General features: G+C 73.2%; 44 protein-coding genes and 1 tRNA gene (1 of these 45 cut by a window edge). 16 read left to right on the top strand and 29 right to left on the bottom strand.

What is annotated here, in order from left to right; all coding sequences use genetic code 11:
- The 4 genes from ACFYM2_RS22590 to ACFYM2_RS22575 form a co-directional block, all read right to left on the bottom strand.
- Window positions 1–401 carry the 5' portion of a glutamine synthetase family protein gene (locus ACFYM2_RS22590; protein WP_388838578.1) on the bottom strand. It extends 1018 nt beyond the left edge of the window, so 401 of the gene's 1419 nt are visible here — the first part of the coding sequence; its start codon is at window positions 399–401; its stop codon lies off the left edge, out of view.
- Between the two features lie 17 nt (window positions 402–418).
- Entirely contained in the window at window positions 419–1942 is a 1524-nt protein-coding gene (locus ACFYM2_RS22585; protein WP_388838575.1) for an amino acid permease, read from the bottom strand.
- A 117-nt stretch (window positions 1943–2059) separates the two neighbouring features.
- Window positions 2060–3091 carry a hypothetical protein gene (locus ACFYM2_RS22580; protein ID WP_388838572.1) on the bottom strand — a complete coding sequence of 344 codons (1032 nt, stop codon included), beginning with the start codon at window positions 3089–3091 and terminating at the stop codon, window positions 2060–2062.
- A gap of 909 nt (window positions 3092–4000) precedes the next feature.
- Window positions 4001–4073: transfer RNA gene (locus ACFYM2_RS22575), tRNA-Arg, on the bottom strand.
- 365 nt (window positions 4074–4438) lie between these two features.
- Between ACFYM2_RS22575 and ACFYM2_RS22570 the strand changes: the two genes are divergently transcribed.
- The 7 genes from ACFYM2_RS22570 to ACFYM2_RS22540 all read left to right on the top strand — a co-directional run bounded on the left by ACFYM2_RS22570 (window position 4439) and on the right by ACFYM2_RS22540 (window position 13491).
- Window positions 4439–6043: a dynamin family protein gene (locus tag ACFYM2_RS22570; RefSeq protein ID WP_358995220.1), complete on the top strand. Its 1605-nt coding sequence runs from the start codon at window positions 4439–4441 to the stop codon at window positions 6041–6043.
- Entirely contained in the window at window positions 6040–7791 is a 1752-nt protein-coding gene (locus ACFYM2_RS22565) for a GTPase (RefSeq protein ID WP_388838569.1), read from the top strand. The genes ACFYM2_RS22570 and ACFYM2_RS22565 overlap by 4 nt, the downstream gene beginning before the upstream one ends.
- 157 nt (window positions 7792–7948) lie before the next feature.
- Complete coding sequence (locus tag ACFYM2_RS22560; protein WP_388838566.1) at window positions 7949–8524, top strand: single-stranded DNA-binding protein; 576 nt, start codon at window positions 7949–7951, stop codon at window positions 8522–8524.
- A gap of 349 nt (window positions 8525–8873) precedes the next feature.
- Complete coding sequence (locus ACFYM2_RS22555) at window positions 8874–10286, top strand: thioester domain-containing protein (RefSeq protein ID WP_358994940.1); 1413 nt, start codon at window positions 8874–8876, stop codon at window positions 10284–10286.
- Window positions 10287–10610: 324 nt separating this feature from the next.
- A complete protein-coding gene (gene ettA, locus ACFYM2_RS22550; RefSeq protein WP_358994938.1) occupies window positions 10611–12275 on the top strand; it encodes an energy-dependent translational throttle protein EttA in 1665 nt (554 codons plus the stop codon).
- A 5-nt stretch (window positions 12276–12280) separates the two neighbouring features.
- Entirely contained in the window at window positions 12281–12802 is a 522-nt protein-coding gene (locus ACFYM2_RS22545; RefSeq protein WP_388838563.1) for an acyl-CoA thioesterase, read from the top strand.
- Window positions 12799–13491 (top strand): hypothetical protein, encoded by a 693-nt coding sequence (locus tag ACFYM2_RS22540; RefSeq protein WP_388838560.1) that lies wholly within the window; start codon window positions 12799–12801, stop codon window positions 13489–13491. The genes ACFYM2_RS22545 and ACFYM2_RS22540 overlap by 4 nt, the downstream gene beginning before the upstream one ends.
- Before the next feature lie 637 nt (window positions 13492–14128).
- On the opposite strand, the gene ACFYM2_RS22535 is transcribed toward ACFYM2_RS22540, so the two are convergent.
- From ACFYM2_RS22535 to ACFYM2_RS22520, 4 genes are all read right to left on the bottom strand, one after another.
- Window positions 14129–15094, bottom strand: a complete 966-nt coding sequence (locus ACFYM2_RS22535) for an ABC transporter ATP-binding protein (RefSeq protein ID WP_388838557.1) — start codon at window positions 15092–15094, stop codon at window positions 14129–14131.
- Entirely contained in the window at window positions 15091–17808 is a 2718-nt protein-coding gene (locus tag ACFYM2_RS22530; RefSeq protein WP_388838552.1) for an FtsX-like permease family protein, read from the bottom strand. The genes ACFYM2_RS22535 and ACFYM2_RS22530 overlap by 4 nt, the downstream gene beginning before the upstream one ends.
- A gap of 1 nt (window position 17809) precedes the next feature.
- Window positions 17810–21052, bottom strand: coding sequence for an FtsX-like permease family protein (locus ACFYM2_RS22525; RefSeq protein WP_388838549.1), 3243 nt, complete (start codon window positions 21050–21052; stop codon window positions 17810–17812).
- 191 nt (window positions 21053–21243) lie between these two features.
- A complete protein-coding gene (locus ACFYM2_RS22520) occupies window positions 21244–21648 on the bottom strand; it encodes a globin (RefSeq protein ID WP_358994921.1) in 405 nt (134 codons plus the stop codon).
- A 205-nt stretch (window positions 21649–21853) separates the two neighbouring features.
- Between ACFYM2_RS22520 and ACFYM2_RS22515 the strand changes: the two genes are divergently transcribed.
- Window positions 21854–22846 carry a methyltransferase domain-containing protein gene (locus ACFYM2_RS22515; protein WP_388838546.1) on the top strand — a complete coding sequence of 331 codons (993 nt, stop codon included), beginning with the start codon at window positions 21854–21856 and terminating at the stop codon, window positions 22844–22846.
- Here ACFYM2_RS22515 and ACFYM2_RS22510 read toward each other — a convergent pair.
- The 13 genes from ACFYM2_RS22510 to ACFYM2_RS22450 form a co-directional block, all read right to left on the bottom strand.
- Window positions 22827–24314: an FHA domain-containing protein gene (locus ACFYM2_RS22510; protein ID WP_388838543.1), complete on the bottom strand. Its 1488-nt coding sequence runs from the start codon at window positions 24312–24314 to the stop codon at window positions 22827–22829. The genes ACFYM2_RS22515 and ACFYM2_RS22510 overlap by 20 nt on opposite strands.
- A 251-nt stretch (window positions 24315–24565) precedes the next feature.
- Window positions 24566–25936, bottom strand: a complete 1371-nt coding sequence (locus ACFYM2_RS22505) for a VWA domain-containing protein (RefSeq protein ID WP_388838540.1) — start codon at window positions 25934–25936, stop codon at window positions 24566–24568.
- A gap of 106 nt (window positions 25937–26042) precedes the next feature.
- Complete coding sequence (locus ACFYM2_RS22500; RefSeq protein WP_388838537.1) at window positions 26043–27344, bottom strand: protein phosphatase 2C domain-containing protein; 1302 nt, start codon at window positions 27342–27344, stop codon at window positions 26043–26045.
- 2 nt (window positions 27345–27346) lie between these two features.
- On the bottom strand, window positions 27347–29908 hold the full coding sequence (locus ACFYM2_RS22495) for a tetratricopeptide repeat protein (RefSeq protein WP_388838619.1): 2562 nt from the start codon (window positions 29906–29908) through the stop codon (window positions 27347–27349).
- Between the two features lie 50 nt (window positions 29909–29958).
- The gene (locus ACFYM2_RS22490) at window positions 29959–31299 is read right to left on the bottom strand and encodes a hypothetical protein (RefSeq protein WP_358994906.1); all 1341 of its coding nucleotides are present in this window, start codon (window positions 31297–31299) and stop codon (window positions 29959–29961) included.
- A 44-nt stretch (window positions 31300–31343) separates the two neighbouring features.
- A complete protein-coding gene (locus ACFYM2_RS22485) occupies window positions 31344–32396 on the bottom strand; it encodes a glutamate ABC transporter substrate-binding protein (protein ID WP_388838534.1) in 1053 nt (350 codons plus the stop codon).
- 59 nt (window positions 32397–32455) lie between these two features.
- Window positions 32456–33838 carry a hypothetical protein gene (locus ACFYM2_RS22480; protein WP_388455060.1) on the bottom strand — a complete coding sequence of 461 codons (1383 nt, stop codon included), beginning with the start codon at window positions 33836–33838 and terminating at the stop codon, window positions 32456–32458.
- Between the two features lie 199 nt (window positions 33839–34037).
- Window positions 34038–35012, bottom strand: a complete 975-nt coding sequence (locus ACFYM2_RS22475; protein ID WP_388455058.1) for an N-acetylglucosamine kinase — start codon at window positions 35010–35012, stop codon at window positions 34038–34040.
- Complete coding sequence (locus ACFYM2_RS22470; RefSeq protein WP_388838531.1) at window positions 35009–36274, bottom strand: 6-phospho-beta-glucosidase; 1266 nt, start codon at window positions 36272–36274, stop codon at window positions 35009–35011. Before ACFYM2_RS22470 ends, ACFYM2_RS22475 begins: the two co-directional genes overlap by 4 nt.
- Window positions 36275–36282: 8 nt before the next feature.
- Complete coding sequence (locus ACFYM2_RS22465) at window positions 36283–37161, bottom strand: carbohydrate ABC transporter permease (RefSeq protein WP_358994897.1); 879 nt, start codon at window positions 37159–37161, stop codon at window positions 36283–36285.
- Between the two features lies 1 nt (window position 37162).
- Window positions 37163–38107, bottom strand: coding sequence for a sugar ABC transporter permease (locus ACFYM2_RS22460; protein WP_358994894.1), 945 nt, complete (start codon window positions 38105–38107; stop codon window positions 37163–37165).
- 7 nt (window positions 38108–38114) lie between these two features.
- Window positions 38115–39452: an ABC transporter substrate-binding protein gene (locus tag ACFYM2_RS22455; RefSeq protein ID WP_388455052.1), complete on the bottom strand. Its 1338-nt coding sequence runs from the start codon at window positions 39450–39452 to the stop codon at window positions 38115–38117.
- Between the two features lie 42 nt (window positions 39453–39494).
- On the bottom strand, window positions 39495–40697 hold the full coding sequence (locus tag ACFYM2_RS22450) for an ROK family transcriptional regulator (RefSeq protein ID WP_388838528.1): 1203 nt from the start codon (window positions 40695–40697) through the stop codon (window positions 39495–39497).
- 582 nt (window positions 40698–41279) lie between these two features.
- Between ACFYM2_RS22450 and ACFYM2_RS22445 the strand changes: the two genes are divergently transcribed.
- A complete protein-coding gene (locus ACFYM2_RS22445) occupies window positions 41280–41834 on the top strand; it encodes an ATP-binding protein (protein ID WP_388455048.1) in 555 nt (184 codons plus the stop codon).
- Here the strand turns inward: ACFYM2_RS22445 and ACFYM2_RS22440 are convergent.
- Together ACFYM2_RS22440 and ACFYM2_RS22435 are read right to left on the bottom strand one after the other, a co-directional pair.
- Complete coding sequence (locus tag ACFYM2_RS22440; protein WP_388838525.1) at window positions 41785–42465, bottom strand: class I SAM-dependent methyltransferase; 681 nt, start codon at window positions 42463–42465, stop codon at window positions 41785–41787. The genes ACFYM2_RS22445 and ACFYM2_RS22440 overlap by 50 nt on opposite strands.
- 548 nt (window positions 42466–43013) lie before the next feature.
- Entirely contained in the window at window positions 43014–43328 is a 315-nt protein-coding gene (locus tag ACFYM2_RS22435; protein ID WP_388838522.1) for a glycine-rich domain-containing protein, read from the bottom strand.
- 473 nt (window positions 43329–43801) lie between these two features.
- Between ACFYM2_RS22435 and ACFYM2_RS22430 the strand changes: the two genes are divergently transcribed.
- On the top strand, window positions 43802–45010 hold the full coding sequence (locus ACFYM2_RS22430) for a helix-turn-helix domain-containing protein (protein WP_388838519.1): 1209 nt from the start codon (window positions 43802–43804) through the stop codon (window positions 45008–45010).
- A gap of 90 nt (window positions 45011–45100) precedes the next feature.
- On the opposite strand, the gene ACFYM2_RS22425 is transcribed toward ACFYM2_RS22430, so the two are convergent.
- The gene (locus ACFYM2_RS22425) at window positions 45101–46171 is read right to left on the bottom strand and encodes a mechanosensitive ion channel family protein (protein WP_358994881.1); all 1071 of its coding nucleotides are present in this window, start codon (window positions 46169–46171) and stop codon (window positions 45101–45103) included.
- 252 nt (window positions 46172–46423) lie between these two features.
- On the opposite strand from ACFYM2_RS22425, the gene ACFYM2_RS22420 reads away from it, so the two are divergent.
- From ACFYM2_RS22420 to ACFYM2_RS22405, 4 genes are all read left to right on the top strand, one after another.
- Window positions 46424–46960, top strand: a complete 537-nt coding sequence (locus tag ACFYM2_RS22420) for an HNH endonuclease (protein WP_358994878.1) — start codon at window positions 46424–46426, stop codon at window positions 46958–46960.
- Between the two features lie 113 nt (window positions 46961–47073).
- Window positions 47074–47319: a hypothetical protein gene (locus ACFYM2_RS22415; RefSeq protein WP_388838616.1), complete on the top strand. Its 246-nt coding sequence runs from the start codon at window positions 47074–47076 to the stop codon at window positions 47317–47319.
- 4 nt (window positions 47320–47323) lie between these two features.
- Window positions 47324–49348, top strand: coding sequence for a 4-alpha-glucanotransferase (gene malQ, locus ACFYM2_RS22410; protein ID WP_388838516.1), 2025 nt, complete (start codon window positions 47324–47326; stop codon window positions 49346–49348).
- A gap of 94 nt (window positions 49349–49442) precedes the next feature.
- Complete coding sequence (locus tag ACFYM2_RS22405) at window positions 49443–49682, top strand: hypothetical protein (protein ID WP_350230305.1); 240 nt, start codon at window positions 49443–49445, stop codon at window positions 49680–49682.
- On the opposite strand, the gene ACFYM2_RS22400 is transcribed toward ACFYM2_RS22405, so the two are convergent.
- The 4 genes from ACFYM2_RS22400 to ACFYM2_RS22385 form a co-directional block, all read right to left on the bottom strand.
- Window positions 49624–50718, bottom strand: coding sequence for an acyl-ACP desaturase (locus ACFYM2_RS22400; RefSeq protein WP_358994871.1), 1095 nt, complete (start codon window positions 50716–50718; stop codon window positions 49624–49626). The two genes, ACFYM2_RS22405 and ACFYM2_RS22400, sit on opposite strands and share 59 nt — an antisense overlap.
- Before the next feature lie 26 nt (window positions 50719–50744).
- Window positions 50745–51965 (bottom strand): beta-ketoacyl-[acyl-carrier-protein] synthase family protein, encoded by a 1221-nt coding sequence (locus ACFYM2_RS22395; protein ID WP_388838513.1) that lies wholly within the window; start codon window positions 51963–51965, stop codon window positions 50745–50747.
- Entirely contained in the window at window positions 51962–52255 is a 294-nt protein-coding gene (locus ACFYM2_RS22390) for a phosphopantetheine-binding protein (protein WP_388455036.1), read from the bottom strand. Before ACFYM2_RS22390 ends, ACFYM2_RS22395 begins: the two co-directional genes overlap by 4 nt.
- A gap of 94 nt (window positions 52256–52349) precedes the next feature.
- Window positions 52350–54023, bottom strand: coding sequence for an MFS transporter (locus ACFYM2_RS22385; RefSeq protein ID WP_388838510.1), 1674 nt, complete (start codon window positions 54021–54023; stop codon window positions 52350–52352).
- 143 nt (window positions 54024–54166) lie between these two features.
- Between ACFYM2_RS22385 and ACFYM2_RS22380 the strand changes: the two genes are divergently transcribed.
- Window positions 54167–55411, top strand: a complete 1245-nt coding sequence (locus ACFYM2_RS22380; protein WP_358994859.1) for a cytochrome P450 — start codon at window positions 54167–54169, stop codon at window positions 55409–55411.
- 70 nt (window positions 55412–55481) lie between these two features.
- Here the strand turns inward: ACFYM2_RS22380 and ACFYM2_RS22375 are convergent, their stop codons facing one another.
- Window positions 55482–56027 (bottom strand): MarR family transcriptional regulator, encoded by a 546-nt coding sequence (locus ACFYM2_RS22375; RefSeq protein ID WP_358994856.1) that lies wholly within the window; start codon window positions 56025–56027, stop codon window positions 55482–55484.
- A gap of 130 nt (window positions 56028–56157) precedes the next feature.
- Between ACFYM2_RS22375 and ACFYM2_RS22370 the strand changes: the two genes are divergently transcribed.
- Window positions 56158–57417, top strand: coding sequence for an MFS transporter (locus tag ACFYM2_RS22370; protein ID WP_358994854.1), 1260 nt, complete (start codon window positions 56158–56160; stop codon window positions 57415–57417).
- Window positions 57418–57671: the final 254 nt, after the last annotated feature.

Genomic DNA, 57671 nt, shown 5'->3' with positions numbered 1-57671 from the left:
TCGCGCGCGGTGAGCGCGTGGCCGAGCAGGACGGCCGTCCGACGCTGCCACGGAATCATCCGCAGCGTGCTCAGATCCGGGGCGAGAACCAGGTCGGCGTACCCGTTCTCCCAGGACGTGAGCGCGAATCCGTCGACCGGGTTCATCGCGGCGTCGGTGGCGAGCAGGTAGGCGCACATGTCGGCGTGGCCGCCCGCCACCCGGTCGAGGAAGTGGGCCGCGCCGTACCGCTTGCCCTTGAGGCGGCCCTGGAGATCGGGCAGCGCGAGCAGCACGGTGTCGATGCGGCCCCGGTTCACGGCCGAGCGCAGCTCTTCGAGGTCGAGCCGGCCGGTCCGCGGGCCCCGCCCACCGCTCGCGGCGTGCGGGGCGGGCGCGGGCACGTGGGGCAGCGGGCCCATGGGGGGACGGTTCGGCATCAGATGACGTCGCTTTCCAGGTCGGCCATGTCGTGGTCGACGGCGGCGGCCGGCACGCTGTAGCCGCGACGGGCGATCCGCCACCACAGGGCGGCCAGCACGAGCATGACGACCAGGGCCGCGGGCGCGTAGTTGAACGTGTCCACGGTCATGAGGCCACCCGTGGCCGGGCGGGTCTGGGGCAGGCAGAACAGCACGGTCACGAACGCCACCCAGACCACCGCAACGACGCCGATGGGCACACCCCAGCGGCCCAGGTGCCAGGGCCCGGGCACGAAGCGGCGCCGGTTCTTGACCCGCAGGAAGATGGGGATGGCGTAGGCGGGCGTGATGCCGATGACGTTGATCGCGGTGACGGCGCCGTACGCGGTGGGACTGTAGAGCGACGGCAGCGCGATGACCGCGGCGACCCCGACCGAGAGCCACACGGCGGCCCTGGGGGTGCCGCCCGTGACCCGCTGCCACAGGTGGGAGCCGGGCAGCGCGTTGTCACGCGAGAACGCGAAGATCATGCGCGAGGCCGCGGCGGTCTCGGCGTTGCCGCAGAACAACTGGGCGACGATCACGACCAGCAGCAGCGCCTTCGACCCGCCGGGACCGAGCGCGTCGAGGAAGATCTGCGCCGGCGGGACACCGGTGTCGGTGCCCTGGGTGCCCGCGTAGTCCTGGATGGCGAACGTCAGGCCCGCGAGCAGGACGAACCCGGCCGCCCACGACCAGGTGATGGCCCGCATGATGCCCCGAGGGGCCGCGACCTGCGCGTTGGCGGTCTCCTCCGACAGGTGCGCGGAGGCGTCGTAACCGGAGAAGGTGTACTGCGCGAGCAGCAGCCCGATCATGACCACGTACAGATTGCTCGACCAGCCGGTGTCGTTGACGAACTTGGTGAACACGAACTGGGCCGACTGGTGGTGGGTGGGTACGACGGCGAGGGCGGCCACGATGACGGCGACCCCCACCAGGTGCCACCACACGCTGATGCCGTTGAGGAGATTGACCAGGCGCACCCCGCGCAGATTGAGCACCGCGTGCAGCAGCAGGATCGCGCAGAAGATCAGGATGATCTTCCGCGGGGTGGGCGCGAACCCGAACTGGAGGTTCAGGAGCGCGCCGGTGAACAGCGCACACCCGTAGTCGATCCCGGCGATCGCGCCGAGCAGACCGAGCAGGTTGAGCCAGCCGGTGTACCAGCCCCACTTCTTGCCGCCGAGCTTGTGCGCCATGAAGAACAGGGCGCCGCTCGTGGGATAGGCGGAGGTGACCTCGGCCAGGCCGGCGCCGACGAACAGCACCATGACGCCGACGATCACCCAGCCCCACATCATGACCGCGGGTCCGCCGGTCGTCAGCCCGAACCCGTACAGGGTCATGCACCCGGACAGGACGCTGATCACGGAGAACGAGATGGCCGCGTTGCCGAAACCGGTCATGCGGCGCGACAACTGCGGCGTGTAACCCAGCTCACGCAGCACCAGGTCGTCGGAGTGGGCCCCGGCGGCGCGATGGTGGGACGGGCGAGACATGAAGGAACCTCCAGGCGCGGAGAACGTGTGCGGACGGTGAGCTCGTCCGAGAGCGGACGGTGAGCCCGTCCGAGGGCGGGGCGTGTGGGTCAGGCGATGCGTGTCAGGCGGTGCGTGTCAATCGAGAGCGCGGGTCCCCCAGGAGGCGGCCCGGTGGTCCGGGGCGCGCTTGGCGGCGGCGGCCGACTCGGCCCGGGCCCGCAGGAACAAGGACTCGGCCGCGCGCGGCTGGCTGCCGTAGTCGTGCACCGAGGCCCACGGCTCCCGGGCGGCGTACGGCGCCATCGCCGCGAACACCGCGTCGGCCTGCGCCAGTTGGTGCCCGGCCCACAGGGCACAGGCCAGATGGTTGAGGTCCAGCACCGAGCACCGGGCCGGATCCGTGCGCAGGAACCAGGAGTGGAACGCTCGAAGGGTGTAACCGATCGCGGGCTCCTCCGCCCAGCGCAGGCGCCAGGTCACCGTCCGGCGCTGGTCGCTCTGGCGGCGGCACCGCTCGGCGAGCGCGTACAGCGGCAGCAGGAGCAGGGGCGAGCCTTCGAGCGCCCAGGACGCCACCCACCGGCCGAAGTCGACCACGTCCGCCAGGACCGCGGACTCCGGCGCCCGGCGGGCCAGCAGGAACTGGACCACCCGGTGGTACGCCTCCCGGCTGCCCGGATCGCGCTGATTGACCTCGTGCAGAAGACCCCACGGGCCGGGCGGCAGCATGGGCTCGGCCGCCCGCGCCCTGTGCTCCCCGCGCAGGGCGCGCTCGTCGATCTGGGCCAGGGCCAGCAGGCACAGCCACGGCACCGGGTCGCGCCGCTCGCGGCCGGCCGCGGTGAGCGCCGCGCGCCGCGCTCGCTGCTCCAGGTCCTGGGCGGCGGCGTGCCGCTGGTGGTGCGAGCGCAGCGCGCGCTCGGCCGACACGCGGGCGAGCATCACATGTGCGTCATAGCTGTCCGGCTCCTCGGCCAGCCATGCCTCCGTCACGTCCGAGCCGGCCGCCCTGATGCCGAGCACCTGGGTGCGGAAACTCCGCAGGGGCCAGTTCGCGCCGGTCTCCGCCAGAAGATCACGCATGGCCATCCAGCGGCCGACCTTCAGGGCGGTCAGGGCCGAGCGCAGCTCACCGTCCGCGCCGGCGGGGTGGTACACCGGCTCCATCAGCCCGCCCCGTCCACCACGGCCCGGCGTAAGCGGCGCGACCGGGCGGCCGCGTCCGGCCGATGCGCGCGGGCCGGTCTCGCGCACGGACCGGCCGACGGCGGACGCGACGCCCTGAGGCGGGGGAAACGGGCGAACACCGGTACCTCCAGTACAACTCATGACCGCATGCGGAACCCGCGCTCTTCACCAACTCCGGCCGCGTGGTGGGCCGTTGATCCGTGAGTCTGTCGGAAGAAGTCCCCCGATGTACATGACATTGGGGATGCTATTGCGGTAATTCCCGGGCAGGCAAAGGGATTTGGGCCGGGCCCGGCGAATCGGAGGGAGGCTCGGGATGGCTTCGAGTTCTATAGGACGGCTGTTGCGTTCCCACGTCAGAAACGTGACAACTCCGCCGGTCAGCGGGGCGCCGGCCGGCCGCCGACCGACCGCGTGGCCCGCGCTCAAAGCCCCTTGCTGGTACGGGACTTCGGGGGCGGCGGCCGCCGGGGCGAGCGTCGGGGCAGCGCGCTGCGGCAGCCCCAGGAGAGGTCCCCGGTCCGGCCCGGCGGCGACTTCGCCGTTCCGTAGATACTTGAATTCTGAACGTGCCGAGATTCATCACATCGTGCCTTTGGGGTCGGGCCCGGGCGAATAGGACGCGACTGGGTGCCGACCCCGCCGTCCGGAGAGCTCCATTCCGCTCTCTCGCGGGTATCCGAGCGTGTGGCGGCGGGATTGGACATCGCGGTTGGAGAGGCCGTGGGTGTGGAGGGGGTGAGGGGCGCAGGGAGTAGGCGAGGAAAGGAAGCCGAATCCCTTTCCCGGCCGCCCGTCGGACGCGCGGCTCGCCCGGGGCAAGGAGGGAGCCCTCCGCGAGTGATCTCGCGAAGGGCTCGGTTGCCGCTTGTGACCTGCGTAAAAATGCGCCCCCGGCAGGACTCGAACCTGCGGCCAAGCGCTTAGAAGGCGCCTGCTCTATCCACTGAGCTACGGGGGCCGGGCGGGGCCTCGGTGGGGCTGGGGTCCCGGGCGGCAGGGTTGTCGGTCCGGGGCGGGTCCCGGGCCGGTGACCTTGCCGGGGACAAGGATAGGGCTCCTGTCACCTCGTCCCGGTTGCTTCACCTGCGTGGCACGATGTGGAGGTTCGGTGAAGCGAACCGATAATCGCAGGCAGGTGCGAATCCCGCAGCGGTTTTGACGCTCGTGGCGCAGGGTGTTGTGCACTCGTTATGCCTGCGTCCCACTCGTCCCCTGTGTCCCATCTGTCCGTTCGGTGCGTCCTGGCGGCGTACGGACGCGCGCGGAAGTAGCCATACGCTTCAAAAAGCCGCCAAAATTGGGCATTCTTCGCATGTGGTGACCTTGGACGTACGGCCTCAGCTCATCGACGCACTCTCCGCCCTGCGCGACAGTGTCGCCGCCGTGCGCCTCCCGCTGCCCCTGCCGGGGGCGCCACGTGCCCGGCAGACCCGCGGCGAACTGCTCGCACAGCTCGACGACTATCTGCTGCCCCGCCTGCGCGACCCCGAAGCCCCGCTGCTCGCGGTCATCGGCGGTTCCACCGGCGCGGGGAAGTCCACGCTCGTCAACTCCCTTGTGGGACGCCGGGTGAGCCAGGCGGGCGTGCTGCGTCCCACCACGCGTACGCCCGTGCTCGTCTGCCACCCCGACGACAAGGAGTGGTTCGCCGGAGTGCGGGTGCTGCCCGGGCTCACCCGCGTCTGGCTGCCCCAGCAGCACGAGGACGCCGAACCCGAGGACCTTCCGGGCGGGGACGACGACGGCACCGTACGCGTGGAGACCGCCACCACGCTGCCGCGCGGGCTCGCCCTGCTGGACGCGCCCGACATCGACTCACTGATCGTCAGCAACCGCATCCTGGCCGCCGAACTCATCTGCGCCGCCGACGTCTGGGTCATGGTCACCACCGCGTCCCGCTACGCCGACGCGGTGCCCTGGCACCTGCTGCGTACCGCCAAGGAGTACGACGCCACCCTCATCACCGTCCTGGACCGGGTGCCCCACCAGGTGCTCGCCGAAGTGTCGCGGCAGTACGGCGCGTTGCTCACCCGCGCCGGGCTCGGCGACGTGCCGCGCTTCACCGTGCCCGAACTGCCCGAATCCGCGGGCGCCTCGCACGGCCTGCTGCCCTCCACCGCCGTCGCCGCGCTGCGCACCTGGCTCACCCACCGCAGCCAGGACCCCGCCGCCCGCCAGCAGGCCGTCGCCCGCACCGCGTCCGGCGCCATCGAATCGCTCAACGCCCGGATGCCGGAGCTCGCTTCGGCCGTCGCCGCGCAGTACGCCGCCGCCGTCCGCCTCACCGGCGCGGTCGAGGACGCGTACGCCAAGGAGGGCGAGCGGGTGCGGCGGCGCCTGCGGGCCGGTGAGGTGCTGGCCGGGGACGCGCTCACCCGCTGGCGCGCCCACCCCGGCGGCGCGTCCGCCGGCGAGCTCCTTGACGCGCTCGTGGACAGCCTCGCCGAACTCCTGCGGTGCGCGGCGGCCGCCGCCGACGAGCGGGTCAGGGCGGCCTGGGCGCGGGAGCCGGCGGCGGGGCGGTTCGCCGATGCCGGGCGCCACCAGGACCCCGAGGACCGCATCGGGCTCGCGGTGCGGCGCTGGCGGCGGGTCCTGGAGGAGCTGGCCGAGGACGAGGTGCGGGAGATGGAACGCTCGGTGGCGCCCGATCCCGAGACCGTGGCCGCGCTGCTCGCCGCGGCCCTGCTCGGCGGCCGCAGGGCCCGCAGGGCGGGGGAGCGTCTTGCCGAGCGGATCGGCGCCCAGGGCGCGCTGCGGCTGCGCGACAAGGGCGGCGAGCTCGTCGCCACGTACATCGACCAGGTGCTCGGCGCCGAACGCGAACGGCGGCTCGCCCCGCTGGACGCCCTTGAGGTGACACCCGAGCCGCAGGCCGGGCTGATCGCCGCTCTGTCCGTGGTGCAGAAGGAGAGGAAAGCGGCATGACGCAGGACGTCGAGGACCGCTGGGCCGACGGGCTGATCGCGCGGCGCGCCGCCGAGCCCGGCGAGATGTCATCCGTCGCCGAGGACGGCGAACAGGCGCGGGACGCCGCGTTCGAACCCATCGGCGGGCCCTACGCGGGCGCGGTGCGCGGACGCCTGGACGCACTGCGCGAACTGGTCGGCCTCTCCCGTACGCGCCTCGACGAGCAGGCGCTCGCGGAGGCCGGGCGGGTGCTGGACGAGGCGTCCGCCCGCCAGCGCCTGTCCGCGCGGCACACCGTGGTCGCCGTCGCGGGCGCCACCGGAAGCGGTAAGTCCACCCTCTTCAACGCCCTTGCCAGAAGCCAGATCTCGGACACCGGGCTGCGCCGGCCGACCACCGGCGCGCCCATCGCGTGCAGCTGGACCGACGGTGCCGCCGGGCTCCTCGACCGGCTCGGCATCCCCGGCCGGCTGCGCAGGCGCCCGCTGGAGACGGCGGGCGGCGGCGATCTGGAGGGCCTTGTCCTGGTGGACCTGCCCGACCTCGACTCCGCGCTCGGCACGCACCGCGAGGCCGCCGACCGGGTGCTCGCCCTGGTGGACGCGATCGTGTGGGTCGTGGACCCCGAGAAGTACGCGGACGCCGTGCTGCACGAGCGCTATCTGCGCCCGATGGCGGGCCACGCCGAGGTCAGCTTCGTCGTCCTGAACCAGGTGGACCGGCTGCCCGGCGACGCAGCCGACCTGGTCCTGGACGATCTGCGCCGGCTGCTCGACGAGGACGGCGTGGCGCTCGGCGAGCACGGCGAGCCCGGCGCCTGCGTGCTCGCGCTGTCCGCCCTGACCGGCCAGGGCGTCGCCGAACTGCGCGAACAGCTCGGTCACTTCGTGCGCGAGCGCGGCGCGGCGGGCCGCAGACTGGCCGCCGACGTGGACCGGGCCGCGGCCGAACTGCGTCCGCTGTACGTCGCCGACGGCCGGCCCGGGCTCGGCGAACGGGCCCGCGACGAATTCGCCGACCGCCTCGCCCGCGCGGTCGGCGCCACCGCTGCGGGGGAGGCGGCCGAACGCGAATGGCGCCTGGGCGCCCAGCGCGCGTGCGGGACGCCGTGGCTGCGGCTGTGGCGCTGGTACGACCGCATCCGCGTCCCCGCCACCCAGCGCCCGCGCCCCGATGCCCCCGTCGAGGAGCAGGTCACCGCGCGCCAGCGCGTCGAGCAGGCGGTGCGTACGGTCGCCGACCACGCCACCGCGGGGCTTCCCGCGCCCTGGGCGCAGTCCGTGCGCGAGGCGGCGGTACGGGGCGCGGAGGGGCTTGCGGAGGCCCTGGACGAGCTCGCGGTGCGGGAGGAGCTGGAGCGCGGCGCCTCTCCCAGGCCGCCATGGTGGCCTGCGGCCGTGCTGGCCCAGATGGTGATGACGGCCATTCAGATCGTGGGCGGGCTCTGGCTGCTGGGCCAGATCCTCGGGGTGCTCGCACCGGGGCTCGTGGTGCCCGCGCTGGTGATGCTGGCGGGCGTGGTCGGGGGGCCGCTGGTGGAGTGGGCGTGCGCGGTGGCGGCGCGCGGGCCCGGGCGGCGCTACGGGCAGGAGGCCGAACGCAGGCTCAGGGAGGCCGCCGCGGCCTGCGGGCGGGCCAAGGTCCTCGATCCGCTGGCGGCCGAGTTGCTGCGCTATCGCGAAGTGCGGGAACAGTACGCGGCGGTGGTGGGCGCGGGAGCCACGCGCGCCACGGGGGTGAGCGGGTTGTCCACAACCCGGCGGTAATCCACAGGCCCCGGCACGGACTCCCCGTCCGGTCCAGCATGGAGATCGACAGCGCAAGGGTTCGATCGACGGCTGGGCCGGGCGGGGTTCTTCACACCCGCTGGTGTCCGGCGCGAGCAGGGCCCAGCGGTTTTGACGGGCACGGGGGTTGAGAGCTGTGAACGAGACGATGGTGACGCTGGTCGGCAACGTGGCCACGCAGGTGGAGTGGCGCGAGACGCCGACCGGCGGGGCGGCGAGGCTCCGGCTCGCGGTGAGCGCGCGCCGCTTCGACCGCGAGAAGCAGTGCTGGGTGGACGGGGTGACGAGCTTCTACACGGTGTGGGCGGCGCGGACCCTCGGAAAGAATCTGACGGGCTCGGTGGCGGTCGGCGAACCCCTGCTGGTGCACGGCCGCCTGAAAGTGCGTGATGAGGAACGCGAGGACGGCTCGCGCCGGTTCTCGGCGGACGTGGACGCGGTGGCGATCGGGCACGACATGACGCGGGGCACCAGCGCGTTCCGGCGGGTGTTCAAGGGCGAGGCCGCCCCGGCCGAACGGGCCGTGCGCCAGGGGGAGCTGAGTGGGGCGGGCCCGGGCCCGGCGGCGGGCGCCTCGGGGACGGCAGGGGCGGGGGAGCCGGGTGGCGCCTTGGCGGGCGCGGTCAGCGGCGGTGCGGTCGGCAGGGGTGCGCCGGTGGTATGGGAGTCGGTTTCGGCCACAGTTTCGGACACGGTCGCGATGGGCTTCTAGACGCGCCCACTTGGGGGATCCGCAGGGGGGGGCGGTGCCTGGGCGGAGGGTCCCCGTGGAGGGTCGGCCGGTGCCGCGCCGGGGGACGGGCGGCGAGCGCCGTTGTACCGAAACTCCCCATCTGTGCCGGGGATTTGTCGACAACGTCGCTTGGCACACGTGTTCTGGGATAACGATTGCGAATCGGAATGGTTATCTGATGTCATGACCGCGAAACGTCGTCTTCCGAATCCCTAGGATTCCCGCGTACTCACGGGGCACTTGAGTCTGCCGGCGAGGCACTTCCCCCAACGCGCACCTCTGTGCACGCGCACCACATGCGAAAGAGCCTCGCCCGAAGGGGAATTCTGTGTTTTCAGCCGTTCACGGGCCTTCCGCCCGCAAGCGGGGTGCGCTGCGCCTCGCCACCGTCACAGCCGTCTCAGGTCTCGTCGCGGTCGGCGCGATAGCCGGCGCCGGCGCGGCCAGCGCGGACGGCAAGCCCGTCACCACGTCGTCCGGCGCGCACGCCACCCTGCCGAAGGCCACGGTCGCGGTGGGCGCTCCGGTGAACATCACCGACGCCCATGGCCAGGTGACGAGCCCCACCGGAGGGCTCTTCGAGCTCAAGGTCGACGGCGCGGGCGTCATCCAGACGTACTGCATCGACCTGAACAACGGCACGGTGGCCGGCTCCTCCTACAAGGAAGTCACCTGGGCGGAGTCCTCGCTCGCGGGCAAGGAGGAGGCGGCCGGAAAGATCAACTGGATCCTCCAGAACTCCTACCCGGCCAAGACCCCGGGCGAGCTCGGCGCGGGCCTCACCAAGGAGACGGCCGCCGCCGGCACCCAGGCCGCGATCTGGACGCTCTCCGACAACGCCAAGGCCGTCCCCCAGGACCCGGCCGCCGCGAAGCTGACGGCGAAGCTGCTCAAGGAGGCGGACCCGAAGGCGTACAAGGAGCCCAAGGCGTCCCTGGCCTTCGACAAGGACGCGGTCTCCGGTCTCGCCGGTGGCGAGGTCGGTCCCCTCACGGTCCACACCAACGCCTCCGCCAGCAAGGTGACCCTGGGCCTCGCGCCGGGCGCCCCGGCCGGCGTGCAGCTCACCGACAAGGGCGGCAAGGTCATCACCTCCGCCTCCGACGGCACCGAGGTCTACTTCAAGGTGCCCAAGGGCACCCCGGACGGCTCCGTCAAGGTGACCGCGACCACGCAGACCAAGGTTCCGGTCGGCCGCGCGTTCATCAGCGACGGCAAGATCAAGAGCCAGACGTTCATCCTGGCCGGCACCAGCGACGTGCCGGTGACCGCGGTCGCCATGGCCAAGTGGGGCACCGCCCCGGCCGTCACGGTCAAGAACGACTGCGTCAAGGGTGGCCTTGACATCGCCGTCAGCAACAAGGGCGACAAGCCGTTCGACGTGGTCGTGCTCGGCAAGAAGCTCGGCACGGTCCCGGCGAACTCCGCCCAGACGCTGTTCATGCCGGTCGCCGAGGACGCCACGTACTCCTTCGACCTGGCCGGCCAGCACTTCACCGGCGTCCTGGACTGCAAGACGGCCGGCAGCGGTACGCCCACGCCCGCCGCGTCCACTCCGGCGTCCAAGCCCAGCCCCGCCTCGGCCGGCGGCAGCTCGACCGGGAGCACCGGCGGCACCAACCTGGCCGAGACCGGCAGCTCCAGCTCCACCCCGATGATCGCCGGCGCGGCGGTCGCCCTGGTGCTGGTCGGTGGCGGCGCGGTGTTCTTCCTCCGCAAGAAGAAGACGGCCGGTCAGTAAGCACCTGGCGGTAACCGCACGGTGGTAGCCACTCGGCAGTGATCAGCCGGCAGTGACCATCCGGCGGCACGGCATCCGCTGACGCACGACGGCCCCGGTACGCATCGCGTACCGGGGCCGTTGCCGTGCCGGGCGCCCTTCCGCGACGTGCCGGGCGACGGTCCGTACGTGCGCGGCGACGGTTGGTGAGCGAACCACCCCTCGGGCGTGGGGGAAGGAAGCGCCAGGTCACCGGCGTGCGGGGGAACCCGTTTCCTCCCGGGGGTGGCCGTCAGGCAAGATGGGGTGTATCTGCCCACACTTCGATCTGCCGGACGGTTTCTCTTGGCTGAGTTCATCTACACCATGCGCAAGACGCGCAAGGCGCACGGCGACAAGGTGATCCTTGATGACGTCACCTTGAACTTCCTTCCCGGCGCGAAGATCGGTGTGGTCGGCCCGAACGGTGCCGGTAAGTCCACCGTTCTCAAGATCATGGCGGGCCTTGAGCAGCCCTCCAACGGCGACGCCTTCCTGTCGCCCGGCTACAGCGTCGGCATCCTCATGCAGGAGCCCCAGCTCGACGAGTCCAAGACCGTCCTTCAGAACGTCCAGGACGGCGCGGCCGAGCTCATGGGCAAGCTGACGCGCTTCAACGAGGTCGCCGAGCTCATGGCGACCGACTACTCCGACGCGCTCCTCGAAGAGATGGGCAAGCTCCAGGAGGACCTGGACCACGCCAACGCGTGGGACCTGGACGCCCAGCTCGAGCAGGCCATGGACGCGCTCGGCTGCCCGCCCGGCGACTGGCCGGTCACCAACCTCTCCGGTGGCGAGAAGCGCCGCGTGGCGCTGTGCAAGCTGCTCATCGAGGCGCCGGACCTGCTCCTGCTCGACGAGCCCACCAACCACCTCGACGCCGAGTCGGTGAACTGGCTGGAGCAGCACCTCTCCAAGTACTCCGGCGCCGTCGTCGCGGTCACCCACGACCGGTACTTCCTGAACAACGTCGCCGAGTGGATCCTGGAGCTCGACCGCGGCCGGGCCATCCCCTACGAGGGCAACTACTCGACCTACCTCGACAAGAAGGCCACCCGCCTCAAGGTCGAGGGCAAGAAGGACGAGAAGCGCGCCAAGCGCCTCAAGGAAGAGCTGGAGTGGGTGCGGTCCAACGCCAAGGGGCGTCAGACCAAGTCCAAGGCCCGCCTCGCCCGCTACGAGGAGATGGCCGCCGAAGCCGACAAGATGCGCAAGCTCGACTTCGAGGAGATCCAGATCCCGCCGGGCCCGCGTCTGGGCTCCATCGTCGTCGAGGTCAACAACCTCTCGAAGGCGTTCGGCGACAAGGTCCTCATCGACGACCTCAGCTTCACCCTGCCGCGCAACGGCATCGTGGGCGTCATCGGCCCCAACGGCGCCGGCAAGACCACGCTGTTCAAGATGATCCAGGGCCTTGAGACGCCGGACAACGGCTCCATCAAGGTCGGCGACACCGTCAAGATCAGCTACGTCGACCAGAGCCGCGCCAACATCGACCCCAAGAAGACGCTGTGGGCCGTCGTCTCCGACGAGCTCGACTACATCAACGTCGGCCAGGTCGAGATGCCTTCGCGCGCGTACGTCAGCGCCTTCGGCTTCAAGGGTCCGGACCAGCAGAAGCCCGCGGGCGTGCTCTCCGGCGGTGAGCGCAACCGCCTCAACCTGGCGCTCACGCTCAAGGAGGGCGGCAACCTGCTGCTCCTCGACGAGCCCACCAACGACCTCGACGTCGAGACGCTGTCCTCCCTGGAGAACGCGCTCCTCGAGTTCCCCGGCGCGGCCGTCGTGATCTCCCACGACCGCTGGTTCCTGGACCGAGTGGCCACCCACATCCTCGCCTACGAGGGCGACTCCAAGTGGTACTGGTTCGAGGGCAACTTCGAGTCGTACGAGAAGAACAAGGTCGAGCGCCTTGGTGCGGACGCGGCCCGCCCGCACCGCGCCACGTACAAGAAGCTCACGCGGGGCTGAGTCACGTGAGCCGTCATATCTACCGCTGCCCGTTGCGCTGGTCGGACATGGATGCCTTCGGGCACGTCAACAACGCGGTCTTCGTCCGGTACTTGGAGGAAGCCCGCATCGACTTCATGTTCCGCCTCGAGCCGGGCGACGGGTCGCCGTCGTTCCAGGGCGGGTCCGTCGTGGCCCGCCACGAGATCGACTACAAGCGGCCCCTGGTGCACCGGCACGAGCCGGTGACCATCGAGTCGTGGGTGACGAAGATCGGGGCGGCGTCGCTGACCATCGCGTACGAGATCAAGGAGCCCGAGGAGGGTGGACAGGTGTATGTCACCGCGTCCACCGTCGTCGTGCCCTTCGATCTCGCGGCGGGGCGTCCTCGGCGGATCACGGCCGAGGAGAAGTCCTTCCTGATGGAGTACCTGGACGACGGGTCGTCCGCAGAGGGTTCGGCGGGTGGTTCGGCCGGTGGCTCGTCCGGCGGGGAGCGGGAGCGGGGCGTGCGCGCCGACGGCGGGCGGGAGCGGGCCGCGGCATGAACGCCGTGCTCCGGTTCGACGACACGAGGGAGGTGGCGGATCTCGCCGCCTTCCTCGGCCGGCTGATCCACTACGACCGGGCCGCCGCGGTCCGTCTCCAGGCGGGCGGCGGGGCGTTGGCCGTCTTCGGGCGGCCGCCGTCCTTCGAGGTGCTGGCGATCCGCACGGCCCGGCTCATGGACGACGCGCTCGTGCTCGACGTGACCGTCGCGGCGGGTGAACTCCTGGAATCGCTGGACGAGGCGGAGTGCTCCGCGCGCGTTCCCTCGGCCGTCACCGGGCCGCCGTGGGCCGGGGTGCTCCCGCCGCGCGGTGGCTGGCAGCCGGTGCCGGGCCTGCCGGAACCGGAACGGATGCGGGGGGCGGTCGCGGCCGCCGTCGCCGAGTTCCGGGCCAGGGATGAGGCGTTGCCCGAGCAGCGGCGTACGCGGGCGGAGCGTGAGCTGATCGGGCGCGAGATCTGGTCGCGCACCCTTGGCTCGACCGAGCTGCCGTTGCGGGCCGTGCATGCGGCCCAGTCCCTCGGTTTTTTGCGGCCGGTCCGTGCGCTGGCCTCGGCGGGGGCGCCGGTGGCTCCCGACCCGGTGACCCTGTTCGTCTCGGGTCCGTGGCTGCGGCTGCGCACCCCGTACGGGTCGGTCGCGCTGCGGCGGGCGGGGCTGGGCGGCCTGACCGTGACCCCGGTGTAACGCGCGCCAAGCCCCCCAAACCCTGGGGCTCCGCCCCAGACCCCGTTCGGCCTGAACGGCCTCGTCCTCAATCGCCGGACGGGCTAGGTATGTGCACATGGGCCAGCACAAGCCCCGCCAGGGGCGCGGGGAACTGCGCATGCCGGGGTGAAGCCCGCATGCGGGCCCGCACCGAGTGCTCAAGGGGCGCGGGGAACTGCGCGCTCAGCCCCGCACGACCCGCACGCGAGAACCGGGCCTCCTGGGGCTCCGCCCCAAACCCCGGGAGGCCCCTCCCCGCCCCTTCCCTAAACCCTCCGGGGGCGAAAGAAAAACCCTGGGGCTCCGCCCCAGACCCCGTTCGCGCTGAACGCGCTCGTCCTCAAACGCCGGACGGGCTGAGGTTGCCTGTATGGGCCGGCATGAGCCCTGCCCCAAGGCACCCCACGTGGGCCAGCATGAGCCCCGCCCCAAGGCAGCCCACGTGGGCCGGCACGAGCCCCGCCCCAAGGCACCCCACGTGGGCCAGCATGAGCCCTGCACCAGGACCGCCCACGCTGGCCCGCACGCACCCCGCCAGGGGCGCGGGAACTGCGCGACCAGGCGCCCGCGGTCCGCAGCCGGGCTGGGGGACAAGTTCCACCCGCGCGCAAACCCCTCAGCGTTCGTCCGGCCAGATCTGGATGTGGTCCGGCTCCAGTTCCAGGGCCACTCGGTGTTCCATGGCCAGGGCGCGGGTGTACTCCGCCGGGAGTTGCAGGCGGCCCGCGCGGTCGAGCATCGCGTATTCGCGGGCCACCAGGGACTCCTCGCCCGTCGCCGCGTCCACCTGGGTGCGGCGCAGGACCTCCGTCGAGGTGCGGCCGTCGCGGATGGCGACCGTGCGGCGGACCTCGCTCGCCACCGTCTGGTCGTGGGTGACGATCACGATCGTCGTGCCCAGCTCCTCGTTGGCCCGGCGGAACGCGGCGAAGATCTGCTCACCGGTCGCCGAGTCCAGCTCGCCCGTCGGCTCGTCGGCCAGCAGGACGGAGGGGCCGTTGGCCAGCGCCACCGCGATCGCCACGCGCTGCTGCTCGCCGCCCGACATCTGGTGCGGCCTGCGGTCGCGGCAGTGGGCGACCTCCAGCATGGTCAGAAGGGAGTCGGCCCGTTCGGCCTTCTTCCGCTTGGCGAGCGCGCCGCGCAACTGCGTCGGCAGGGCCACGTTCTGCACGGCCGTCAGGTAGGGCAGCAGGTTGCGGGCGGTCTGCTGCCACACGAAGCCCACCACCTCGCGCCGGTAGCCGAGCCGGGCCCGGGCGTCCATCGCGAGCAGGTCGCGCCCGGCCACCCTGGCCGCGCCGGCCGTCGGCACGTCGAGCCCCGCCAGAATGTTCATCAGCGTCGACTTGCCGCTGCCCGACGCCCCCACCAGAGCCATCAACTCGCCCTCGGCGACCAGGAGATCGAGCCCCTGGAGGGCCTGCACCTCCACGCCGTCGGTGGTGAAGACGCGGACCAGCCGGTCGCAGGCGATGAGCGCGTCGTGGCCGTACGCCGGCCGGTCGCGGTGGGCCGTGGCCCTGCGCTCCAGATCTTCGAGCGATGTGGCCGATGTGGCCGGTGCGGCCGATGTCGTCATCGTGCGTCTCCTGCCCTGAGTTCGGTGATGGATCCACGCCGCCCGCTCCACCAGGCCTGCGCCGCCGCCACGCCCGCCGCTAGCAGCAGGACGCACACGGCGGGCAGCACCAACGACACCGGATCCGCGCGCAGTTCGGCGCCGACCGGCGCCAGGCCGCTCGTGGTGGCGAGGGCCAGGCCCGCGAGGTCGATGCCCGGCGCGAGGAGCGCGATCGAGGCCCAGCCGGTGAGCGCGCCGCCCGCCGCCGCGAGGAACGCCGCAGGCAGCGATTCCAGGACGAGGAGCGCGCGGCCCTGGCGGCGGGTCAGGCCCATGGTGCGCAGCCGGGCGAGCAGCGCGGAGCGCTCGGGCGCGCCGCGCAGGAGCGAGAGGAGCAGGGCGAGGACGGCGAAGCCCGCGCCCGCCGCGACGGCCACGCCGTAGACGCGGCCCGCGCCCTTCTGCAACGGGGAGTCGGTGAACGCCTCCCGCGCCTGCGAGCGCAGCCGTACGGTGGCGCCGCCGTGCTCGGCCGTCGCCCGGAGCGCCTTGGCGTCGAGGGAGCTTCCGCCGACGAGGAGCGCTGTGGGGTCCTTGGCGGCGAGACCCGCCGCGTCCACCAGCAGGTACGCGGTGCCCGGCACGGCGGCCGACCACGCGTGGTCCGCGTTCACGCGCACCGTCACGTCCTTGCCGCCCACGCGCAACGCGACCGGATTCGGGCCGAGGAGCCGGGCGAGGGAGGGGGAGGCGAGGGCGGGCAGGACGGCCGTGCCGGGCTTTGCCGAGGGCGCCTTGAGCCGGGCGGCGTCCACGTCGAGCGCGGTGCCGGCGGTCAGCCGGGCGTACGCCTGGGGGTCCACGCCCGCGACGGCGGCCTTGGCGCCACCGGGCAGCTCCACCGCGTACTCGATGTGGACGGCCGCCACGCTCCGCACACCCGGCACCCCCGCCACCTCGGCGGCCAGGTCCTTCGGCAGGACCACGCCGTCGACCCGGGCGTCGGCGCCCGTCGCGTACAGCGCCGCCCGGTCGCGCGCGTCCGCCGTGCCCGCAAGGACCGAACCGCCGAACGCGGCCGTCGAAAGCGCCGTGAGCAGGGCGAGCAGGGGCAGCGCCCCACCGCCGGGGGCGCGCCCGGCGCGGGCCAGCGCGAGGAAGCCGAGGACGCCGCGCAGCCGGCCGGCCGGGCGGGCCGCCCAGCGCAGCGGCAGCGGATGCAGCCGGATCAGGACCAGCGCGGCCATCACCCCGATGAGCACCGGCGCCGCGCTGAGCAGCAGGTCCACGGAGCCGCCCGCGGTTCCCCTGCGGCGCAGCGCGAACACCGCGCCCGCCGCGAGCACCAGGAGCGTCAGCTCGGCCACCGTACGGCGCGCGGAGGCCTTCTCCCGTACCAGGTCGGCGCGTTCGGCGGCGGAACGCACCGTGCGGTGGGCGGGCGTCGCGCGCAGCGGCAGGGCCACGCAGCCGAGCACCGCGACCCCGGCCGCCGCCGCGAGCGCGGGGCCGAACCGGCCGTCGGGTACGGCGAGCAGGGCGAGCACCAGTCCCGCGCCGGCGGCCGGGACCACCACGACCGCGCTCTCCGCGCACAACCGGCCCGCGATCTGGGGCAGCGAACCGCCACGGGCCCGCAGCAGGGTCAGCTCGGCGGCGCGCCGGGTCGCGGCGAGGCCGCCCGCCATCAGGAGCACCACGGCCGCCACGGTCGCGGTGCCGAAGCCCGCCACCGCGACCACCGGTCTTACCGCGTCGCGCGCCGAGCCGTAGGCGATGAGCACCTTGTCGAGTTCGGTGAAGACGGCGGTGGAGGAGGAGAACACGGTACGTGCATCGTTGAGCGCGGGACCGGCCTGGAGGGAGGCGACGGCATCCTTCAGGTCACCCAGGCCCCGGGCGTTCAACGGGGCTGATTCCGGGGCGAGTTGGGCGTACATCTCGGGCTTGCCGCCGGTGGCGAGCAGCGCGGGTGCGGCGTTGGGCGCGAGCAGCAGCGCGCCGTGCCAGTACTTGGGCGGCTCGGGCGCCGCGGACGGCACGCTTTCGAGCTGGGGGGTGCGCAGGACCGGCTGGACCGACCAGTAGCCGCCGCCCGGCTCCAGCGGCCGTACGATGCCGGTCACCGTCAGGGCCAGCGGGCCGCGCCCGACCCCGGCCACGTGCAGCACCGCGCCCGGGGTGAGGCGCAGGGCGCGCGCGGTGTCCTCGGTGACGGCGACCTCGGCGCCCGCCGACTCCTGGTCGGCCCGCCCGCCCGGCAGCCGCCCGGACACCAGACGGGCGTGGGCGGCAAGGCCGGCCTGGGCGGCCACCGTGAACCGCGCCGGAATCCCGCTGGGCCGGGGCAGGAACGGCTCGTCGGACTCCAGGCTCTGCCCGGTCCGCAGCCCGTACGCCGACTGGGCGCGGTCGATCGTGAGCGGGGCGGGCACCGTGCGCACCACCGCGTCGAAGTGCTGGCGCAGCTCGGCGGGGGAGACCATCGCCGCGCGGTCCGGCGCGGTCGCGGAGAGCCCCGGCGCGCCCGCGCTGAACTGGAGGGCGGTGCGGGCCGGCGCGGCCGACGCCACCGCGTGGCGCAGCCCGTCGTTCTCGTACGTCTCCACGCCGCGCGGGAAGGCGGCCGCGAGCCACGCGGTCATCAGGACCAGGACGGCGAGCGCGGCCGCCGCCCCGGGCGCGGTCCGCAGCCGGGTGCGCACCCAGGGCGCGAGAGCTCTGCCCGCCATGTCAGTTGCCCCCTTGGCCGCGCAGTGTGACGGCGGGATCGGTACGGCGCAGCGCGATCGCCGCGACGATCAGGAGCGGCACGGCGGCCACCGCGCCGAGCAGCAACGCCACCCGTCCCGCCGGGAGTTCGACCAGGACGGCGGGCACCGGCTGAGCTGCCTGGTCGGTCAGCACGATCAGCGGCACCACCGCCCGGGTGAGGAGTTCACCGAGGCCGAATCCGGCGAGCAGCGCGAGCGCGATGAGAACGCCCTGCTCGGCGGCGATCAGCCGGGCGAGCTGGCGGCGCGGGGTGCCGAGGGCGCGCAGCACGCCGAACTCCCGGCCCCGCTCACGCAGCGATCCGGCCGCGCTCACGGTGAAGCCGACCGCCGCGAGCGCCGCCGCCACCAGGGACACGGCCGCGAGCGCGGACTGGGGGCCCGCGCCGAGCGGGTCGTCGCGCAGCTGGCGCGCGAGGTCGGCGCGGGAGACGATCCCCGCCGGGTCGGTGTCGGGCCGGTCCCTCAGCGCGGCCGCGGCCTCGGCGGCGCGGCCGGGCGCGGTGGTCAGCCACCATTCGGTGGCGGTCAGACCCGTGGCGCCGTCGTTGTGGAGCAGCGCGTTGGCGGCCCGCAGGTCCAGCAGAAGCCCGCCGCCGTCCAGGGCGGCCGGCACCTGGGGCGCGCCGGTGGCCGCCGGCGCGCCGCTGCCGGTGGTCGGCAGCTGCCCGAGGCGGGCGACGATCTTCACGCGCGCGGTGTGGCCGCCGAGCGGTACGTCGATGATCTGGCCGACCTTGCCGCCGCTGGAGGCGAGGAACCGGTCGTCGGCGACGGCCGTCGCCGGGGGCGGCGCGGAGCGGCGGGCGGTGAGGCCGAGCGTGCGGGTGAGGGGGCCCGACTCCTCGCCGTCCCAGCCGGGTTGGGACTGCTGGTCCTGGCTCGTGGTGGTCCAGCGCGCGGCGGGCGGCACGGCGACCGGCCGGTCCTGGCCGCCCGCTCCCTCGGCGCGCAGCCCTTCCAGAGCGACGCCGCCCGGACCTTCGGTGCCGGGCGGGACGGGGAGCGCCACGCTCAGGCCGGTCAGGCGCACGGGTCCGGCGGGGCGTCCCGTCGGCGGGCCCGCGGCGGCGGCCAGGTCGAGGCGCAGCCGGTGGGCCCGGCCGTCGGGGGCCAGCGTGCCGAGCGGGAAGGCGAACCGCACCCCGAACCGGTCCTCCAGGGTCGCGGTCACCGCGCCGGGGCGCCCCTCGGGGACGGCCGGGCCGGTCAGCCGCAGATCGAGGCCGATCCGCTCGGTGTCATCGGGCAGGACGGCGCCGCCCGGCGGGTCCTGTTCCGGGGTGAGCAGGGACAGCAGCTCCGGCGCCGTGCGGCCCGCCAGGTCCGGGCGCAGCAGGAAGCCGCCGGCGTCGCGGGTGTCGAGGGCGAGTACGGTGCCCGAGCGCCCGCCGCTGAGGGGCATCGACTCGCGCACGGCGGGGGCGACGGCGCTGACGCCGGGGACCGTGGCGTAGGAGCCGCCCTGGCCGAAGGGGCTGGTGGCCGAGGTGAGCACCCGGATGTCGGTGCCCGCGCTGAAGTCGGCCTGGTCGTTCTGCGAACGGTTCCAGGACGCCGACTGGCCGAGGGTGAGCAGACCCATCGCGACGGCGAGGACCAGGAGCAGCACCGGGCCCGCGCCGCGCAGCGGCCGACGGCTGAACTGCCAGCCCGCGAGCGCCATCGGCAGTCCCCGCCCGCCCGCCGCCCGCCGCTCGGCGAGCCGGGCCGCGGGCGGCAGCAGCCGCAGCACGAGGACGGTCCCGGCGAGCAGGGCCAGCGCGGGCGCCGCCACGAGCAAGGGATCGACGCCGAGTCCGCCCGAGGCGTCGGTGTCGAGCGCGCCGGAGCCGGCGGCGGAGGTCTGCCGGTCGAGCTGCCAGTAGGCCACGCCCGCGATCAGCAGGAGCCCGATGTCGGCGCCCGCGCGGACCGGCGCGGGCAGCGCGCCCGCGCGCCCGCCGCGCCGCCCGGGCCCCGCCGCGAGCGCGGGCGCCACCACCGCCGCCGCGCAGCCGAGCGCGACCAGCACGGCGACGAGCCACACCGTGGCGGTGGCCGAGGTGTCCAGGCGGAGCCCGGCCCGCGCCAGCGCGCCCTGCCCGGCGAGCAGCCGGGTCAGCGGGCCGGCCAGGAGCGGCGCGATCAGCGCGGCGGGCACCGCGAGCAGCAGCGCCTCGGCGGCGGCGAGCCAGGCGATCTGGCGCCGCGATCCGCCCCGGGCGCGCAGCAGTTCGGTCTCGCCCGAGCGCTCGGTGCTCAGCAGCCGGGCGACCAGGAGCAGCGCGTATCCGGCGAGCAGGACCAGCTGGAGGGCGACGATGAGCAGGGTCGAGCGGGACACGAGCAGGGAGCGTTCGGCCCGGTCGAGAATCGAGGGCAGAGAGGTCACCGCCGTGGCGTCGGGCCCCAACGCGCCTTGTTTCACCAGGGACTTGGGGCCTTCGGTCGCCGCCGTGCGCAGGGCGGCGATCCGGTCCGTGGTGATCGTCGAGAAGTCGGCGGTGGCGAGCCAGGCGCTCGGGCCCGCGCTGACGCGGCCGCCCTCGAACACCGAGGGGTCCGCGAGCAGGGGCCCGTAGGTGGTGAAGTCGAGCTTGCGGACGCCGCGCCCGCCGAGGTCGTCCAGGCGCCAGTACGCGTCGGACACGTCGGCGGCGCGGTAGACGCCGGTGATCCGCACGGTGATGTCCGGACCGCCGAGCCGGTCGGTGAGGGTGAGGACGGCGCCGGGGCGCACCGGGAGCCGGGCGGCGGCGGACTCGGGCAGGGCGGCCTGGATCTCGCCGCCCCGCGCGGCGGCCGGAGCGGTCGGCCAGCCGCCGGCCGTCAGGCGGACCCGCGTGCGGTCGACGGCGGCCAGGAAGGTGAGGTCGGGGTTGGCGGCGCCGGCGTTCTGCGGGGAACGGGGCAGCGCGTAGGTGCCCGACCGTGTGAACTGCCGTGTGGTGACCGGCAGATGGTCGAAGACGGCGGCCGCGCCCGCCCGTACCGCGTCCGCCGCCGCCTGCCGCTGGTCGGGGCGGACCCCGGACGTGACGGCGAGGGCGGCCGGGGCGGCGGCGCGGGTGGCGAGCGTGTGGCGCAGCGCCGCGTCGGAGACCGAGCCGGAGAACGTGGTCAGCGCCGCCAGGACCGAGGTCGTGAGCAGCACGGCGAGCAGCGCCGCCAGAAGCAGCAAGCGGTGTGCGCGGACGCGCAGCAAGACGAACCCCGGCACACGGCCCCCCTCGGGCTGTTGGCCATTCCCCCGAAATGTGTCCAGATGTTTTCAGGACGCGCGGGGTCGTGGAAACCGCTTGCTCGGTGTTCTTGCCCGATCGTGATCGGAATGCGACCACGGATGACCGAGTTCCGGTCGGAAGGGCAGTCTTCGCGGGTGCTGAGGGGCAGCCGGGGCGTCCGGTGGGCTCAGCCCTCGGAGTTGACCATCGAGGCGGCCGCGTACGTCAGATAGTTCCAGAGCGTCTGCTCGTGCTCGGGGGACAGGCCCAACTCGTCCACGGCGGCGCGCATATGACGCAGCCAGGCGTCGTGGGCGGCGCGGTCGACCGTGAACGGCGCGTGCCGCATCCGCAGCCGGGGATGGCCCCGGCCGTCGCTGTAGGTGCGCGGGCCGCCCCAGTACTGCATCAGGAACAGCGCGAGCCGTTCCTCGGCCGGGCCCAGGTCCTGCTCCGGGTACATGGGGCGCAGCAGCGGATCGTCGGCGACACCCCGGTAGAAGAGATGGACGAGCCGGCGGAAGGTCTGCTCGCCGCCGACCTGCTCGTAGAACGTCTGCTCCTGGAGCGTGCCGCGCGGAATCTCGGTCACGTTGAACACCCTCGCAATGTCATGGGGCCTGCCCCGGGACGCCGCCCGGAGCCCAGGGGCCGTCCCCGGGTGAATGCGGCGCGCTTCCATGGTCTCAGACCGGGCGGCCGAGTACCGGGGCCCTAGGACCGCTCGCCCTGGGCCCCGGCCGGATCCGGCCCGGGGACGGCTCGCCCGGCGGGGCCCGGCGCAGCACAGTGGAGGCATGAGGACGGACCTGGAGCTGCGGCGGGCCCTGGTGCGGGAGATCGTGGCGGGCGGCGCGCTCGGCGACCCGGCGCTGCGGGCCGCCTTCGAGGACGTGCCGCGCCATCTCTTCGTGCCGTACTACTACGAAAGTGCGGCAGGGGAGGCAGGCGCGGCGGGCGGGTATGCGCGCCGGTGGGGCGAGGACCCCGACCCCGGGCGGCGCGAACGCTGGCTGACCGGCGCCTACGCGGACGCCCCGCTGGCCACCCGGCTGCGCGACGGCGACCTCGTCTCCTCCAGCAGCCAGCCCTCCTTGATGGCCGGCATGCTGGCGGCCCTCGACCTCGCGGACGGCGACCGGGTCCTGGAGATCGGCGCGGGCACCGGCTACAACGCGGCGCTGCTGTGCCACCGGCTCGGCGAGGCGAACGTGACCACCGTCGATCTGGACCCCGAGATCACCGACTCCGCGCGGGCGCATCTGGCCACCGCCGGGTACCGGCCCGCCGTGATCACCGGGGACGGGGCGCGCGGCGCCCCCGCGCGGGCCCCCTTCGACGAGGTCGTGGCGACCTGCGCGGTCGCCTCGGTGCCGCACGAGTGGGTCGCCCAGTGCCGGCCGGGCGCGCTGATCCTGGCCCCGCTCGCCACCGGTCTGATCCGGCTGCGGGTGACCGGCCCGGGCCGCGCCGAGGGCCGCTTCCTGGGCACCCCGGCCTACTTCGTGCCGTTGCGCGGCGCGGGCCCGGACGCGGGACCCACGTCCGGCGCCGCGGGATCGGCCCGCGCGATCGTGGCCGACGAACTGTTCCGCTTCCTCGTCGAGCTGACGGCGGGCAGCCTCGATCCGTACGAGGCGTACGCGCTGTGGCGGCGCGAGGCGCGGCCCCGGCGCGAGCGGTTCGGGGTCACGGTGGACGGCGGCGCCCAGTGGGCGTGGCTGGACGATCCGCGAGGGCCCCACACGTGGCCCTTGCGGCGCGCGCCGTTCAGCCCCGGCGCACCGTGATCGTCGTCCAGGCACCCACGTGCACCTGGTCGCCGTCCTGGAGCGGCACCGGCACATAGGGCTGGATCGGCTCGCTCGCGCCGTTGACCGTCGTGCCGTTCGTCGAGTTCTGGTCGACGACCGCCCAGGTGCCGTCCGGCTGCTGCACCAGCACCGCGTGCTGGTGCGAGACGCCCGGGTCCTCCGGCGGCACCGACAGGTCGATGTCGGGCGCCTCGCCGGTGGAGTGGCGGCGCCGGCCGATGGTGATCTGGTTGCCGGACAGCGGGCGCTGCTGCTCGGGCGAGTACGCGGGCAGGTTGAGCCCGGCCGCCTCGGGGCCGCTGCGCTGCATCATCGCCAGGAAATAGTCCCGGTCGGGCCCGATGGTGATGGACCAGGGCGCGGGCGCGGGCGGCGGCACCGCCTGCGGCCAGTCGTCACCACGCTCGGGCGCGGGCGCGGCGGCCTGTGGCTCGGCCTGGGGTGTCGCCTGCGGCCAGTCGTCGGCCGCGCGCTCCGGCGCGGGCCGTGGCGTGGCCTCGGGCGCGGCCTGCGGCCAGTCGTCGCCGCGCTCCGGGGTGGAGCGGGGGTTCGGCTGCGGCCAGTCGTCGGCCGCGCGCTCGGGTGCGGGCCTCGGGGCCGCCTCGGGCCGGGCCTGCGGCCAGTCGTCGCCGCCGCGTTCGGGCGTGGCCGGCTGCGGCCAGTCGTCGGCGCGGTCGGTGCCGGGCTGCCTGCCCTGGCCCGGCACGGCCTGGGAGGGCGGCGGCAGCATCCAGTCGTCGTCGGCCCCCGGCCGGGGCTCCCGCGCCTGCGGCGGACCCTGCTGCTGGAAGGGCGGCGGCGGGGGCGGCCCGCCCTGGGGCCCACCGAACGGCGGCTGCGGCGGACCACCCTGAGGCCCGCCCTGCGGTCCCCCGAACGGCTGGCGCGACGGCGCGGGCGGCTGCTGCTGGAACCCGTTCGGCGGCACCTGCTGCCCGGGACGCTGCGCGGGGTCGGCAGCCAGCGGCTCGGCGGGCCGGTTCACCTGCGAGGGCCGCGAGCTGTGGTACTCGTACGGATCACGCGGCGCGGGCGGCGGACCCTGCTGGAAGGCGGGCGGCAGATTCAGACCGGGGCCGGGCGTGGAACCCGGACCGCCCACGGGACCCGGACCACCCACGGGGCCGGGGCCGCCCACGGGGCCCGGGCCCTGCGGCGGCAGGGGGTGCTGGGGGGCCAGGGGGGTGTACGAGGTCGCCGTGTTGGTGAGGAAGTTCCACCGGCACTCCTCGCAGAAGGGCGCACCGGCCTCGCGCGGGGTCCGGCACTGCGGGCAGAGCTCGGCCTGCGCGGTGGCGTTCGGGTCGCCGGGACCCGGGTAGCCGTACGCGGGCGGCGGCGGGGGAGGCGGCGGGGGAGGCGGCGGCACGGCGCCCATGCGATGGCCGCAGATCTCGCACCAGTCGTCGGAACCCGACTGGTGTCCGTTCGGGCAGGTCGGCATGGAGTCGCTTCCCCCTCTCCTTGTCCGGCCCGGTGGGCCGAGGCATCTCGGTGGTTCTCAGTACTCGGTGCTGCTCGGGTGCTGCTCGGGTGCTGCTCGGGTGCTGCTCGGGTGCTGCTCGGTTGCTTCGGTGTTTCGTGCTTCGGTACGGCTGGCTGTCTCTGTACGGCTCGGTGCTTCCGGGTCCTGCTCGGTACGTCTCGGTCGTAACCCCGCGACGCGCCGCGCGACTACATTCTGTTCGCTTCCTGCTACTTCTTGACGCGAACGGTTTTGGTCGAGCGCGTTTCGAGGGTCATCTCGTCCGCTTCCGCGACCTTCGCCTTCAGTCGCACAGTACCTGTCACCTCGTCGACCACGTCCACCACCTTCGCGAGCAGTTTCGCAGTATCCGCGTTCCCGGAGGCGGCGGCCAGCTGGACCGCCCGGCCGAGCTTCGCCGTGGCCCCGTCCACATCGCCCGACTTGCGTGCGTCCAGGCCCTGTTGGATGACTTGAGCCAGTTCGGCCTGACCTGTGTAGTGCGCGACCTGGGGGTTGATGGACGTGGACGCCACCATGTCGTCGGTCCACACCGCCCGCACCAGACCCTGCGAGAGAACCTGCGGCGTACCGCCCTCGCGGTCCGGCACGATCAGGGAGACGCGGGCCGCCAGCATTTCCTGGCCGATGTTGGCCTGGGGCACCCGCACGCAGATGTGGTAGTCGCGCGACTCGTCGCCCCACGAGCCGGTCGGATAGTCCCCGGCGCGCGGGCCCGCCTCGGTGCGACGGTGCGTCAACTCCGCGACAGCGGGAGCCACTTGCTTGACAAACATGATCTCCACGCCGACCGGCGTCCACAGCCGCAGCGCCACGTCCGCGACCTCCTTGCCCATCGCGTTCTCCATCATCGACGTGAAGTCGCCGGCCAGCTGGGCCGGGTCGGCGACGATGTCGGCGGTGCCGAGCAGCGCGGAGGCGATCGAGGTCACCTCCTTGACCTCCCAGTCGGTCCCCACCCCACGGGCGTCACAGGTGAACCGCCCGGCGCACGCCTGGAGCGCGGCGCGCAGGTCCTCGGGCGACTCGTGCTCATTGCGCCCGTCGGTCAGCAGGATGCCGTGTCTGATCGGCACGTCCGCCGCCCCGAGCAGCCGGTCGGCCAGGCGCAGCCAGGTGCCGATCGCGGTGCCGCCGCCCGCGCTCAGCTTGCGCAGCGCGTCCTTGGCCTGGGCCCTGGTCCGGCTGTCGGCGGTGGCCAGGCGGCCGTTGCCGGGGTAGACCTCGCGGGCGATGTGGGTGCCGGCGACCACCGCGAACTCGACCCCGTCGCGCAGGGTGTCGATGGCGGCGGCCGTCGCGTCGCGGGCGTTGCGCATCTTGGTCGGCGGGTGGTCCATGGAGCCCGAACAGTCCACCATGATCACCACGGCGGCGGCGGCCGCCTGCCCCGGCACGTGGACGGGCGAGACCGTGGCCGTGGTGAGCGGGCCACCCCCCAGCGCGCCGCCCAGGGTGCCACCGCCGGTGGAGGCCACGGTGACGATCGCGTTGACCTCGCGCCCGCCCTCGGGCAGGAACTCGTTCTGGTACACCTCGACGGAGAACTGCGGCACGGTGGACTTCGAGAAGTTGGCCATCGGAAAAGACTCCTTGAGGCTCCATGGACCTGAAGTGACAAGAGTGCGGGGCGAGTTGCGGGGCGCGGGTGGCGGCGCCGGGCGGGAGGGGGAGGGCGGAGGGGGCCTACGGGCGGCCGGGAGCCGCCCCCTGCGGCTCCACCGCGAACGGCAGCAGGGCCACGGTCACGTTGTCGTGGCCCCCGCCGTCCAGGGCGTGCCCGACCAGGACCCGCGCGCCGCGCAGCGGCTGTGCGGCGGCGTCCACCGGGACGACACGGGCCATCTCCTCGGCGCCCTCGGCGTAGTTCCACAGCCCGTCCGTGCAGACCACCACCACGCCTGAGCGGTCCGGCTTGAAGGAGGCGGTGTGCGGGTCGAGATCGTAGGCGTCCGCGCCGAGCCACCCCGTGATGGCGTGGGCCCGCTGGTCCGCGTAGGCGTCGGCCTCGCTCATCAGGCGCGCCGCCACCATCTGCGCGGCCCACGAGTCGTCCTCGGTGAGCCGGGCCGGCGCGGCCGTACGGTCGTCGGGCACCCAGTACGCGCGGCTGTCGCCGACCCAGCCCACCACCAGGAGCCCGGCCGCCGACACCGCGCCCACCAGCGTGCAGGCCGGCGCGTTCTGATGGCGGTGCGCCTCGTGCGGCAGGACCTGGACGGGCTCGGCCGCAAGGGAGTTGACGGCTTCAGCGGCCGCCAGGATCGCGTCGTGCATCGCCTGCTGCGGGTGGGTGCCCTGCTCCAGGGCGGCCAGCAGCGACTCGTTGGCGGTGGCCGCGGCGGCCGCCGACGCCTCGTCGGGCCGGGTCGCCGACGACACCCCGTCGCAGACGATGGCCACGACGGCGGGCGAGCCGTCGGGCAGCGCGGTCGAGGACAGCGCGAAGGAGTCCTCGTTGCGGTGGTGGCGCAGGCCGCGGTCGCTCACCGCCGAGACGCCGCCGAGGTCCTGCTCCATGTGGTCGCGCTCGCGCGGCTGGGCGTGCCCGCAGTTCTCGCAGTAACCGTCGCCGTCGACCCGGCCCGCCCGGCAGGCCACGCAGAGCTTGGCGGGGGTTGCCGGCGGCCGCGCCACGTGGGTGTGCGCGTCGGGGGCGTCGGGTTCGGCGGCGCGCGGGTCGGGCGCGGCGAGCGCGTACGCCTCCTGCCCGAGCTGCCCGGTTTGATCAAGCCGGCCGGGCTGCCCGGGCTGCTCGCCCTGAGCCGCCTCCGCCCCCGGCGCCGCCGCCGGGCCGTCCGGGCTCGCGGGGCGCGGTACGTGGGGCGGCACGGCGGCGGCCGGTGACGCCAGCTCGATGGTCGGATGGTCGAGCGGGGGCTCGGGCACGGCCGACAGGTCGTACCCGCAGGCCCCGCAGAACAGGTCGCCCGTCTCCAGCGGCTCTTCGCAGCCGGGGCAGGCGGCGAGCTGATGCGTCTGCGACATCGTCACACCCAGGTCCGTGGGCGGAATCGGTTGGCCCGTTCCACCAGGTCGATCCTTTCCTCGCCGCGCTGTGCGAGCCGGGCGAGCATCCGGTACGAACGTTCCAGACCGAAGCGCAGGCCCCGCTCGTCGACTTCGCTGCCGAGCAGGACGGTGGTGTCCTGCCCGGCGCCGGTGCTCCCCGACAGTACCCAGTCCAGGGCGCTGCCCAGGACCTCGGCCGTCAGCCGCGCACGTCGTACGGCGTCGAGTCCGAACGCGTCCAGCGCCTCGACCTGGGCCGCGGCCGCCAACAGGTCCGCACGCAACGGGTCGTGGGGGGAGCGGCCGCGCAGCCGCGCCCGGACGGCGGCGACCCGGGCCGCCGTGTAGTGGATGGAGGCCTCCGGCACCGATTCCAGGGTCCTGACCGCGCCGGCGCGGTCACCGGCGGCGAGCCGGACCCGGGCCAGGCCGAAGGCGGCACTGACGTAACCGGGATCCGTCATCCACACCAGGCGGTAGTACTCGGCGGCGTTGTCGAGCTGGCCCAGCACCTCCGCGCATACGCCGAGGGCGAGCTTGGGGGCGGGCTCGCCAGGGAACGCGTCGTAGATCGCGTCGAAGGACAGCGCCGCGTTCTCGTTGTCGCCCGCCGCCAGCGCGGCAAGACCCCGGTACCAGACCACCCGCCAGTCGTCGGGGTGGTCGGCCTCCAGGGAGTCCAGTGCCTTGGCGGCGGACAGCTGCTCGTCCAGGTCGAGCCGGGCCCGCAGCTCGCGCAGCCGGCGCTCGATGGACTGGGCGGGCGCCGAGCGCAGCGCGATGATCAGCTCGGTGGGCGCGGCCGCCATCAGGCCCGCGAGGAAACCCGCGTTGGGGTCGCCCGGGTCCACGTGCGGTACCGGCAGCGCGAGCGCGGTGGCGCGGGCGTCGAGCGGCGCGAGCGCGAGCACGGGCGGCCCGCCGGCGGCGCCCTCGGCGCGCGGCGCGGGGACGGCGCCCGGCGTCGCCAAGGGGGACGCTGCGGATGCGCCCGGCGCGCCCCCCGGAACGGCGGGCGGGGCGCCGGCGGCCGACGCGGTCGCGGCCGCCGCGAGTGCCTTGCGGGCCCGGCGGCCCGGCGGGGCCACCCGCGCCCCGAGCCGCGAGACGGCGTCGGCGTCGTGCGGCGCGGCGAACAACGTGGTGTCCGTGACGCGCAGTTCGGTGCCGAACAGCGTCGAGAGTGCGGGCCTCGGCCGGCCCGTCTGGAGCGCGACGACCTCACGCAGCACGCCCGTCAGCTGCTCCGCCATCTCCTGCGCTGAGGCGAACCTGCGCGCCGGGTCGGGGTCGGTGGCCCGTACCAGGAAGCGGTAGTACGACTCGTAGGCGCGGAAGACCTCGATGGTGTCGGGGTCGGGCAGACAGTCCGCGTAGACGTTGGTGTAGCCCTGGAAGTCGAAGGTCAGCACGGCCAGGGTGCGCGCCACCGTGTACAGGTCGGAGGCGACCGATGGTCCCGCCTCCGCGACCTCGGGGGCCTGGTAGCCGACCGTGCCGTAGATCGCCGACTCGTCGTCGTCCATGCGGCGCACCGCGCCCATGTCGATCAGCTTGAGCTGGTCCTCGGTCTGGATGGCGTTGTCGACCTTGAAGTCGCAGTACAGCAGGTTGCGGCTGTGCAGATGCCCCAGCGCCTCCAGCGCCTCGATGCCGAACGCGCAGGCCTGCTCGACCGGCAGCGGATCGCGCTTGCCCGCCGCCGTGCGCCGCTCGTTGGCTATGTCCTTGAGCGACTTGCCGCCGACGTACTCCATGACGATGTAGCCGTCGAGTGAGCCGGTGCGCTGGTCCAGGTGCTCGACGAAGTTGTAGATCCGCACGATGTTGGAGTGCTCGATCTCCGCGAGGAAGCGCCGCTCGGAGATCGCCGCCGCCATCGCGTCCTGGTCGCCGGTGTCCAGCAGGCCCTTGAGCACCACCCAGCGGTCGGAGACCGCCCGGTCCACGGCGAGGTAGACCCAGCCGAGGCCGCCGTGCGCCAGACAGCCCATCACCTCGTACTGGCCGTGCACGATGTCACCGGTGCGCAGCTTGGGCACGAAGGAGTACGGATGGCCGCACTTGGTGCAGAAGCCCTCGGTGCGCCCGGGGCGCTCCCCGCGCGAGCGCCCCACCGGCGCCCCGCAGTCCGAGCGCGAGCAGAACCGCTTGCGCTCGGGCACCTCGGGACGCTCCATCACCGCCGAACGCGGATCGGGGCGCGGCACCGCGGGCACCGTCACCAGACCCGCGCCGAGCCGGCTGCGCGCCGAGGAGCTGGCTCCCGCACCCGAACTGCGCACCGACACCGAGCGCGCGGTCCCGGCGCCGGACAGCGACGACAGGCGCCCCGAGACCGAACGACGGGACGTCGAGGAGCGCGAGGAGCGGGCGGAGGCGCGCGATGAGGACCGGGCAGACCGTGATGACGCGGCCGCCGAGGAGACCGAGCGGTGGCCGCCGCCGGTGATCCCGGTGGGCGGCGACGACACCATGCCGGTGGGCGACACGACGGGCGCGAGCCCGCAGGTGTCGCAGTACAGCTCGCCGCCGCCCATGTCCTCGTACGTGCCCGCGCAACCGGGGCGCTGGCACTGGGTGTTCTCGCTCACGAATCCCCCCTCACGTCCTGGGTTCCCGGCTGCCCGGGGACCAGCACTTCCGCCGCCGCCCGCTGGTAGCGCAGCACCGCGTCCTCGGCGACCCGCAGGTCGCAGGGTGCCGACCACAGCATCCGGCGGGCCGCGTCGTACCGCTCCATCAGGAACGGGTCCTCCGCCATGCCGTGCCGGGCCACCTTCGCCTTGTACGCGTCGAGGCGCCCGCGCAGCTCGGCGCGGACCGCGAGCGGCGCGGTCACCGCCGTCAACGAGGCCCGCGCGCGCAGCAGTTCGTCCTCCGCCTCGCGCTCAAGGGACTCAAGGAGGGGCGAGAGGCGGTGCCACTGGGCGTGCCTGCGGTACTCGGCGGCCGCCGCCAGCTGTTCCTGGAGCACGATGGAGGGCCCGCTGACGGCCGGCACCTCGCTGGCGGCGATCTTCGCAAGGACCTCGCCGCGCGCCGAGCGTGCCTCGGCCAGCGTGCGGTCGGCCCGCGACAGGACGTCCCGCAGCCGGGCCAGGCGCTGCTCGGCGTCCTGACGCACCGTCAGCACCGCTTCGATCTCCCGCCGTACGTCCTCAAGGGCGCGCGCCGCCCGGTCGTAGCGGCCGGTGTCGGGGCGGCCGCCGCCCGGCGCCGAGCTGCCCGGGGCCGGCACCCAGAAGGCGAGCGGGTCGGAGATCACCTGCGTGCGCAGCTCGGTCAGTTCGGCCGTGATCGCCTCCAGGTCGTCGCCCGAGGGGTGCTCGCCCGGCCGCACCCCCACCGAGTGCGCGAGCCCCCGGGTGCGGTGCAGCTCGGCGGCCAGCAGGTCTATCCGGGCGGGCAGCGCGGACCACACGGTGTCGGCGGCCACGACCAGGTCGAGCGAGCGGGCGTACAGCTCGTTCATCCGGTGGACGAGGCCGGCGAGCGAGAAGCGCTCGGTCAGCTTCGCGGGGCCCCCAGTCAGCGTGGGCGCGCCGTGCAGGGCGGCGCCGGAGAGCGTGACGGACTCGCCGCGCAGCCGGTCGGTCAGCTCCACCAGGTCCTCCCGGCTCGGCCAGCGGCGCCGGGCGCGCAGCTCACGCGCGGAGCTGAGGGCCGCCGTGTACGCGTCGAAGTACGCCCACAGCAGGGAGATGGACTGCTCGGTGGCGGCCCAGCGTTCCTGGGTGACGCCGGTGAGCTCGGCCCCTTCCAGGAGCCGGCGCCCGGCGTGGTCCTGGAGGGCGAGCAGCGAAGTCTCGACGGCCTCGTGCTCGGCGTCCAGGCGCGCCAGCGCACGGTCCGCCTCGTCCCGGTCCATGACCGGCCCGGCCGGCTCGGGGGGCCTTCCGGCGGAGCCGGGGGAGGATCCCGCGCCCATCGATCACCTCTCCGCTCTGTGGTACGGCCGCTGCCTCAACGTGCTCATCCCGTCCGGTACTTGGGTGCCGGGGGGCTCTTTATGCCCGGCAGGTCGGCGGCCAGCCACTGACGGTAGGCCTTCATCCAGGCGCTGTTGTCCCCGCCGTCCCGGTAGTCCACCAGGACCTGATTGACCCGCCGCACCACATCGGTGTTGCCGAGCTTGACGGCGACGCCGTAGTACTCGGTGGTGAAGGGGCTGCCCTTGAGCTGGACCGCCGGGTCCTGGGCGGCCTGTCCTGCGGCCAGCGCGTTGTCGGTGACGACCGCGTCCACCAGGTTCTGCTGGAGGCGCACCAGGCAGTCCAGCTGGTTGGGGACCGTGAAGTCCTGGTAGTCGGCGCCGTGCGAGGCGGCCTTGAGCGCGTCGAAGGCGGTGGAGCCCGCCGCCACGCAGACCCGCTTGCCCTTGAGGGAGTCGTCGAAGCCGGTGATGGCGGAGGACTTGGGGGCGAGCACCTGCTGGCCCGCCTCGAAGTAGGCGGTGGAGAACGAGGCCTGCTTGACGCGCTTGCAGTTGACGGTCATGGTCCGCACCACCACGTCCACCGTGCCGTTCTGGAGCGCGGGGATGCGCTGGCTGGTGGGGATGGCGCGGTAGATCACCGCGTTCTCGTCGCCCAGGATGTTCTTCGCGATCGCCTTCACCAGGTCGATGTCGAAGCCTTCCAGGGTGCGGGTCGTGGGATTGCGGTAGCCCCAGCGGAAGCTGTTCTGGTCCACGCCCGCGATCAGTTTGCCGCGCCGCTTGATGGCGTCGATGTTCGGGCCGTCCGCGCTCGACGGGGGCAGGCTCGCCTCGGGGTCCACGCAGTCGTCGGCCTTGGCCGGCACGCCCCGCGCGGCGGCGGGGCCGACGCTCACCGAGGTGGCCTGGCCGCCGTGCCGGCTCAGCGGGATCAGGGCGCCGGCCGCGACGGCGAGCGCGAGGGCCATCCCGGCCACCCCGCCCCAGCCGCGCAGCCGCCGGGCCGCGCGCCGGGCGCGGCCCGTGCCGGTGCTGGTGCCGGGGGCGGCCGCGCGGGCCGGGTCCGCCGAGCTCTTCGCGCCGCTCATCGCGACCCCTCTCGCCCATCCACCGCTGCTCGCTGGTCCATTGCCGCCGTCCATGTCGCTCACCTGTACTCCGCGAGGCGGCGGCTGACGCCCACCCCGGCGCCCGCCGCCGCGAGCACGGCGAGGACCGCCGCGCCGACCGGCAGACCCGAGAAGGCGCCCCGGCCGTCGGACGCGGCCGAGGTGAACTGGCGCTGCTCGTGGGCGATCGCCGTGTCCAGCGCCCTGTCCACCTGGTCGAAGCTCTCACCCGTGGAGTTCTTGGCGCCAAGGACCTGGGTCAGCGCGCCGTCGTAGTCGCCGCTGTCGTCCGTCCTGCGGGCCGCCGTGTGCCGTGTGCGCCAGGTGTTCATGTCGGCGGCCGCGGCGGCCACGGGGGACTTGCCCGCGTCGTCGTCGGCCAGCGCGCGGGCCGCGCCGAGCCGGTCGGACAGGGTGGCCATCTCCCGGATGTAGTCCGCCTCGTACTGGTCCTTGCCGTCGGAGGTGAGCACCGCGCCCCGGGCCACCAGCGTCAGGTTCTCGTTCGCGCGGGCCTGGAGGGAGCTGATCCGGGCGTCGTTGAGGACCTTCAGGGACTCCTGGCCGTGCGCGCGCGAGGCCGACAGGTCCGAGGAGGCCACCGCGTGCCCCACCACCAGCCAGAGCAGCATCACCGCGGCGGCGGCCGTCGCGGCCAGCAGGCCGTGGTTGAACACCCGGTTGGTGCGCAGATAGGTGCGCCGCTGGGCCCACAGGAGGCCGCCGAGCGCCACCAGGCCGAGCACAATCGCCGCGTACGGCCAGGTGTCGGCCTGGCCGTAGTCGTCGTAGAGGCGGCCCGTCTCCGCCTCGTACAGCTTCTGCGCGGCGGGCAGCAGGCTGGTGGACATCTTCTGGTTGGCGAAGCGCAGATAGGCGCCGCCGACCGGGAAGCCCTGCCGGTTGTTGGCCCGCGCCTGCTCGATCAGGCCGTTGTAGAGCGGGAGTTGCTGGTTCAGGGTGGCGATCTGCTGGGCGGAGTCGGCCGAGCCGGTGGTGTTGGCGGCCGCCTTGACCAGGAGCCGGGAGGCGGTCGCGATGTCGCTGTCGTACCGCGCGCGCACATCGAGCGGTTCCTGGCCGCCCGCGAGGAAGCCGCTCGCCGCCGCCGTGTCCGCGTCGGCGAGCGAACGGTAGATGGACGCGGCGTCCGCGCTGAGCGGCTGGCTGCGGCTCACCACGTCGTCGGCGGCGGCCGCGCGGTCGGAGACCTCCCAGGCGGTGACCGCGCCGAAGGCGAGCACCAGGACCGCCACGACCGTGCCGATGATCCACAGGCGGCCGGGCTCGGTCGTCGCGGCGGCGCGCGCCCGCTCGCGGGCCTCGGCCAGGCCCCGGCGCGCGCCCGGGCGCGGCGGCGCGGCGGACCGGGCCACGGCCCCCCGCGTCCCCGGTTCGCGCACGTTCGGCGGATTCGCCACCTGACCTCCCCCTCGGTCGCTGCCTAGGCAGTATGGCCGCAGGGACCGACAACCATCCAGCGTTGTCTGGATCTTGTTACCTGCCACCCCGCGCGCCGTGAGCCCCGCGCGCCCCCGCCCCCACGTCCCTCCCCATGTATACGCGGCGCCCGGGCGTTCGGTTCCCCCGGGCCCCACCGACCCACCGCCCCTGGCGGACCTACGGGTACTGGGCCCGCAGCCGCGCGTACGCCTCGTCGGGCGCCGACACCCGGTCGAGGCCCAGCAGGCCCGCGCCGAGCACGGGCGACGCCGTCACCACCAGCGGCACCGCCTTGGGCGCACGGGCCGCGAGCCGTTCGCGTACGCCGTCGTCCAGCTGGGGATGGCGGGCCGCGAGCACACCGCCGCCGAGCAGGACCGGCGTCTCCACCTCCAGGAGGCCGAGCCGCCCGAGCGCCACGGTGGCCAGGGCCACGATCTCCTCCGCCTGCCGCTCGACGAGCGAACGCGCCACCTTGTCACCGGCCGCCGCGACCTCGAAGAGCACCGGGCTCAGCTCGTGCAGCCGGACCACCGGGATCCTCCCCAGGTGCAGCCCCTCGATCAGCTCGTACATCGAGGAGAGCCCGAAGTGGTCGGGCAGGGCGGAGGCGAGCGCGGTCGCCTCCCCCCGGCCGTCCTCGGCGCGCGCCGCGAAGAACAGGGCCTCCTCGGCGAGCCCGCCGCCCCCGCCCCAGTCGCCGGAGATCTTCCCGATGGCGGGGAAGCGGGCGGTGCGCCCGTCCGGTGTCATGCCGACGCAGTTGATGCCCGCGCCGCACACCACCGCGACCCCGCACGGCTCGGCGCCCACGGGCAGCCCGGCGCGCAGGATCGCGAAGGTGTCGTTGTGGACGCTCACCGACTGCCCCCAGCCGCGCGCGGTCAGCGCGGCCGCCAACTCCCGCTCCTCCACGGGCAGATCGGCGTTGGCCAGGCACGCCGACACGTGCTCGACCCGCAGCGGACCGGGGCCGCCCGCGGCGAGGTGGGCCTCCTCCACCGTGGTGGCCAGCATGTGCATGGCCACCTCGACGCCCACCGCCGGCGGCCGAAAGCCCCCGCCGCGCGCGGCGCCGAGCACCGTGCCGTCCGCGTCGATCAGCGCCACGTCGGTCTTGCTGTTGCCGGCGTCGATCGCCAGCACCCTCATGCCCACGAAAGGTGCTCCCGGTTGTGCGCGATCAGCCGGTCGGTGAGTTTCTCGGCGTGGTCGTACTGCCCGACCAGCGGGTGCGCGAGCAGGGCACGGAACACCCGGTCGCGCCCGCCGCGCAGGGCGGCTTCGAGCGCCAGGTCCTCATACGCGGTGACGTGGGCGATCAGCCCGGCGTACAGCGGGTCGAGTCCGGGCACCGGGAGCGGGACCGCGCCGTCGCGTCCCACCCGGGCCGGCACCTCGATGACGGCGTCGTCCGCGAGGAAGGGCAGCGTGCCGTTGTTGTACGTGTTGACGACCTGCACGGGGCTTCCCCCGCCGCCGAGCAGCGACGCCGCGAGGTCGACGGCGGCCTCGGAGTAGAAGGCGCCGCCGCGCTTGGCAAGCAGCTCCGGCTTCTCGTCGAGCGCCGGGTCGCCGTACATCTCCAGCAACTCCCGTTCCATTGCCGCGACTTCGGCGGCCCGGGAGGGCTTGGTGGCGAGCTCGCGCACCACCTCGTCGTGGGAGTAGAAGTAGCGCAGATAGTAGGAGGGCACCACGCCGAGCCGGTCCAGGACCTGGCGGGGCAGGCGCAGGTCGTCGGCGATGGCGTCGCCGTGCTCGGCGAGCAACCGGGGCAGTACGTTCTCGCCCGCGGGACCGCCCAGGCGCACCCCGAGCTCCCAGGTGAGGTGGTTGAGGCCGACGTGGTCGAGGTGGACCTCGCCGGGCGTCACCTGGAGCAGCTTGGCGAACTTGCGCTGGAGCCCGATGGCCACGTTGCACAGGCCGACCGCCTTGTGCCCGGCCTGGAGCAGGGCCCGGGTCACGATGCCCACCGGATTGGTGAAGTCGATGATCCAGGCGTCGGGGTTGGCGCGGCGCACGCGCTCGGCGATGCCGAGCACCACCGGCACCGTACGCAAGGCCTTGGCCAGGCCCCCGGCGCCGGTCGTCTCCTGGCCCACGCAGCCGCACTCCAGCGGCCAGGTCTCGTCCTGCTGGCGGGCGGCCTGTCCGCCGACGCGCAGCTGGAGCAGCACGGCGTCCGCGTCCGCGACGCCGGCGTCCAGGTCGGAGGTGGTGATGATCTTGCCCGGGTGGCCCTGCTTGGCGAAGATGCGCCGGGCGAGCCCGCCCACCAGCTCCAGGCGGTCGGCGGCCGGGTCGACCAGGACGAGCTCACTGACGGGCAGCGTGTCCCGCAACCGGGCGAAGCCGTCGATGAGTTCGGGGGTGTAGGTGGACCCGCCCCCCACTACTGCGAGCTTCATTGAATCGATCAGCCCTTCACTCCGGTCAGCGTGACGCCCTCGACGAAGGCCTTCTGTGCGAAGAAGAAGACGAGGATCACGGGGGCCATGACCAGAACGGTCGCGGCCATGGTCAGGTTCCAGTCGGTATGGTGCGCGCTCTTGAAGGACTCGAGGCCATAGCTCAGCGTCCAGGACCCCGGCGTGTCGGACGCGTAGATCTGGGGTCCGAAGTAGTCGTTCCAGGCGTAGAAGAACTGGAAGAGCGCGACGGCGGCGATGCCGGGCCGTGCCATGGGCAGCACCACCTTGAGCAGGGTGCGCAGCTCCCCGCACCCGTCCACCTTGGCGGCGTCCAGGTACTCGTTGGGGATGGTCATCAGGAACTGCCGCAGCAGGAAGATGGTGAACGCGTCGCCGAAGGCCAGCGGGATGATCAGCGGCCACAGGGTGCCCGACAGGTCCAGCTGCCTGGCCCAGAACAGATACATCGGGATGATGACCACCTGGGGCGGCAGCATCATCGTCGAGATGACCAGCATCAGCGACAGATCGCGGCCGCGAAAGCGGAACTTGGCGAGCGCGTAGGCCACCGGCACCGACGACACCACGCTGAGCACGGTGCCGAGTCCGGCGTACAGCAGGGTGTTCTTCCACCAGCTCAGGAAGCCCGGGGTGTCGAACACCTGGCGGTAGTTGGACCACGCCCAGTGGTGCGGGATCAGGTCGCGGGTGAGGGTCTGGTGGTCGTCCATCAGCGAGGTGAGCAGCAGGAAGACGAAGGGCAGCACGAAGAACAGGGCGGCCGCGACACCGAGCGCGTGCACCGCGATCCAGTGCAGCGCGGCCTTGCGCCGGGCGACCCTGGCCGCCGGGGTCGCCGCCGGAGCCTGGGGGGCGTACGTCATGTCACTCACCTGCCTGGACGAGCCCGCCGCGCCGCTTCATGAGCAGCGCCGTGAAGGCCATGGAGAGGGCGAACAGGACCAGTGCGACCACACAGGCGGAGCCGTAGTCGAAGCGCTGGAAGCCCAGGTTGTAGACGAGCTGGGGCAGGGTCAGCGTCGACTTGTCGGGGTAGCCGGGCTCGAACTGCTGGCCCGAGTTGCCGAGGTTCCCGGAGGCGACCTTGCCCGCCACCAGCGGCTGGGTGTAGCTCTGCATCGCCTGGATGACGCCGGTGACCACCGCGAACATCACGATGGGCGAGATGTTGGGCAGCGTGACATAGCGGAACCGCTGCCAGGCGGACGCCCCGTCGAGCTCGGCGGCCTCGTACTGCTCCTTCGGTACGTCCAGGAGTGCGGCCATGAAGATGACCATGAGGTCGCCCACGCCCCACACCGCGAGCAGGGTCAGCGCGGGCTTGGACCAGGACGGGTCGGTGAACCAGTCCGGCGCCGGGATGCCGAGGTCGCCGAGGAGTGAATTGACCGGCCCGGTACCGGGGTTGAGCAGGAACACGAAGCCGAGGGTGGCGGCGACCGGCGGGGCGAGGTAGGGCAGGTAGAACAGCGTGCGGAAGACGCCGACACCCGTCTTGATCTTGGTGATGAGCATGCCGACGCCGAGCCCGAACACCACCCGGCAGGCGACCATGACGACCACCAGCCACAGGGTGTTGCGCAGCGCCGGCCAGAACAGCGGGTAGTCGTTGAAGACATAACCCCAGTTCTTGAGACCGTCGAAGGTGGCCGCGCCGAAACCGTCGTAGTGGGTGAAGGAGAAGTAGACCGTGGAGATCAGCGGGTAGGCGAAGAAGACGCCGAACCCGATCAGCCAGGGTGCCAGGAACGCCAGGGTGCGCAGCGCCGAGCGGCGGTGCTTGGCGCGCAGTGTGTACGTGGTGCTCATGGCCGGGCTACTTCGCCTGCGCGATCGCGGCGTCGATCTCCCGGGCGGTGCCGGCCAGACCCGCCTTGATGTCGCCCTGCTTGCCGCTCTCCACGGCGTAGCCGAGGTTTTGCAGCGACACGATGTACTGGCCGCCGTTGACGGAGGCGGGGGTGGTGGTGGAGTTCGGGTTCTGGGCGATGTCGAGGAACGTCTTGAAGCGCGGGTCGGCCTGGAGCTTCGGCGACTTCAGGGCGTCGAAGGTGGAGGGCACGTTGTGGATGGCGTTGGCGAAGTCCACCACCGCGTCGGTGTCGGTGGTCAGGAACTTGACCAACTCCCACGCCGCGTTCTGCTTCTTGGAGGTCGCGGCGATGCCCGCGATGGTGCCGGTCAGATAGCCCTTGCCGTACGTGGCCCGCTGGTCGTCCGGCACGGGCAGCGGCGCCACCCCGATGTCGAACTTCGCCTTGCCCGCGAGCGCCATGCCAAGGCGCCATTCACCGTCCATGGCCATCGCGACCTGACCGGTGTTGAACGGATTGGTGTCGCCGAACTCCTCGCCGAAGGAGGTCCGGTACTTCTCCAGCTTGGCGAAGCCGCCCAGACCGTCGACGAGCTCCTTCTGGAAGGCGAGGCCCTTCTCGAACGCGGGATCCTTGGCGATGTTCGACTTGCCGCTGGAGTCGAAGTACGTCGGCGACCACTGCGCCAGGTAGTGCTCGGTCGTCGTCTCGTAGCCGTGATAGACGGGCATGAAGCCGAGCTGTTCGTAGGAGTCGCCCTTCGGCTTGGTCAGCAGCTTGGCGTCGGCCTCGAACTGTGACCACGTGGTGGGCGGCCCGTCGATGCCGGCCGCCTTGAAGGCGTCCTTGTTGTAGTAGAGCGCGTAGGCGTCCCCGAGCAGCGGCAGCGCGCACCGCTTGCCCTGGAACTGGGTGTACTCGTTCATGCTCTTCGGGAACGTCTTCGCCGGGTCGATGCCGTCCTTCTTCAGGAACGGGGCGAGGTCGGCGAAGGCGTTGGACGAGCAGAACTTGCCCACGTTGTTGGTGGTGAACGACGACACCACGTCCGGCGCGCTGGAACCGCCCGCGCGCAGCGCCTGGTTGATCTTGTCGTCGGTCACGTTGCCGACGACCTTGACGTGGATGGTGGGGTGCGCCTTCTGGAAGGCGTCCACGTCGGCCTGGATGGCCTTGACCTCGCTCGCCGCGCTCCACCCGTGCCAGAAGGTGATCGTCGTGTCCTTGGACGCGTCGTCCGTCGTGCCGGCGCCGCTCTGGCCCGTACAGGCGGAGGCGAACAGGGCTATGGACGCGGTCGCGGCCAGAACGACGGCCGGGGTGCGGCGGATGGTGGGCATGGCGGTGTCTCCCGGGAGGGCTGGGGGTGGAAAGAGGGGGGATCAGCGTGCGGTGTCGAAGACTTCGTCACGCGTGGTGGCGAGCGCTGCTTCCAACGCGCCGCGCAGGACGGGGAGTCGGGTGACCTCGCCGACGACGAGCCGGGGCCGGGAGGCCGCCAGCTCGCCCAGTTCGCTCCGCACGAGCTCACACAGCGGTTCGCCGCCGGCCGCGATCAGCGCGCCCGACAGCACCACGAGCTCGGGGTCGAGGACGGCCACCATCGAGGCGAGGCCGGTCGCGAGCCCGGTGGCGAAGGCCGCGAGGAGTTCACGCTCGGGGCCTTCGGCCGCCTCGGCGCCGCGCGCGATCAGGGCGACGGCGACCTCGTTCACGGTTCCGGCGGGCATGTGGGCGACGCCGAGTTCGCGGGCGAGCCGGGGCAGCGCCTGCCCGCCGGCCAGCTCCTGGAAGCCGCCGGAGTTCGCCTTGGTGACCTGTCGTACGAGCGGGGCGCCCGGCACCGGCAGGAAGCCGACCTCGCCCGCGCCGCCGGTGAAGCCCCGGTGCAGCCGTCCCGCGATGACGAGCGCGGCGCCGAGCCCGCCCTCGTTCCACAGCAGGACGAAGTCGTCGTGGCCCCGGGCCGCGCCCAGGCGCTGCTCGGCGATGGCGGCGAGGTTGACGTCGTTCTCGTACTCGACCGGCATGGGCAGGGCGGCGGCCAGCTCGTCAAGGAGGGTGGGGGAGTGCCAGCCCGGCAGATGGGAGGCGTACCGCAGCCGTCCGGTGCCCGGGTCGAAGGCGCCGGGGGTGCCGATGACGACCCGGTGCAGATCGCCGCGCACGAGTCCGGCGGCCTTGACCGCGCCGTCCAGCGCGTCGGTGACCTGGCGGACCACGGACTCGGCGCGCCGTCCGGGCGTGGTGACCTCGAACTCCCCGACGACCTCGCCCGCCACGTCGGCGACGGCGGCGCGGATCCGCTCGGGGGTCACGTCGAGCCCGGCCACGTGCGCGGCGCGGGCGTTGACCGCGTACAGCTGGGCGTTGGGCCCCGGCCGTCCCTCGGTGGTCCCGGTGGCCACGACGAGCCCGGCGGCCTCCAAGCGCGCGAGCAGCTGCGAGGCGGTGGGCTTGGAGAGCCCGGTGAGCTTGCCGATCCGGGTCCGCGACAGGGGGCCGTGCTCCAGGAGCAGATCGAGCGCGGCCCGGTCGTTCATCGCGCGGAGTACGCGCGGCGTCCCCGGGGTAGTACCGGCCACGACGAATCCACCTCCCCCTTCGCCCGCTTCCCCATCACACTGTTAGGAAAGTTTCCTATCTGTTGAGAGGAACGTAGGGCGCGGTTCGGCGCGCGTCAATGGGGCGGGGCGAGCCGACGGTCAAAGTGTTGTCCGCCGAGGTCGTCCCGTCCGTGGAACTCACACAGCGTACGGATGTCCGGGTCGCGCGCCGGGACCGGGCCTTGCCGCCTTTTTACGATGTGCGGCTTCGAGGCGGCGACGACGTGGACGGCCCGCTGCCACGCCCCGCCCGCCGCGTCGCGCGGCCGCAGGAGTTCCCCACCGGGCCCGCGTCCCACGACAGTTGAGGCCCGGCCGCCCTGCCGAACCGATCCGTCCACGGGACAGGCGCGGCGCCCGCGACGCGCGCGGGCCGATCCCCCCTCGCTCGATCGGGACACTTGTCCCCGGACGACTCGCGCCCGTTCCGGGTGCCTCACGGGCGTCGCGGTCCCCACGCCGGGCCACCACGGCGAACAATGACGGGAGTGCACCCCACCGCCCCGCACGGGCAACCGCATAGCCACCGTCACCCCGAGCCGCACAAGGAGGTGCGTGTCCATGGAGGAGCGCAAGCAGGTTCCGGCGTACGAGGACTGCCTCGACTACACCCCCGATGCCCGCAGCGTGAGCCTGGCCCGCCGTCGCACCGCCGCGCTCGTCGTCGCGTGGGGGCACCCCGAACTCGCCGGGGACGCCGCGCTGTTGGTGAGCGAACTCGCCACCAACGCACTGCTGCACGGGTGCCTGTGCGACCGGCTGTTCCGGGTGCGCCTGACGCTGGGCGCCACGGCGCTGCGCATCGAAGTCACCGACCCGCGCGGCGAATCGGCGCCGAGACCGCGCGCGGCGGCCGACGACGAACAGTTCGGCCGGGGCCTGCTGCTGGTCGGGGCGCTCGCGGACCGCTGGGGCATCGAGCCGCGTGCGGTCGGCAAGACGGTGTACGCGGAGCTGGCCCTGGGCCGGGCCGAGGCCGCCGGTGCGGCCCGGTACGCCGTGGACAAGGGCGTGGCGAACCGCACGCCCGGCCACGCACGGCCCGCGCGCCAACCGCTGTCGGGCGTCAAGGAGTCGGGGTGTCCGCCCTGCGCGCGAGCAGATGGACCTCCTTGAACGGGCGGCGGTCCGTGGGCAGCGGCTCGCGGACCATCCGGGCCACCTCCACGAGGCCGTGCTCGCGCAGCAGCGCGGCGAGGTGGTCGGGCCACCAGCGGTAGGCCGGCGCGACCGCGTGGTCGAAGACCTGGACGGGCTCGGCCGCGCCGTCGCTCGCCGAGAAGCCGAGCAGAAGGTGGCCGCCGGGGGTCAGCACGCGCGCGAACTCCGCCACGATGACGGGGAGTTCGGTCGGCGGGGTGTGGATGATGGACCAGCGCGACAGCACCCCGGCCAGCGCGCCGTCGGGAAGGTCCAGGGCGCCCATCGTGCCGACGGCGAACTGAATGTCCGGGTAAGCCTGTTGGGCCAGCTCAACCATGGCGGGTGAAGCGTCGACGCCGAACACGTCGTCCTTACGCATCCCCAACTCGGCCAGGTACGCCGTGACATGACCGGGACCGCACCCGAGATCCCCGACCCGGCCACCCCCGCCGGCCCGCACCGCTTCCACGAACACCCCGAGCATCGCCCGGTCCAGCGGACTGTCACGCAGCGAGCCCCGGAACAGCCGCGCGTAGGTCCCGGCCGCGTCGTCGTACGCCTGGCGGGTGGCGGTGAGGCAGTCGTGTGGGGTGGCTTCAGGCATGCGCCCCAGCGTAGAGGTCCGGCCGCCGGCCAAGTTCGGCGTGAACCGGGACACGCTTCCCGTCGGCGAGGATGGGCACCAGGACAACAAGTAGCCCCGCCTGCCATGGCACGAATGCCAAGACGAACGGGGATACTTGCTGGCCAGCCGCGCATCGGTCAGCCGTCGGTGGGAGGAACTACAAAGCCGCGTGTGGTGGTCCGATCGTGGTTCGACCGGGAGTCGTGCCCCCTATCGGCAGCCTTGGCCAGCACTGCTGACCACGCTTCGGCCTTGATGGGTTCCCGTGTAACGGGGTCAGCCATGTCATAGACACCCCATGGACCCTCACTGTTGTTCGGATCCATCGGTGCTACGACCCAGGAAAGGCCCAACCGCTTGATCTTGGCCTCAACTTCTCGGGCCTCGTTCGCGTCCATTGACCCACCTTCCGTCCTGCCTTGCGCGCCACCCTAGCTACTTGCCGCTGCCCCCGCCGTGCGTTGCGCACTTACCGGGGTTGATCGGCCCGCAACCTCCCGGCACGGGGGTGTGAGAGCAGTTCGCGGCTACACCCACCAGGGTTTGATCGGTCCGGTCCACAATTCTGCGTCCACGGTGAAGCCCGCCTGTTCGAGCAGGGCTACTGTGCGGGTCAGGACGTTCGGGTCGTGCCGTTCCGGTCCCGGCCGTTCCGGGAAGTGGTTGACGAAGTGCCCCAGTCCCTCGCAGAGCCGGGCGTACAGCCGGGTGTGCAGAATCAGCGCGTGCCATCCTTCGTCCACGACCTTGGACGGTTGGATCGGTACGGTCGGGAACTTGGCGGCCGCAGCCACGTACTTGAGCGCTTCCGTCACGATGCGCTCTGCCGTAGCTTCGGACATGCCGGGGTTGTTGTCGCGGACTGTTGCGGCGACTCCTTCGAACCCCTGCGGGGTGAGTAAGGCGTGTGCGTCTCGCATGTGCGTTTCTCCTTTGTGGGTTGGACCCGCTGTCTGCGTTGGACCTCACATCACGACACAGACAGCGGGGTTGAACCCCGCCTCCCGGGTGGGACGGGACCACCGTCACGTCCGCCTGCCATCCGTAGCAGGGGCGGACCGGTGCGGACCTCACCCGGGAGCCGGGGGTCTCAGAGAGGGCCACGCAGGCCCCATACGAGCAGCGCCACGGGGAGCGCCCACCCGATGACGAGCATGAACGCGCCCGCCACTCGCGTAACCACCCACCGTGGGCGCCCAGTTGCCGGCCGTCGCTTCTCGCCGTCCCCTCGAATGTCGTACGCCTTGATCGTGCTGCCGCGAAGCAATACCGACCAGCGGCCACATGTAGGCCAACTGTCGGCCAGACTGGGCACATGTCGGGGAATATGGGGGCCAACATCCGGCGCGAGCGAGGCATGCGCGGATGGAGCCAGGCGCGACTTGCGCGGGAGGTCTGCCGAATTGCCGGAGTTCAGGGCGAACCGGTTGGCCGTCAGGAGGTCAGCCGATGGGAAACGGGGAAGCGCACGCCCCGCGAATGGCTGCCGTCCATCGCTGCCGCTCTCGGCGTGCCCGTGGACACGCTCGCGGCGCCGCAGGCTCCCCCTGAACCTCCGTTGCCGACGCTGGCCGACTATCTGCCCGCCGGTGACCCACTAGCCCCCCTCAGCGCCCGCACGGGGCGAGGCGTCGGCATGGAGCAGGTGGGCGACTTGCAACAGCGCGTGCACGGCCTACGGCTGGCCGATGACGTTTTAGCCGGTGGGGATCTGATCCGTCCCGCGCTCCGCGAACTCCGCTCGGCCGTGAAGCTCCACCGGGAAGGCCGCCACAGCGAAGAGGTTGGTCGGGAACTACTGCGTCAAATTGGCGAGTTGGGGCAGATCGCCGGATGGATCGCGAGCGACGCCGGGCAGCGCGGAGAGGCGGAACAGATCTACCGGCTAGGACTCAGCGCCGCCAGGGAGGCAGGGGATGACACCCTGGCCGGGAACCTCGCCGGGTCGCTGGCCTACCAACTCAGCAATATCGGCAGAGAAGCGGAGGGCATTCGTCTTGCCCGCGCCGCTCTTGACGTAGCCGGAACGGACGCGCCGGCCAAGGCTCGCGCGCTCTACCTCGACCGGGTGGTTTGGGCGCACGCCAAGGCCGGTGAAACTCAGCCTGCCATTCGGGCACTGGGAGAGGCCGGCGAGGCACTGAGTCAGGACAGCGAAGGGAGCGGGGCACCGGCCTATCTGTATTGGGTCGACTCCGGCGAACTCCAAGTCATGGAGGCCCGTGTGTACACGGAGCTTCGCCGACCGCTCCGCGCTGTTCCGCTGCTTCGGGACGTACTCGACCGGTACGACGCGACCCACACGCGGGAGCTTGCCCTGTACTTGTCGTGGCTCGCCGTCGCCCTCTCAGATGCCAACGAACCCGAGGAGGCGGCAACCGTCGCTGCGCGCGTGATCTCGCTCTCTGCCGACGTGGCCAGCGAACGAACAGCACAGCGTGTGCGAATCGTGCTCGCTCGCCTCAAGGAGTTCCCCGACATTCCAGACGTCCGGGCGCTGCTCGACGGCGCCGCACAAACATAGAAAGCCCCGCACTCGCCGCTCCTTGCAGGACAGCGAGTTCGGGGCTGGTGGTCTCTTCCGCGCGTAGGCCCGGCCTCCGGTGGGGTGGGGCTACTTCGACATGTTCGACGGGTTCGGGTTGGGGATGGGCGCCGTTGCCAGGGACTGCGGGGAGGTCGGGTTGTTCAGGGCGGACGGGGCGGCGACCGAGGCCGACGGGTCGGCCGTGGGCGCCTCCTCCGCGAGCGGGAGGCCGCCGACGATGCGGATGCCCGCCGCGTCCAGCGCGACCTTGATCCGCCAGCGCAGCTCGCGCTCCACGCTCAGCGCCTTGCCCGGCATGGTCTTGGCCGAGACGCGGACCACCATCGAGTCCAGCAGCACCTCGTCGAGGCCAAGGATCTCCACCGGGCCCCACAGGCGCTCGTTCCACGGCTCTTCCTTCGCCATGGACTCGGTCGCCTCGTTGATCACCGTACGCAGCCGCTCCAGGTCCTCGGCCGCGCGCACCCGCACGTCCACCCCGGCCGTCGCCCAGCCCTGCGACAGGTTGCCGATGCGCTTGATCTCACCGTTGCGCACGTACCAGATCTCGCCGTCCGCGCCGCGCAGCTTCGTCACGCGCAGGCCGACCTCGATGACCTCGCCGGAGGCGACCCCGGCGTCGATGGAGTCGCCGACGCCGTACTGGTCCTCCAGGATCATGAACACGCCGGACAGGAAGTCCGTGACCAGGTTGCGCGCGCCGAAACCGATCGCCACACCCGCCACACCCGCCGAGGCGAGCAGCGGGGCCAGGTCGATGTTGAGGACGCCGAGGACCATCAGCGCGGCCGTGCCCATGATCAGGAACGACGCCACCGAGCGCAGCACCGAGCCGATGGCCTCCGAGCGCTGGCGCCGGCGCTCGGCGTTGACGAGCAGGCCGCCGAGCGCGGTCCCCTCGACCGCCTGGGCGCTGCGGTTCATCCGGTCGATGAGCTTGGTCAGGGCCCGGCGCACCAGGACTCTGAGGACCGAGGCGATGACGACGATCAGGAGGATGCGGAAGCCGACGTACAGCCAGGTCGACCAGTTCTGCTCGACCCAGCCGGCGGCCTCGGTGGCCGACTTCTGGGCGTCGTCGAGCGTCGCGGGCCTGGGCGACGGCGATCCGTCGGCCAGGACGGCGGACCAGTTCACGGCAGGAACCTCCAGCGTTGCGGTGCCGGCGAAGGAGCGGCGGCAGACCTACCACACTAACGGGGCAAGGGCTGTGCTCCGTTGACGTGTTCGGGGGAGAGACCCGCTCCACCTGGGAAGGAAGGGGATGTGGTCGAAAACACTTCGGGCCCGTTACCCGGACGTGGTGGCGCTTCGACCAGGCATGAGGAGAGACTGGAGAACAGATCGTCCCGGCGCGAGCCACGCGCCGCCGGCGTAAGGGAGGCACCCGTGCCGCACGTCCTGGTCCTCAACGCGTCGTACGAGCCCCTCGGCGTCGTACCGCTCCGTCGCGCGCTCGTCCTCGTCCTCGAAAACAAGGCCGTCAGCCTTGAGGAGTCAGGCGCCTTCCTGCACAGCGCGTCCCGTGCCGTGGCCGCGCCCAGTGTCGTGCGGCTCAAAAGATTCGTGCGGGTCCCCTACCGGGGGCCCGTTCCGCTGACCCGCCGTGCCCTGTTCGCCCGGGACGGCGGGCGCTGCATGTACTGCGGGGGCGTCGCCACCAGCGTCGACCATGTCATTCCGCGCAGTCGCGGCGGCCAGCACGCCTGGGAGAACGTCGTCGCCGCGTGCCGGCGCTGCAACCACGTCAAGGCCGACCGGCACCTCATGGAGCTGGGCTGGCGCCTGCGCCACCAGCCCGCCCCGCCCACCGGGCTCGCCTGGCGGATCATCGGCACCGGCCATCGCGATCCGCGCTGGCTGCCCTACCTCCAGCCGTTCGGCGCGGACGACGCCCTGGCCCGGATCGACGGCATCTCCGCCTGACACGGTCCGGGCCCTTGTCCTCCGGCCGCCGCGTACGGCTGCTCGGGCCCCGGACGACCCGGCGCCCGGGGCGCCGCGACGGGCGCGGCGGGAGCTTGTGGGGTGCGGCACGTCTGGGGCGGCCCGCGCTGGGTAGGGCATCCTCTGTCCCCGCTGTCCACCCCCTGGAGGCCCCCGTGGTCGCTCCCGCCCCCGAACAGCCGCTGACCAGCGAACCCCCGATGGCCGACGCCGAGCCACTGATCAGCGAGCCCCCCATGGCCGATGTCATCCCGCTCACCAGCGAGCCCCCCATGGCCGATGTCATCCCGCTCACCAGCGAGCCGACCCCGGTGGCCGCCGCGGCCGTGGGATTCTGAGGCCATGACCCTGGCCAGGCTGGCCGCCCGGCACGGCGTGGCCACGTCGTACTCCCCTGCGCCCGGCGTCACCGTGCGGGTGCCGGACGCCACGGTGGTCGCCGTCCTCGCCGCGCTCGGCGTCGACGCCTCGACCCCGGACGCGCTGGCCCGCTCCCTCGCCGAGGCGGAGGCGGCCGATGCGGACCGGCTGCTGCCCCCCACGCTGGTGCGCTGGGGCGACGCGCCGGGCCCCGACCTGTGCGACGAGCTGACGGTCCTCGGCGACCCCATCCATCAACTCCCGCCCGGCGTGCACCAGGTGGACGTGCGGCACCGGGACGGGCGTACGGCCTCGGCGACGCTCGTCGTCGCGCCCGCCGCCGTGCCGCAGCCACCCGCCCGCGCCCACGGCTTCCTCGTCCAGCTGTACTCGCTGCTGTCCACGCGCTCGTGGGGCATGGGCGACCTCGGTGACCTGGCGGAGCTGGCGGGCTGGGCGGGCCGCGCCGTGGGATCCGGGTTCGTGCAGGTCAACCCGTTGCACGCGGCCGTGCCCGGGACGCCGACCGACCCCTCGCCCTACCGGCCCTCCTCACGCCGCTTCCCCGACCCCGTCCATCTGCGTATCGAGGACGTCCCCGAGTACGCCTACGCCACCGACCGCGCCGAACTCGACGCGCTGGTCGCGCGGGCCGGCGCGCTGCGCGAACAGGTGCTGTCCAAGGGCGAGTTGATCGACCGCGACGCCGTGTGGGAGCTCAAGCGCGCGGCCCTCGGCGTGCTGTACCGGGTGCCGCTCCAGCCCGGCCGCCGGGCCGCGTACTGCGACTTCCTCGCCGAGCAGGGCCAGGCCCTTGAGGACCACGCGACGTGGTGCGCGTTCACCGAGGCGTACGGGCCGAACTGGCGCCACTGGCCCGTGGGGCTGCGCGATCCCCGGTCCGCCGAGACCGCCCGCAAGCGGCGCGACCTCATCGACCGCGTCGACTTCCACTCCTGGCTCGCCTGGCTGACCGACACCCAGCTCGCCGCCGCCCAGCGCGCCGCGCGCGACGCGGGCATGGCGGTCGGCCTCGTCCACGACCTCGCCGTCGGGGTGCATCCCGACGGCGCCGACGCGTGGGCCCAGCAGGACGCCTTCGCGCCCGGCATGTCGGTGGGGGCGCCCCCCGACGCCTTCAACGCGCACGGCCAGGACTGGGGGCTGCCGCCCTGGCGCCCCGACGTCCTGGCCGCCCGTGGCTACGCGCCCTACCGGGGCCTGCTCCAGAGCCTGCTGCGGCACGCGGGCGCCCTGCGCATCGACCATGTGATGGGCCTGTTCCGGCTGTGGTGGGTGCCCGAGGGCCGCCCGCCCACGGAGGGGACGTACGTCCACTACGACGCCGAGGCGATGCTCGCCGTCCTCGCCCTGGAGGCGCACCGCGCGGGCGCCGCCGTCATCGGGGAAGACCTCGGCACGGTGGAGCCCGGCGTACGCGAGGCGCTGGCGGCGCGGGGTGTGCTCGGCACCTCGGTGCTGTGGTTCGAGCGGGACTGGGTGGGGGACGGGCGGCCGCTGGCCCCCGAGTCCTGGCGGCCCGGGTGCCTGGCCACCGCGACCACCCACGACCTGCCCTCCACGGCGGCCCGGCTGACCGGCGACCACGTCACGCTGCGGTACAGCCTCGGTCTGCTCACCGACTCCCTGGTCCAGGAGGAGAGCGCCGCCCGCGCCGAGGTGGGGCAGTGGCTCGCCCACCTCGAACGGCTCGGTCTTCTGCCCGACGCGCCCGGCGACGAGGAGGAGGAGATCCGGGCGGTGTACCGCTTCCTGCTGCGCACCCCGGCGCGGCTCGTCGGGGTGTGGCTGCCGGACACGGTCGGCGACCGCAGGCCGCAGAACCTGCCCGGCACATGGGACCAGTACCCCAACTGGCGCCTGCCCATCGCCGGCCCCGACGCCTGCCCGCTGAGCCTGGACCAGCTCACCGCGTCGCCCCGGCTGCACGCCCTGATGCGGATCTTCCCGCGCGGGGGGCCGGGGGCGGGCGCGGGCACGGGGTGAACGCGGGCGCTTTTCGCTAGGGGCCCGGGCGCGCGGGGGCTCGTACGGCACCCCCGGGCGCGCGGCCCCGGCGGGCGTTCGCTACGTTTGCTCCGTGGACAAGAAGAACGCCCTGCGCGCCGGCGCCGTAGCAGCCGGTACGACGCTGATGATGCTGCTCATGTCGTCCCCCGCGCTCGCGCTCACGCGCGACGACGGTGACGACCCGGGGTCAGGCCTGAGCGTGATCGACACGATCGGTCTGTTCGTGATCGCGCCGATCGCGCTGTTCGCGATCATCGCGGGTCTGGTGATGGTGCTGGACAAGTCCCGCAAGACGGCGAAGAAGGCGTAGCCGCACCGGAAGTCTGGCCGCCCCCCGCGCCCTTCGGGCCGACGGGGGGCTTCTTGAGCGACCGCTCCGTCCGCTCGCTCCCGGTCGCCTGTCCGAGCGGTGCGACGCGGGACGCCTCGCCGCGCTGCCGGAAACGCTCCGCCTGGGCGCGCAGTCGTTCCAGGTGACGGCCGATGCGGTCGAGCGCTTCCTCCCCTCGCGGGCCGAGCCCCGGCCGGTCCATCAGGCGCAGCGCGAGCAGCAGGGGACGCAGGACCTCGTCGTGGTGGGTGGCGAGATCGTAGATCCCGGAGACGGCGATGCGGGCCGCGCGGGTGCGAAAGCCCGGGATGGCGTGGCCGGGCATGGTGAAGTCGCAGATCACGTCGGCGAAGGCCGCGGCGAAGAGGTCCGGGGCCAGGTCGAGACCGTCGGCGCACAGGTCCCGGTAGAAGAGCATGTGCAGGTTCTCGTCGGCGGCGATGCGCCGCATGAGCCGTTCCCCGAGCGGATCACCACAGGCGCTGCCCGTGTTGCGGTGGGCTTGGCGCGTGGCCATCTCCTGCACGGTGACGTAGGCGAGAGCGTGGGGCAGCGTGGCCTGCCCGCTGTGGTGGCCCGCTGACATGTGCCGCATGCGGTCCCGTTCCAGACGGACGGGGTCGACGGCGCGGCGCGCGTGGAGGTAGGCACGAAGAGCCTCGCCGTGGCGGGCCTCCTCGGCCGTCCACCGGTGCAGCCAGGTGGCCCAGGCCCCCTCGCGCGGGATCCGGCTTCGGGCGTCGTAGTGGTAGCTGGGCAGGTTGTCCTCGGTGAGCAGGTTGACCACCAGGGCGTCGCGTACGGCGCCCGGCAGGGGGCAGTCGTCGGGGCTCCAGGCGGAACCGCCGAGCGGTCCGTCGAAGTCACGCGCCCCCGACCAGGGGACGTACATGTGCGGGAACCATTCGCGGGCCGTGGCCAAGTGGCGGTCGAGATGGCGGGCGACGCACGGTTCGAGTTCGGTGAGGACGTCGATCCGGTCACGGGCGTGGGGGCGTGGGGTGGGGACGGGCATCGCGGCTCCTTGACGACGTGACCGCTTCAGCAGCGTTGCAGGATCAGGGCCGCGTTCTGTCCGCCGAAGCCGAATGACGTGGTGAGCACCGCGTGCAGCGAGCCGGGCCGGGGCTGTTTCGTCACGACGTCCAGGTCGATGTCGTCGTCGAGCCGGTCCAGGTTGGCGGACGGATGGATCAGCTGATGGCGCAGGGTCAGGGCGGTGACCACGGCTTCGATGGCTCCGGCGGCTCCCAGGGAGTGGCCAAGGACGCTCTTGGTGGCGGTGACCGGCGGCGGCGTACCGAAGACGGCGCGCAGCGCATGCGCTTCGACGCGGTCGTTGAGGAGGGTGGACGTGGCGTGCGCGTTGACGTGGTCGATGTCGTGGGCGGCCAGTCCCGCGTCGGCCAGGGCGGACCGCATCGCCCGCTGCGCGCCCTCGCCCTCGGGGTGGGGTGAGGTGGCGTGGTGGGCGTCACCGCTCGCGCCGTAGCCGGTCAGCAGGGCGTAGGGGCGGGCCCGGCGGGCCCGGGCGTCGGCGGCCCGTTCGAGGACGACGACGCCCGCGCCCTCGCCCAGGACGAATCCGTCGCGGTCGCGGTCGAAGGGGCGGGAGGCGCCCACCGGGTCGTGGGTGCGGGTGGAGAGCGCTCCCATGCGCCAGAAGGCGGCCGAGGTGACGCGGCTGGCGCTTTCGCTGCCGCCGGCGATGGCGACGTCGCACATGCCCGCGCGCAGGAGGAGGGCGGCCGTGCCGATCGCGGTCGCTCCCGAGGCGCACGCCGTGCTGGTGGACAGGGTGGGCCCCTGGGCGCCGACCGTCATGCCGACGTATCCGGCGGCCATGTTGGGCGCGGCGCGGGGGATGAGAGTGGGCGGGATGGCCTGGAAGCGTCGCTCGGTCAGGGCGGCGCTCGCGGCCAGTGTCTGATCGTGACTGGAGCCGCCCACGCCGATGACGACCGCCACGCGCGGCGCGTCCCAGGCGTCCTGGCCGAGACCGGCGTCGGCCACGGCCTCCCGGGCGGCCGCCACAGCGAAGCGGATGAACGGGTCGGCACGCCACGCGAGGCCGGGGGCCGCCGCCTTGAGGGGCGCCGCCGGAACACGACAGGCGAAGGGGACGGGCAGCCCTTCGAGTTCGGGGTCGGGCGCGGCGGTCGCGGTGCCCGTGCGAAGACGCTGCCACGTCTCGGTGACGCCCACGCCGGCCGCCGTGACCAGTCCGAGGCCGGTGACCGCGATCCTCAGGGGCTGATTCATTCGGCGACCGGCTCTCCCGAGCCGACGGCGGGTGCTTCCGCGACAGCCTGAGTGACGATGCGCGCCGCCTCGTGGTACGGCGTGTTGGGGGAGATCGGCAGGTCCATGCCGGAGATCTCCTTGTGTGTCTGGGCCTCGATGGCGACCAGGAGTTCCAGGAGTCCGAGGGAGTCGAGTCCCAGGGTTTCGAGGGTGGCGTCCTCGGTCAGTTGGTCGGCGGGGATCTCGAACTCCTCGACGACGATCGTCTTGAGTGCTTCTTCGGTGAAGGGGATCTGCGAAGTGGTCAAGGTCGTCTTTCGTCCGGGTGCGGATGGTGCGACGCCCCTGTGATATCGGCGTTGCCGGTGCGGCGTGGCCGGGGACACCCCCGGCCCGGCAGATTCACTGCACTGGCGCACCACTTGGTGGCGCGTCCACCGCGTCCCGGCCCGGTAGCCGGCGCAGGGTGACGAGGGCGGCGGCCAGTACGACGGCGACGGCGGCCAGGGCGGCGTGGGACATCCCGTGCACGAACGCGTCCGCCGCCGCCGCGCGCAGCCGTTCACGCGCTCCCGGCGGCAGACGGCGGGCGACGGCCACGGTGGACAGCACGTTGTCCGCCCCGCCCGCCCCCCGCAGGGAAGCGGGCGCGTGGGCGCGCGTGAGGGTGTCGTCGAGCCGGCTCGTGTACGCGCCGGAAAGGAGCGAGCCCTGGACGGCGACACCGAGAGCGGCACCGACCTGGCGGGTGGCGTCGTTGACCGCCGACCCCAGGCCCGCCCGTGCGGCGGGAACGGCGTTCATCACACAGGCGGTCGCGGCCGCCGCGGTCAGCCCCGCGCCCCCGCCTCCCAGCACGAGGAACACCAGGAGACGCCCGTAGCCGGACCCGGCGGACGTGCGCGCGAGCAGCCCGAACGCGCCCGCCACGACGAGCAGCCCGAGCAGCACGCTGCTCTTCTCACCCCAACGGGCCGTGATCCTCAGCGACATGGCCGCCCCCGCCATGAGCCCCATCGGAAGCGGCAGCACCCGTAGTCCGGCCTGCCACGGCGTGTAACCCAGCACCCCCTGGAGATACAGGGTGACCACGAAGAGCGCGCCGAACAGGGCGAACGACATCATGGCCAGCGCCATGGCCGCCGTGCCGACCCGCGCGGGACGCACCAGCGCCAACGGCAGAACCGGGGCGTCGGCGCGGTGCTCCACGACGAGGAAACCGGCGAGCAGCAGCCCGGCGACGGCGTAGGCGACGAGCGTGGCCGGATCGGTCCAGCCGCGGCTTGGGCTCTCGATGACGGCCCACACCAGGACGAGCAGACCGCTCGCCGACAGGAGGGCACCCGGCACGTCGAAACGCGGGCCGGAGAGGTCAGAGGACTCACGGAAATCAGAGGAGCCGGAAAGGCCGGAAAGGCCGGAAAGGCCGGACGAGGGGGAACGGCGTGGCGGGGCGGGCACGAGTCCCAGCGTCAGGAGGACGGTGAGGGCGGCGATGGGGACGTTGACCCAGAACGCGGCACGCCAGGACGTCTGCTCCACCAGCCATCCGCCGACGACCGGTCCGCAGGCGCCGCCCAGCCCACCGACCGCCGCCCACACGGCGATCGCCCTACGGCGCGGCGCGGGTTCGGGGAAGAGGTCGGTGATGACGCACAACGTGGCGGGCATCAGCAGAGCGGCACCCACACCCATGCCGGCCCGGGCGGCGATGAGTTCGCCGGGAGAACGGACTAGCCCGCCGACGGCCGAGGAGACGGCGCAGACCACCAGGCCCGCGACGAACGCGCGCCGGCGCCCCAGCCGGTCCATGAGCCCCCCACTGGTCAGCACGAGGCCGCCGAGGGCCAGTACGTAGGCGTCCACGATCCACTGGGTTTCCCGCATGCTCGCGTTCAGGTCGTCCCGCAGGTCCGGGACGGCCACGTTCAGCACCGTCAGATCGAGGCCGAGCAGGAAGAGTCCCAGGCACACGGTGAGGGCGGCCGCCCACCGGCGCCGCATCGAAAGACCTGTCTCCGCCTCGACCCGCGGTACTTCACGGGAGCAGCCGTCAACTGTCGCGTATTCAGCCATGGAGCCAGCGAACCATCGACGCCTTGGCGCATCGGGCACCCCATGCCGTCACCTGGGGTGCCGGGAAAATGCCCCCGAATGCCGAAGCGGGGCGGGACGTGGCTCGGCCGTCCGGCGACGAGCAGCGCCTACAGTCGCTCGTCATGGCGAACACGCGCGTCGCGGTCCCGGTCTCCTGGGCCGAACTGATCGCGGAACAAGTGAACTGCGACCCTTCCAGCGAGGCTTATCGAGCCGATCCGAACCAGTTCACCGAGCCCCTTCGCAGGAGACACGGCCCCGTCCACCGGACCCCCTCAGGTGCGCTGGTCGTGCTCGGTCACGCCGAGTGCGCCGCGGTGCTGCGCGATCCGCGGTTCGGCCACGGCGCCGCCACGGCCCGCGACATCACCGGGTACGGCGTGCCCGCCCGGTCCTTCCTCCTGACCGATCCGCCCGAGCACGACCGTCAACGGGGCCGGGTCAGCGGCGCGTTCACCGCCCGGGCCACCGCCGGGCTCGGCCCCGGGGTCGAGGAGTACGTCCGCGATCTCGTCGACGGGGTGTGGGGGCAAGGGGAGGTGGATGTCGTCGCCGACCTCGCCCGCCCGCTGGCGGCCTCCGTCCTCTCCGATGTCCTCGGCCTGCCGCCCGCGTACGGGAGTCGCTTCGTGGACATGGCGGAACTCCTCGTGCGTGGCATGGACCCCCAGCAGGACGTCGATCCCGGCACCCGGGCCAACATCGCCCGGGCCCGCACCGAGTTCGTCCGCGTCTTCGCCCAACTCCTGCGGCGAACGCCCGAGGGCGGCGGCGCGAGCGTCATCGGCCACCTGGCCCAAAGCGTCGCCGGGCACGACGATCCCATCACGCTGAGCGAAGCGGTCGCCACCTGCGGACAACTCATCGCGGCAGGGTACGAGACGACGGTCGGGCTGATCGCGAACGGCCTGCACACGCTGCTCACCCATCCCGAGGAGAGCCGCGTCCTGGATCACGCCGGTGCCGACGCCGGCGTCATGGCGACGGCCGTGGAGGAGCTGCTGCGCCACGAACCGCCCGTGCACGTCGCCGTGCGCACCGCGCTGGCCGAAGCGTGGGTCGGCGAGACCAGGGCCCCGCGAGGGACGATCGTCATCCTGATGCTCAACGCGGCCAACCGCGACCCGCTCGTCTACGACGACCCCCACCGCCTGGACCTGCGGCGGGGTGCCAGACACCTCGCGTTCGGTCTGGGATCCCACTTCTGTCTCGGCGCGCCCCTGGCCCGTATGGAGGCGCGGCTCATGCTCGCCGCCCTGTGGCGCGGCCGGCCGGAGCTGGCCGAGGACCACGTCACGTACACCTTCGGCTTCGTGGCCCGCCGTGTGCGCCGGCTGCGCATCCGCCTCACCCGACGCCCCACCTGAGCCTCGGCCCCGTGCCGGTGGGCCCGCCGATGGATGCCGCCGTCGCACGCCTGGTCGCGGACAGGGACCCTCAGTGTGCCGCCAGCAATTTCCTGAGCAGCCCCGTCAGTTGCTCCGCCTCCCGCGCGTCCAGCGCCGAGGCCAGCACCTCCGTCTGCGCCGCGAGGCCCGCCGTCACGGACTCGTCGATCAGCTTCAGGCCCCGCTCCGTCAGCGTCACCCGCAACCCGCGCCGGTCCGTCGGATCGGGGCTGCGCGACAGCAGGCCCGCCTTCTCCAGCTTGTCCAGGCGCCCCGTCATGCCCCCGGTCGTCAGCATCAGCGTCGCCGAGAGCTGCCGCGGCGAGAGCGTGTACGGCTCGCCCGCGCGCCGCAGGGTCGCCAGGACGTCGAACTCCCCGCGCCCGATGCCGAACCGCGCGTACTCCTTGTCCATCCGCTCGCCCATCGCGCGCGCGATCCGGTAGATCCGCCCGTACACCGCCATCGGCGCCGTCGCGAGGTCGGGGCGGACCGAGGCCCACTGCCCGGTGATCGCGTCCACCGCGTCCGAAGGCGTCTCGGGCGCGGCGGGCCGGGATCGGGGTGCCGGGGGGTTTGTCTCTGCGCCAGTCATGGGACCAGTATCCGAACCCAGTCGGTCGAGCGCAAGTAAGTAGCTTGACGGAAAGTAGCTTACGAGTAAGCTACTTTCAGCTGAGCCACTTAGGGCTGAGCTACCCGCCCTTCCCGGAGACGGAGTTTCCATGCGTACGTTCCGCAGTCGTACCCGCACCCCCCGCATACCGGGGGAGCGCCGCATGCTCGTCGCCATGGCGGTCGACGCGACCGGCTCCGGGATGTACGTACCGTTCAGCCTGGTCTTCTTCCACCACGTCACCGGGCTCCCGTTCGCCACCGTCGGCCTCGTGCTCACCGTCGTCGGACTGCTCGGGCTCGGCGCGCTGCCGTTCGCCGGCGCGGCCGTCGACCGGTACGGGGCCCGCCGCGTCCAGCTCCTGCTGTACGGGGTGCGCGGCGCCGGATTCCTGCTCTACCCCTTCGCCCACGCGCTGCCCGCCTTCGCCGCCGTCGCCCTCGCCACCGCGTTCGGCGACCGCGCCTTCCCCGCCGTGCAGCAGTCCCTGCTCGGCGAGGTCGCCCGGGGCGCCGACCGGGACCGGCTCCAGGCCTCCTCGCGCGCCCTGCGCAACGGCGGCCTCGGCGCGGGTTCGCTGCTCGCCTCCCTGATCGTCGGGTTCGGCGGCGACACCGGGTTCACCGCGGCGGCCTGGCTGAACGCCGCCAGCTTCGCCCTCGCGGCGCTTCTGATGCACGGCGTGCCCTCCCAACGGCGCCCGCAGCAGCCGGTGTTGGCCCCCGCCCAGCGTCCCGCCGGCTACCGGCAGGTCTTCGCGGACCGGCCCTTCCTCGGCCTGACCGCCGTCAACTTCCTCAACGCGCTGAGCTATTCGGCCCTCCCCGTGCTCTTCCCGCTCTACATCAGCACCTGGCTGCGCGGCCCCCAGGCCCTGACCGGTACGGCGTTCACGCTCAACACCGTGATGTGCGCGGCGGGCGGCGTCGTGATCGGCGCCCGGATCCGCGCCCGTGGTGCCCGGCGCACCCGTTCCGCCGCGCTCGGCTCGCTCCTGTTCGCCGCCGCCTTCACCGCGCAGATCGCGCTCGGCACGGTCCGGCCCGGCTCCGGCATCGTGCTCGGCGGGGCGCTCCTGGTCATCGTCGTGCTGTACACGCTGGGCGAACTCGTCCACAACCCGGCGGCCGGGGCGCTGTCGGTGGCGGTCGCGCCGGAGGCGCTGCGCGGGCGGTACCTGGCGGCGTACCAGCTGTCCTGGTCGCTGGCGTCGGCGATCGCGCCCTCGCTCTACACAGCGCTGATGGCGGTGGACGGACGCGTGCCGTGGGCGGTCCTGGTCGCGACGTCGGTGGTGGCGGCGGCCGCCGTGGTACGCCTTGAGCGGCGACTGCCGGGCGCGGCGGTAGGGGTGGCGCTGGCCGCCTGATCTGCCGCCCTCCGCCGGGGCGGTACGGGTGGCGCTGGCCGCCTGACCCGCCGCCCTTCGCCGGGACAGACCCCGTCGCCCCCGAGCCTGTGCCTCCCGTCCTCTGCCGGGGCAGTACGGGTGGCGCTGGCCGCCTGATCTGCCGCCCTTCGCCGGGGCAGACCCCGTCGCCCCCGAGCCTGTGCCTCCCGTCCTCTGCCGGGGCAGTACGGGTGGCGCTGGCCGCCTGATCTGCCGCCCTTCGCCGGGGCAGA

Origin of the sequence: Streptomyces sp. NPDC006711, assembly GCF_042869775.1 — a bacterium.
Taxonomy (GTDB): Bacteria; Actinomycetota; Actinomycetes; order Streptomycetales; family Streptomycetaceae; genus Streptomyces.
The sequence above is the reverse complement of the archived record's forward strand: the minus strand, read 5'-3'. Positions and strand labels throughout refer to the sequence as shown.

Excerpts from the sequence above, each read along its gene's own strand:
- ACFYM2_RS22585 (WP_388838575.1), bottom strand. The coding sequence starts at position 1,942 with ATGTCTCGCCCGTCCCACCATCGCGCCGCCGGGGCCCACTCCGACGAC.
- ACFYM2_RS22580 (WP_388838572.1), bottom strand. The coding sequence starts at position 3,091 with ATGGAGCCGGTGTACCACCCCGCCGGCGCGGACGGTGAGCTGCGCTCG.
- ACFYM2_RS22565 (WP_388838569.1), top strand. The coding sequence starts at position 6,040 with ATGACGCAGGACGTCGAGGACCGCTGGGCCGACGGGCTGATCGCGCGG.
- ACFYM2_RS22540 (WP_388838560.1), top strand. The coding sequence starts at position 12,799 with ATGAACGCCGTGCTCCGGTTCGACGACACGAGGGAGGTGGCGGATCTC.
- ACFYM2_RS22535 (WP_388838557.1), bottom strand. The coding sequence starts at position 15,094 with ATGACGACATCGGCCGCACCGGCCACATCGGCCACATCGCTCGAAGAT.
- ACFYM2_RS22530 (WP_388838552.1), bottom strand. The coding sequence starts at position 17,808 with ATGGCGGGCAGAGCTCTCGCGCCCTGGGTGCGCACCCGGCTGCGGACC.
- ACFYM2_RS22515 (WP_388838546.1), top strand. The coding sequence starts at position 21,854 with ATGAGGACGGACCTGGAGCTGCGGCGGGCCCTGGTGCGGGAGATCGTG.
- ACFYM2_RS22510 (WP_388838543.1), bottom strand. The coding sequence starts at position 24,314 with ATGCCGACCTGCCCGAACGGACACCAGTCGGGTTCCGACGACTGGTGC.
- ACFYM2_RS22505 (WP_388838540.1), bottom strand. The coding sequence starts at position 25,936 with ATGGCCAACTTCTCGAAGTCCACCGTGCCGCAGTTCTCCGTCGAGGTG.
- ACFYM2_RS22500 (WP_388838537.1), bottom strand. The coding sequence starts at position 27,344 with ATGTCGCAGACGCATCAGCTCGCCGCCTGCCCCGGCTGCGAAGAGCCG.
- ACFYM2_RS22495 (WP_388838619.1), bottom strand. The coding sequence starts at position 29,908 with ATGGGCGGCGGCGAGCTGTACTGCGACACCTGCGGGCTCGCGCCCGTC.
- ACFYM2_RS22490 (WP_358994906.1), bottom strand. The coding sequence starts at position 31,299 with ATGGGCGCGGGATCCTCCCCCGGCTCCGCCGGAAGGCCCCCCGAGCCG.
- ACFYM2_RS22485 (WP_388838534.1), bottom strand. The coding sequence starts at position 32,396 with ATGAGCGGCGCGAAGAGCTCGGCGGACCCGGCCCGCGCGGCCGCCCCC.
- ACFYM2_RS22475 (WP_388455058.1), bottom strand. The coding sequence starts at position 35,012 with ATGAGGGTGCTGGCGATCGACGCCGGCAACAGCAAGACCGACGTGGCG.
- ACFYM2_RS22470 (WP_388838531.1), bottom strand. The coding sequence starts at position 36,274 with ATGAAGCTCGCAGTAGTGGGGGGCGGGTCCACCTACACCCCCGAACTC.
- ACFYM2_RS22465 (WP_358994897.1), bottom strand. The coding sequence starts at position 37,161 with ATGACGTACGCCCCCCAGGCTCCGGCGGCGACCCCGGCGGCCAGGGTC.
- ACFYM2_RS22460 (WP_358994894.1), bottom strand. The coding sequence starts at position 38,107 with ATGAGCACCACGTACACACTGCGCGCCAAGCACCGCCGCTCGGCGCTG.
- ACFYM2_RS22455 (WP_388455052.1), bottom strand. The coding sequence starts at position 39,452 with ATGCCCACCATCCGCCGCACCCCGGCCGTCGTTCTGGCCGCGACCGCG.
- ACFYM2_RS22445 (WP_388455048.1), top strand. The coding sequence starts at position 41,280 with ATGGAGGAGCGCAAGCAGGTTCCGGCGTACGAGGACTGCCTCGACTAC.
- ACFYM2_RS22440 (WP_388838525.1), bottom strand. The coding sequence starts at position 42,465 with ATGCCTGAAGCCACCCCACACGACTGCCTCACCGCCACCCGCCAGGCG.
- ACFYM2_RS22435 (WP_388838522.1), bottom strand. The coding sequence starts at position 43,328 with ATGTCCGAAGCTACGGCAGAGCGCATCGTGACGGAAGCGCTCAAGTAC.
- ACFYM2_RS22430 (WP_388838519.1), top strand. The coding sequence starts at position 43,802 with ATGTCGGGGAATATGGGGGCCAACATCCGGCGCGAGCGAGGCATGCGC.
- malQ (WP_388838516.1), top strand. The coding sequence starts at position 47,324 with ATGACCCTGGCCAGGCTGGCCGCCCGGCACGGCGTGGCCACGTCGTAC.
- ACFYM2_RS22400 (WP_358994871.1), bottom strand. The coding sequence starts at position 50,718 with ATGCCCGTCCCCACCCCACGCCCCCACGCCCGTGACCGGATCGACGTC.
- ACFYM2_RS22395 (WP_388838513.1), bottom strand. The coding sequence starts at position 51,965 with ATGAATCAGCCCCTGAGGATCGCGGTCACCGGCCTCGGACTGGTCACG.
- ACFYM2_RS22385 (WP_388838510.1), bottom strand. The coding sequence starts at position 54,023 with ATGGCTGAATACGCGACAGTTGACGGCTGCTCCCGTGAAGTACCGCGG.
- ACFYM2_RS22380 (WP_358994859.1), top strand. The coding sequence starts at position 54,167 with ATGGCGAACACGCGCGTCGCGGTCCCGGTCTCCTGGGCCGAACTGATC.
- ACFYM2_RS22375 (WP_358994856.1), bottom strand. The coding sequence starts at position 56,027 with ATGACTGGCGCAGAGACAAACCCCCCGGCACCCCGATCCCGGCCCGCC.
- ACFYM2_RS22370 (WP_358994854.1), top strand. The coding sequence starts at position 56,158 with ATGCGTACGTTCCGCAGTCGTACCCGCACCCCCCGCATACCGGGGGAG.